This is a genomic window from Streptomyces sp. NPDC051569 (genome assembly GCF_044454085.1).
Taxonomy (GTDB): Bacteria; Actinomycetota; Actinomycetes; order Streptomycetales; family Streptomycetaceae; genus Streptomyces.
Genome location: NZ_JBITDJ010000010.1, coordinates 113,533 through 170,080 on the forward strand (window position 1 = coordinate 113,533; position 56,548 = coordinate 170,080).

The 56,548-nt window shown below is 71.3% G+C and carries 52 protein-coding genes and 1 pseudogene (2 of these 53 running past the window's edge); 27 read left to right on the forward strand and 26 right to left on the reverse strand.

Translation table 11 applies throughout. The annotated features are described in order from the left end of the window. Positions 1-445, forward strand: the end of a protein-coding gene (locus ACIBAE_RS17145; RefSeq protein WP_399285680.1) for an aldo/keto reductase. 548 nt of this gene lie to the left of the window's left edge; the window shows 445 of its 993 coding nt (coding positions 549-993); its start codon lies beyond the left edge, outside the window; it ends in the stop codon at positions 443-445. A 305-nt stretch (positions 446-750) separates the two neighbouring features. Further along, a complete protein-coding gene (locus ACIBAE_RS17150) occupies positions 751-954 on the forward strand; it encodes a cold-shock protein (RefSeq protein ID WP_327232769.1) in 204 nt (67 codons plus the stop codon). A gap of 129 nt (positions 955-1,083) precedes the next feature. On the opposite strand, the gene ACIBAE_RS17155 is transcribed toward ACIBAE_RS17150, so the two are convergent. Further along, positions 1,084-2,586, reverse strand: a complete 1,503-nt coding sequence (locus tag ACIBAE_RS17155; RefSeq protein ID WP_399285683.1) for an MFS transporter — start codon at positions 2,584-2,586, stop codon at positions 1,084-1,086. 206 nt (positions 2,587-2,792) lie between these two features. Between ACIBAE_RS17155 and ACIBAE_RS17160 the strand changes: the two genes are divergently transcribed. After that, positions 2,793-3,218 (forward strand): pyridoxamine 5'-phosphate oxidase family protein, encoded by a 426-nt coding sequence (locus ACIBAE_RS17160; protein WP_399285685.1) that lies wholly within the window; start codon positions 2,793-2,795, stop codon positions 3,216-3,218. A gap of 60 nt (positions 3,219-3,278) precedes the next feature. Here ACIBAE_RS17160 and ACIBAE_RS17165 read toward each other — a convergent pair whose 3' ends face one another. Further along, on the reverse strand, positions 3,279-3,920 hold the full coding sequence (locus ACIBAE_RS17165; RefSeq protein WP_399285687.1) for a histidine phosphatase family protein: 642 nt from the start codon (positions 3,918-3,920) through the stop codon (positions 3,279-3,281). A 275-nt stretch (positions 3,921-4,195) separates the two neighbouring features. Here ACIBAE_RS17165 and rpmG point away from each other — a divergent pair, with 275 nt between their 5' ends. Together rpmG and ACIBAE_RS17175 are read left to right on the forward strand one after the other, a co-directional pair. Continuing rightward, entirely contained in the window at positions 4,196-4,360 is a 165-nt protein-coding gene (rpmG, locus tag ACIBAE_RS17170; RefSeq protein ID WP_399285689.1) for a 50S ribosomal protein L33, read from the forward strand. A gap of 120 nt (positions 4,361-4,480) precedes the next feature. Continuing rightward, positions 4,481-4,738: a type B 50S ribosomal protein L31 gene (locus ACIBAE_RS17175; protein WP_399285691.1), complete on the forward strand. Its 258-nt coding sequence runs from the start codon at positions 4,481-4,483 to the stop codon at positions 4,736-4,738. A gap of 94 nt (positions 4,739-4,832) precedes the next feature. Here ACIBAE_RS17175 and ACIBAE_RS17180 read toward each other — a convergent pair whose 3' ends face one another. Next, positions 4,833-5,297: a MarR family winged helix-turn-helix transcriptional regulator gene (locus tag ACIBAE_RS17180; protein ID WP_399285693.1), complete on the reverse strand. Its 465-nt coding sequence runs from the start codon at positions 5,295-5,297 to the stop codon at positions 4,833-4,835. A gap of 156 nt (positions 5,298-5,453) precedes the next feature. On the opposite strand from ACIBAE_RS17180, the gene ACIBAE_RS17185 reads away from it, so the two are divergent. Both ACIBAE_RS17185 and ACIBAE_RS17190 read left to right on the forward strand, forming a co-directional pair. Further along, positions 5,454-6,662 (forward strand): MFS transporter, encoded by a 1,209-nt coding sequence (locus ACIBAE_RS17185; protein WP_399285695.1) that lies wholly within the window; start codon positions 5,454-5,456, stop codon positions 6,660-6,662. 122 nt (positions 6,663-6,784) lie between these two features. Continuing rightward, complete coding sequence (locus ACIBAE_RS17190; protein ID WP_399285697.1) at positions 6,785-7,609, forward strand: aldo/keto reductase; 825 nt, start codon at positions 6,785-6,787, stop codon at positions 7,607-7,609. A 113-nt stretch (positions 7,610-7,722) separates the two neighbouring features. Here ACIBAE_RS17190 and asnB read toward each other — a convergent pair whose 3' ends face one another. Beyond that, complete coding sequence (gene asnB / locus ACIBAE_RS17195; protein ID WP_399285699.1) at positions 7,723-9,561, reverse strand: asparagine synthase (glutamine-hydrolyzing); 1,839 nt, start codon at positions 9,559-9,561, stop codon at positions 7,723-7,725. Positions 9,562-10,491: 930 nt separating this feature from the next. Here asnB and ACIBAE_RS17200 point away from each other — a divergent pair. The 5 genes from ACIBAE_RS17200 (at position 10,492) to phzG (ending at position 15,141) form a co-directional block, all read left to right on the forward strand. Then, a complete protein-coding gene (locus tag ACIBAE_RS17200) occupies positions 10,492-11,460 on the forward strand; it encodes a streptomycin biosynthesis protein (RefSeq protein WP_399285701.1) in 969 nt (322 codons plus the stop codon). A gap of 79 nt (positions 11,461-11,539) precedes the next feature. After that, positions 11,540-12,163, forward strand: a complete 624-nt coding sequence (locus tag ACIBAE_RS17205) for an isochorismatase family protein (RefSeq protein ID WP_399285703.1) — start codon at positions 11,540-11,542, stop codon at positions 12,161-12,163. Beyond that, positions 12,160-14,073, forward strand: coding sequence for an anthranilate synthase family protein (locus ACIBAE_RS17210; RefSeq protein WP_399285705.1), 1,914 nt, complete (start codon positions 12,160-12,162; stop codon positions 14,071-14,073). Before ACIBAE_RS17205 ends, ACIBAE_RS17210 begins: the two co-directional genes overlap by 4 nt. After that, on the forward strand, positions 14,070-14,405 hold the full coding sequence (locus ACIBAE_RS17215; protein WP_399285707.1) for a hypothetical protein: 336 nt from the start codon (positions 14,070-14,072) through the stop codon (positions 14,403-14,405). The genes ACIBAE_RS17210 and ACIBAE_RS17215 overlap by 4 nt, the downstream gene beginning before the upstream one ends. Positions 14,406-14,502: 97 nt before the next feature. Beyond that, a complete protein-coding gene (phzG, locus tag ACIBAE_RS17220) occupies positions 14,503-15,141 on the forward strand; it encodes a phenazine biosynthesis FMN-dependent oxidase PhzG (RefSeq protein ID WP_399285709.1) in 639 nt (212 codons plus the stop codon). A 31-nt stretch (positions 15,142-15,172) separates the two neighbouring features. Here phzG and ACIBAE_RS17225 read toward each other — a convergent pair whose 3' ends face one another. After that, positions 15,173-16,030 (reverse strand): PhzF family phenazine biosynthesis protein, encoded by an 858-nt coding sequence (locus tag ACIBAE_RS17225; RefSeq protein ID WP_399285711.1) that lies wholly within the window; start codon positions 16,028-16,030, stop codon positions 15,173-15,175. 181 nt (positions 16,031-16,211) lie between these two features. Between ACIBAE_RS17225 and ACIBAE_RS17230 the strand changes: the two genes are divergently transcribed. From ACIBAE_RS17230 to ACIBAE_RS17255, 6 genes are all read left to right on the forward strand, one after another. Then, positions 16,212-16,703, forward strand: a complete 492-nt coding sequence (locus tag ACIBAE_RS17230; RefSeq protein ID WP_399285713.1) for a PhzA/PhzB family protein — start codon at positions 16,212-16,214, stop codon at positions 16,701-16,703. 58 nt (positions 16,704-16,761) lie between these two features. Further along, complete coding sequence (locus tag ACIBAE_RS17235; protein ID WP_399285715.1) at positions 16,762-17,784, forward strand: methyltransferase; 1,023 nt, start codon at positions 16,762-16,764, stop codon at positions 17,782-17,784. A gap of 103 nt (positions 17,785-17,887) precedes the next feature. Then, positions 17,888-19,339 carry an acyl-CoA synthetase gene (locus ACIBAE_RS17240; RefSeq protein WP_399285717.1) on the forward strand — a complete coding sequence of 484 codons (1,452 nt, stop codon included), beginning with the start codon at positions 17,888-17,890 and terminating at the stop codon, positions 19,337-19,339. A gap of 109 nt (positions 19,340-19,448) precedes the next feature. Next, entirely contained in the window at positions 19,449-20,447 is a 999-nt protein-coding gene (locus ACIBAE_RS17245; protein ID WP_399285719.1) for a DUF2510 domain-containing protein, read from the forward strand. Positions 20,448-21,091: 644 nt separating this feature from the next. Then, positions 21,092-22,576: a UDP-N-acetylmuramoyl-L-alanyl-D-glutamate--2,6-diaminopimelate ligase gene (locus tag ACIBAE_RS17250; RefSeq protein ID WP_399285720.1), complete on the forward strand. Its 1,485-nt coding sequence runs from the start codon at positions 21,092-21,094 to the stop codon at positions 22,574-22,576. A 41-nt stretch (positions 22,577-22,617) separates the two neighbouring features. Then, positions 22,618-23,403: a YqjF family protein gene (locus ACIBAE_RS17255; RefSeq protein WP_399285722.1), complete on the forward strand. Its 786-nt coding sequence runs from the start codon at positions 22,618-22,620 to the stop codon at positions 23,401-23,403. Between the two features lie 109 nt (positions 23,404-23,512). Here the strand turns inward: ACIBAE_RS17255 and ACIBAE_RS17260 are convergent, their stop codons facing one another. Further along, positions 23,513-24,508, reverse strand: a complete 996-nt coding sequence (locus ACIBAE_RS17260; RefSeq protein WP_399285724.1) for an alpha/beta fold hydrolase — start codon at positions 24,506-24,508, stop codon at positions 23,513-23,515. 288 nt (positions 24,509-24,796) lie between these two features. Here ACIBAE_RS17260 and ACIBAE_RS17265 point away from each other — a divergent pair, with 288 nt between their 5' ends. Beyond that, positions 24,797-25,762: an SDR family NAD(P)-dependent oxidoreductase gene (locus ACIBAE_RS17265; RefSeq protein WP_399285726.1), complete on the forward strand. Its 966-nt coding sequence runs from the start codon at positions 24,797-24,799 to the stop codon at positions 25,760-25,762. Between the two features lie 106 nt (positions 25,763-25,868). Here the strand turns inward: ACIBAE_RS17265 and ACIBAE_RS17270 are convergent, their stop codons facing one another. Further along, positions 25,869-26,897, reverse strand: coding sequence for a LacI family DNA-binding transcriptional regulator (locus tag ACIBAE_RS17270; protein ID WP_399285728.1), 1,029 nt, complete (start codon positions 26,895-26,897; stop codon positions 25,869-25,871). Positions 26,898-27,164: 267 nt separating this feature from the next. Between ACIBAE_RS17270 and ACIBAE_RS17275 the strand changes: the two genes are divergently transcribed. The 6 genes from ACIBAE_RS17275 to ACIBAE_RS17300 all read left to right on the forward strand — a co-directional run bounded on the left by ACIBAE_RS17275 (position 27,165) and on the right by ACIBAE_RS17300 (position 35,886). Continuing rightward, positions 27,165-28,472, forward strand: coding sequence for an ABC transporter substrate-binding protein (locus ACIBAE_RS17275; RefSeq protein WP_399285730.1), 1,308 nt, complete (start codon positions 27,165-27,167; stop codon positions 28,470-28,472). A gap of 197 nt (positions 28,473-28,669) precedes the next feature. Next, entirely contained in the window at positions 28,670-29,683 is a 1,014-nt protein-coding gene (locus ACIBAE_RS17280) for a carbohydrate ABC transporter permease (RefSeq protein ID WP_399285732.1), read from the forward strand. 18 nt (positions 29,684-29,701) lie between these two features. Then, positions 29,702-30,628 carry a carbohydrate ABC transporter permease gene (locus ACIBAE_RS17285; protein WP_399285734.1) on the forward strand — a complete coding sequence of 309 codons (927 nt, stop codon included), beginning with the start codon at positions 29,702-29,704 and terminating at the stop codon, positions 30,626-30,628. 89 nt (positions 30,629-30,717) lie between these two features. Next, on the forward strand, positions 30,718-32,208 hold the full coding sequence (locus ACIBAE_RS17290; RefSeq protein WP_399285736.1) for a GH1 family beta-glucosidase: 1,491 nt from the start codon (positions 30,718-30,720) through the stop codon (positions 32,206-32,208). 279 nt (positions 32,209-32,487) lie between these two features. Further along, entirely contained in the window at positions 32,488-34,437 is a 1,950-nt protein-coding gene (locus ACIBAE_RS17295; protein ID WP_399285738.1) for a protease pro-enzyme activation domain-containing protein, read from the forward strand. A gap of 186 nt (positions 34,438-34,623) precedes the next feature. Beyond that, positions 34,624-35,886 (forward strand): NAD(P)/FAD-dependent oxidoreductase, encoded by a 1,263-nt coding sequence (locus tag ACIBAE_RS17300; protein WP_399285740.1) that lies wholly within the window; start codon positions 34,624-34,626, stop codon positions 35,884-35,886. Between the two features lie 56 nt (positions 35,887-35,942). Here ACIBAE_RS17300 and ACIBAE_RS17305 read toward each other — a convergent pair whose 3' ends face one another. The 7 genes from ACIBAE_RS17305 to ACIBAE_RS17335 all read right to left on the reverse strand — a co-directional run bounded on the left by ACIBAE_RS17305 (position 35,943) and on the right by ACIBAE_RS17335 (position 43,579). Continuing rightward, positions 35,943-37,094: a serine hydrolase domain-containing protein gene (locus ACIBAE_RS17305; protein WP_399285742.1), complete on the reverse strand. Its 1,152-nt coding sequence runs from the start codon at positions 37,092-37,094 to the stop codon at positions 35,943-35,945. Between the two features lie 98 nt (positions 37,095-37,192). After that, positions 37,193-38,182, reverse strand: a complete 990-nt coding sequence (gene hypE / locus ACIBAE_RS17310) for a hydrogenase expression/formation protein HypE (RefSeq protein ID WP_399285816.1) — start codon at positions 38,180-38,182, stop codon at positions 37,193-37,195. A 106-nt stretch (positions 38,183-38,288) separates the two neighbouring features. Continuing rightward, positions 38,289-39,431, reverse strand: coding sequence for a hydrogenase formation protein HypD (hypD, locus tag ACIBAE_RS17315; protein WP_399285744.1), 1,143 nt, complete (start codon positions 39,429-39,431; stop codon positions 38,289-38,291). Then, complete coding sequence (locus tag ACIBAE_RS17320) at positions 39,428-39,832, reverse strand: HypC/HybG/HupF family hydrogenase formation chaperone (protein ID WP_399285746.1); 405 nt, start codon at positions 39,830-39,832, stop codon at positions 39,428-39,430. The genes hypD and ACIBAE_RS17320 overlap by 4 nt, the downstream gene beginning before the upstream one ends. A 30-nt stretch (positions 39,833-39,862) precedes the next feature. After that, the gene (gene hypF, locus ACIBAE_RS17325) at positions 39,863-42,310 is read right to left on the reverse strand and encodes a carbamoyltransferase HypF (RefSeq protein ID WP_399285748.1); all 2,448 of its coding nucleotides are present in this window, start codon (positions 42,308-42,310) and stop codon (positions 39,863-39,865) included. After that, the gene (gene hypB, locus ACIBAE_RS17330) at positions 42,307-43,173 is read right to left on the reverse strand and encodes a hydrogenase nickel incorporation protein HypB (protein WP_399285750.1); all 867 of its coding nucleotides are present in this window, start codon (positions 43,171-43,173) and stop codon (positions 42,307-42,309) included. Before hypB ends, hypF begins: the two co-directional genes overlap by 4 nt. Continuing rightward, entirely contained in the window at positions 43,157-43,579 is a 423-nt protein-coding gene (locus ACIBAE_RS17335; protein ID WP_399285752.1) for a hydrogenase maturation nickel metallochaperone HypA, read from the reverse strand. Before ACIBAE_RS17335 ends, hypB begins: the two co-directional genes overlap by 17 nt. A gap of 114 nt (positions 43,580-43,693) precedes the next feature. Here ACIBAE_RS17335 and ACIBAE_RS17340 point away from each other — a divergent pair, with 114 nt between their 5' ends. Beyond that, positions 43,694-44,095 carry a helix-turn-helix transcriptional regulator gene (locus ACIBAE_RS17340; protein ID WP_399285754.1) on the forward strand — a complete coding sequence of 134 codons (402 nt, stop codon included), beginning with the start codon at positions 43,694-43,696 and terminating at the stop codon, positions 44,093-44,095. A gap of 36 nt (positions 44,096-44,131) precedes the next feature. Here the strand turns inward: ACIBAE_RS17340 and ACIBAE_RS17345 are convergent, their stop codons facing one another. The 11 genes and pseudogenes from ACIBAE_RS17345 to ACIBAE_RS17395 all read right to left on the reverse strand — a co-directional run bounded on the left by ACIBAE_RS17345 (position 44,132) and on the right by ACIBAE_RS17395 (position 54,471). After that, positions 44,132-44,290, reverse strand: a complete 159-nt coding sequence (locus tag ACIBAE_RS17345) for a DUF6893 family small protein (protein ID WP_399285818.1) — start codon at positions 44,288-44,290, stop codon at positions 44,132-44,134. A gap of 76 nt (positions 44,291-44,366) precedes the next feature. Beyond that, positions 44,367-44,846, reverse strand: a pseudogene (locus ACIBAE_RS17350) (hydrogenase maturation protease); the annotation flags it as partial. Position 44,847: 1 nt separating this feature from the next. After that, positions 44,848-46,455 (reverse strand): hypothetical protein, encoded by a 1,608-nt coding sequence (locus ACIBAE_RS17355; protein ID WP_399285756.1) that lies wholly within the window; start codon positions 46,453-46,455, stop codon positions 44,848-44,850. Next, positions 46,452-47,174 carry a DUF6084 family protein gene (locus tag ACIBAE_RS17360; RefSeq protein ID WP_399285758.1) on the reverse strand — a complete coding sequence of 241 codons (723 nt, stop codon included), beginning with the start codon at positions 47,172-47,174 and terminating at the stop codon, positions 46,452-46,454. The genes ACIBAE_RS17355 and ACIBAE_RS17360 overlap by 4 nt, the downstream gene beginning before the upstream one ends. After that, complete coding sequence (locus ACIBAE_RS17365; RefSeq protein ID WP_399285760.1) at positions 47,171-47,944, reverse strand: DUF5947 family protein; 774 nt, start codon at positions 47,942-47,944, stop codon at positions 47,171-47,173. The genes ACIBAE_RS17360 and ACIBAE_RS17365 overlap by 4 nt, the downstream gene beginning before the upstream one ends. Further along, positions 47,941-48,900, reverse strand: a complete 960-nt coding sequence (locus ACIBAE_RS17370) for a NifU family protein (RefSeq protein WP_399285762.1) — start codon at positions 48,898-48,900, stop codon at positions 47,941-47,943. The genes ACIBAE_RS17365 and ACIBAE_RS17370 overlap by 4 nt, the downstream gene beginning before the upstream one ends. Before the next feature lie 150 nt (positions 48,901-49,050). After that, a complete protein-coding gene (locus ACIBAE_RS17375) occupies positions 49,051-50,838 on the reverse strand; it encodes a nickel-dependent hydrogenase large subunit (protein ID WP_399285764.1) in 1,788 nt (595 codons plus the stop codon). Between the two features lie 104 nt (positions 50,839-50,942). Beyond that, complete coding sequence (locus ACIBAE_RS17380; RefSeq protein WP_399285820.1) at positions 50,943-52,028, reverse strand: hydrogenase expression protein HypE; 1,086 nt, start codon at positions 52,026-52,028, stop codon at positions 50,943-50,945. A 172-nt stretch (positions 52,029-52,200) separates the two neighbouring features. Beyond that, positions 52,201-52,458, reverse strand: coding sequence for a hypothetical protein (locus ACIBAE_RS17385; protein WP_399285766.1), 258 nt, complete (start codon positions 52,456-52,458; stop codon positions 52,201-52,203). Between the two features lie 14 nt (positions 52,459-52,472). Continuing rightward, positions 52,473-53,621, reverse strand: a complete 1,149-nt coding sequence (locus tag ACIBAE_RS17390) for an anion permease (RefSeq protein ID WP_399285768.1) — start codon at positions 53,619-53,621, stop codon at positions 52,473-52,475. Between the two features lie 103 nt (positions 53,622-53,724). Next, complete coding sequence (locus ACIBAE_RS17395; RefSeq protein ID WP_399285770.1) at positions 53,725-54,471, reverse strand: VOC family protein; 747 nt, start codon at positions 54,469-54,471, stop codon at positions 53,725-53,727. A 240-nt stretch (positions 54,472-54,711) separates the two neighbouring features. Here ACIBAE_RS17395 and ACIBAE_RS17400 point away from each other — a divergent pair, with 240 nt between their 5' ends. Beyond that, positions 54,712-55,281, forward strand: coding sequence for a hypothetical protein (locus tag ACIBAE_RS17400; RefSeq protein ID WP_399285772.1), 570 nt, complete (start codon positions 54,712-54,714; stop codon positions 55,279-55,281). Positions 55,282-55,324: 43 nt separating this feature from the next. On the opposite strand, the gene ACIBAE_RS17405 is transcribed toward ACIBAE_RS17400, so the two are convergent. Next, a protein-coding gene (locus ACIBAE_RS17405) for a glycoside hydrolase family 15 protein (RefSeq protein ID WP_399285774.1) crosses the window boundary here: on the reverse strand, positions 55,325-56,548 show its 3' portion. The gene runs 651 nt beyond the window's last position; the window shows 1,224 of its 1,875 coding nt (coding positions 652-1,875); its start codon lies off the right edge, out of view; its stop codon occupies positions 55,325-55,327.

The following is a 56,548-nucleotide window of genomic DNA, read 5'->3' on the forward strand; positions in this document are numbered from 1 at the left end:
GAAGCCGCTGGAAGAGGTGCTGCCGGCCGCCCGCGCGGCGGGCGTCGGCATCATCGCGCGCGTCCCGCTCGCGTCCGGCCTGCTGACCGGCAAGTACACCAAGGACACGGTCTTCGCCGCGAACGACCACCGCACGTACAACCGGCACGGCGAGGCGTTCGACCAGGGCGAGACCTTCTCCGGCATCGACTACGAGACCGGGCTCGCGGCCGCGGCCGAGTTCGCCGGGCTGGTTCCGGAGGGGGCCACGCAGGCCCAGACCGCGCTGCGCTGGATCATCCAGCAGCCCGGCGTCACCACCGTCATCCCCGGCGCCCGCTCCGTCGAGCAGGCCCGCGGCAACGGCGCCGCCGCCGCTCTCCCGCCGCTGCCGCAGGCGACGCTGGACGCGGTGCGCGAGCTGTACGACCGCCGCCTGCGCGCCTCGGTCCACCACCGCTGGTAGCCGGAACCGTCCCGGTCGGGTCCACGGCACCGGTGCGTGGACCTGACCGGGAAGCTCGCCAAACGGTCGAACCTGACCCAATCGCGCTCCCGTACGCGGCACAGAGCGAAGAGTTGGTCGTTTCTGTGGCTGTATCGCGTCGCGCCATGTAGCGTCTTGATCAGCTGTCGTGGTTCCGAAGTACCGCTCGCCCGTGACGCGCCGTCACGGGCGTTTGTGCTGTTCAGCGTCTCTGCGGACCAGGCGATCACCTCCGGTTCCCGCACCGTGCGGGAACCATGCGTCCCTTGAAACGGAGACTCAGCATGGCCAGTGGAACAGTGAAGTGGTTCAACTCGGAAAAGGGCTTCGGCTTCATCGCTCAGGACGGCGGTGGCCCCGACGTGTTCGCGCACTACTCGAACATCGCCACGTCCGGCTTCCGTGAGCTGCAGGAAGGCCAGAAGGTGACCTTCGAGGTCACGCAGGGCCAGAAGGGCCCGCAGGCGGAGAACATCCTCCCCGCCTGACCCAGCGCGTCCCGCGGCCCGGAACGGCACGGACGACAGGGCGCCGGCCCGGTGGAATTCCCTTCCACCGGGCCGGCGCCCGCCGCGTTCGCGGCCGTCGAGGAAGCCTTCCGGCGCTCCGGATCCCGGTCACACGGCCGTCGCGTCGGCCGTGTCCGTGTCCGTCCTCCCGGCCTTCTCCTCGCGTACGGACAGGGGCGCGGCGATGTCCTCCAGCGACTTGCCCTCGGCGGCCACGGCGAGGAACACCGCCACGAGGCCCGCGAGCACCATCAGCGACGCGCCGACGCAGAAGGCGATCACGGCGTCGCTCACGACCCCGCTCGACGTGAGCTCGGCGAAGAGCAGCGGACCGGAGATGCCGCCCGCCGCCGTACCGATGGCGTAGAAGAAGGCGATCGCCATGGCACGGGTCTCCATCGGGAAGACCTCGCTGACGGTGAGGTAGGCGGAGCTCGCCCCGGCCGAGGCGAAGAAGAGGATCACGCCCCAGCACACCGTCATGGTCGTCGCGTTCAGCCAGCCGTTGCCGAAGAACCACGCGGTGAGGAAGAGCAGCAGCCCGGAGACGATGTACGTCCCCGAGATCATCACCCGGCGGCCCACCGTATCGAACAACCGTCCGAGCGCCAGCGGGCCGAGGAAGTTGCCGAGCGCGATGGCGGCGAAGAAATAACCGGTCGAGCCGCTGGAGACGTCGAAGAACGTCACCAGGATCGAACCGAACCCGAAGGTGATGGCGTTGTAGAGGAACGCCTGCCCGACGAAGAGCGCGAAGCCGAGGAACGCGCGCCGGGGGTACTGCCGGAACAGCGTGCGGGCGATCTCGACGAACCCGACGGAGCGCCGCTGTTCGATGGTGATGGAGGTCCTGGGCTCGGGCAGCTTCCTGCCGGTCTCGGCCTCCACCTCCCGTTCCACGCCCGCGACGAGTTCGTCGGCGCCGTCCGGCCGGCCGTGGATGAACATCCACCTCGGGGACTCCGGGACATGACGGCGGACCAGCAGGATGACCAGGCCCAGCACGACGCCCAGGGCGAACGTGAGCCGCCACCCCAGGTCCTTGGGGAAGATGTCGGTGTTCAGGGCCAGGACCGACAGCAGCGCGCCGCCCATGGCACCGAGCCAGTAACTGCCGTTGATGATGAGGTCGACGCGGCCCCGGTACTTGCTGGGGATCAGTTCGTCGATGGCCGAGTTGATGGCCGCGTACTCCCCGCCGATGCCGAAGCCGGTGAGGAAACGGAAGAGGAAGAACCACCAGACGGAGAAGGACAGCGCGGTCGCGGCGGTCGCCGCCAGATAGACCACGAGCGTGATCATGAAGAGCTTTTTCCGGCCGTACCGGTCGGTGAGCCAGCCGAAGAAGAGCGCCCCGGAGCAGGCGCCGGCCACATAAAGGGCGGCGGCCAGGCCGGTGACCTGTGCGGGCGAGATCGGCAGTCCGCTGCCGTCCTCCGACAGACGGCTGGCGATGTTGCCGACGATGGTCACTTCCAGGCCGTCCAGGATCCAGACCGTCCCCAGCCCGATCACGATCATCCAATGCCATCGTGACCAGGGAAGACGGTCGAGTCGCGCGGGGACCTTGGTGGTGATGGTCCCGGCCCCCGTATCTCCGGAATGGCTCATGCGGTGTGCCTCCTGCCTGAGACGGCCCCGTCGGCGCCGAAGGTGCTGGCTGCGCGTACCCGATGATCAAACTGGATAAACCGGCCCGCTGCCTCCGGGGCGCGGCGCGTCGCCGGCCCCGAAGCCCGGCGCATCTGGCCATGCTGTGCGGAGCGGTCGAAGCGTCCGGCCGATACCGACGGAGCCGTACAGACGGAGGAGTCCCGGTGCCCCTGACCCGAGAAGAGCGCGAGCAGTTCCTGGTGGAGCCGAGGGTGGCCGCGCTGGCGGTGAACGCGGCGGACGGCCGGGCACCGCTCACCGTCCCGGTGTGGTTCCAGTACGAGCCCGGTGGCGACCCCTGGATCCTCATCGGCCGCCACTCCCGTAAGGGCGAACTGATCGCGGCGGCCGGCCGGTTCTCCCTCATGGCCGACCGCGTCGAGCCCACCGCCCGGTACGTCTCGGTCGAAGGTCCTGTCGTCGCGACGGACCCCGCCACCCCCGACCGGCTCCACGAGATGGCCTCCCGCTACCTCCCCGCCGACAAGGTCGACGCCTACGTCGACTTCGCCACGCGCGAGCACGGCGAGCAGGTCGTCATCCACATGCGGCCGGAGCACTGGTTCTCGTCCGACCTCGGGCGCCTCTGACGCCAGGGGGCCGGGGCGACGGGGTCCGGGGCGACGGGGCCCGCGCCACCGGTGGAGCCGTCAGGCGGCGTCCTTGTTCCCGGCGGACGTGGCGCTCAGGACGCTCTCCGGAAGCATGAGATTCCAGGCCGTGATGACCGGGCGGTCCCGCTCCCTGCCGAGGCTGGAGAGGGTCCCGGTGGCCAGCTGGAAGAGGGAGCCCGCCGCGGGTGACAGGCCCAGATACCGCGCGGTGAGTACGCGCAGGAAGTGGGCGTGCGCGACGAGCACGACATCGTCGCCGGCCGGGTGCAGGGCCTCCAGGGCTTCGGCGAGTACCCGGTCGGCGCGCTCGGCCACCTGGGCGGGGCTCTCCCCCGGATGACCGGCGGGGCCGGGAACGGTGCCGTCGGTCCACAGGTCCCAGTCGGGCCGTCCCCGGCGGATCTCCTCGGTCGAGATGCCCTCGTAGCCGCCGTAGTCCCACTCGTGCATGTCCGCTCTCACGCGGAGCGGACCGAGACCCGCCAGTTCGGCCGTGACCCGCGCGCGGGTCATGGGGCTGATGAAGGTGAGCCCGACGCGCCGCTCCCGGAGCAGCGGGGCGAGTGAGCGGGCCTGGCGTTCGCCGTTCTCGGTCATCGGCAGGTCGGTGTAGCTGGTGTGCTGTCCGGACAGGGACCAGGCGGTCTCTCCGTGCCGTACGAGGATCAACTCGCCCATGGTCGCTGCCCCACTTCCCGCTCTGCGCGCCCGCCGCCGGGGAGCGGCGGGGCGTCAGTGGCCCGTGGGGTCCAGTGTCCCTTGTCCGGGCTTCCGGGACTCGGCGGGAATGCCTCCGGGGGGTGTCGCGTTACAGCCCACGTACCGATTGATGGAAACGACTTCCATCCCCAGTTCGGGCCCCGGGGCAGCCCGGGAACCCCGGGCGGCCGGCCCTCCGGTCGCCCGGTTGTTCGGGCGGGGGAGGGGGTCACTGACAGAGTCTGGAGCACCTCATGGCACGCAGCGAGGCCCGACCGGTCATCACTCTCCGGTCCACGGCCGGCACCGGCCACACGTATGTGACGCGCAAGAGCCGCCGGAACGATCCCGACCGTCTCCTCCTGCGCAAGTTCGACCCGGCGGTCGGCGGGCACGTCCTGTTCCGTGAGGAGCGCTGACTCCCGCCGGTCCGCTCCGGCGCCGTACCCCGGTGCCGAACCGCTCCCGCCGGTCCGCTCCGGCGCCGTACCCCGGTGCCGAACCGCCCCGTCCGACCCGTCGAGGAAGGAAATCCCCGCATGAAGCCTCGTATCCACCCCGTCTCCCGTCCGGTCGTCTACCGGGACCGCGCGGCGGGAACCGCCTTCCTGACGCGGTCGACCGCGGACTCGGCGAAGCACGTCGAGTGGGAGGACGGCAACACGTACCCCGTCATCGACGTGGAGATCTCCTCGGAGAGCCACCCGTTCTACACCGGCGCCACCCGCGTGGTGGACACCGCCGGCCGGGTGGAGCGCTTCGAGCGCCGCTACGGCAAGCGCGGATCCCAGGGCTGAGCCCAGGACCGGCGCGCGAACCCGGGCGCGGACAACGGCCGGCCCGGGACCCCCGACAAGGGTCCCGGGCCGGCTTTCGCGCGCGTACGGGCTCTCACGCGGGCGCGTCCAGGGACCGGACGGTGCGGACCAGCGGGGCCAGCAGGGGGTTCTTCGCGGCCTCGGCGAGCACCTCCCGCAGCGCCGCGTCGTGCGTGGGCCGGGCCCCCGCGAGCAGCCGCAGCCCCGCCTCGCTGACATTCGTGTAGATCCCGCGGCGGTCGGTCGAGCAGAGGTAGCGGGTCAGCAGAGCACGGTCCTCCAGCCGGGTGACCAGGCGGGTGGTGGCGCTGTCGCTCAGCACGATCGCCTCGGCGAGCCGCTTCATCTGGAGGTGGCCGCCTTCGCCGTCGTGCTGGCGGCTGAGTATCTCCAGCAGGGAGAACTCCCGGACGCTGAGGCCGTGCCCGGCCTGCAGGGCGCGCTCGACATGCCCCTCGATCCTGCCGTGCAGCACCGAGAGGGCGCACCAGCCGTTGGCGGGCGCGGCGGGCGCGGGGTCCGCGGCGGCGGTGGTCATGGCTTCCTCCGGTGGGGCGGTGCGGAGCGGGCGGCACGCCCGCCCGTCCAGAATAGGACACCCTTGCAATATAACGCGCTTGCAATTAATCGGCGTGCGCAAGTATTGTCCTCGCTCGTAAGGCGCACGCGCAATCTCCTGGGAAGGCCATGACCCATGCCACTCGCGCTCCTCGCCCTGGCCATCGGGGCATTCGGGATCGGCACCACAGAGTTCGTGATCATGGGGCTGCTCCCCGAGGTGGCCGCCGAGTACGGCGTCACCATCCCCACCGCCGGCCTGCTGGTCACCGGCTACGCCCTCGGGGTCGTCCTGGGTGCCCCGCTGATGACGGTCCTCGGCACCCGGATCTCGCGCAAGCGGATGCTGATGCTCCTGATGGGGCTCTTCGTCGCCGGAAACGTGCTCTCCGCACTCGCCCCGACCTTCGGCATCATGCTCACCGGGCGCGTCGTCGCCTCGCTCGCCCACGGAGCGTTCTTCGGTATCGGCTCGGTCGTCGCCGCCGGGCTGGTCGCGCCGCAGAAGAAGGCCGGCGCCATCGCCATGATGTTCACCGGTCTCACCGTCGCCAACGTCATCGGCGTGCCGCTCGGCACCTACATCGGCCAGAACGCCGGCTGGCGGGCCACCTTCCTCGTCGTCGCCGGCCTCGGTGTCCTGGGCCTCGCCGGCATCGTCAAGCTGGTGCCGGAGCAGCCGAGGCCCGAGGGTGTCCGGCTGCGCCACGAGCTGGCCGCGTTCCGCAACGTCCAGGTGCTGCTCGCCATGGCGATGACCGTGCTCGGCTTCGGCGGCGTCTTCGCCGCGATCACCTACATCACCCCGATGATGACCGGCGTCACCGGCTTCGCCGACTCCTCGGTGACCTGGCTGCTGGTGCTCTTCGGCATCGGCATGGTCGCCGGCAACCTCCTCGGCGGCAGGTTCGCCGACCGCCGCCTGATGCCGATGCTGTACGTCTCGCTGGGCGCGCTCTCCGTGGTCCTGGCGCTCTTCACCGTCACGGCGCACAACAAGATCGCGGCCGCTGCCACGATCACGCTGATCGGCGCCCTGGGCTTCGCGACCGTACCGCCGCTGCAGAAGCGGGTCCTCGACCAGGCGTCCGCCGCCCCGACCCTCGCCTCGGCCGTCAACATCGGTGCCTTCAACCTCGGCAACGCGCTGGCCGCCTGGCTCGGCGGCCTCGTCATCGCCGGGGGGCTCGGGTACACCGCCCCGAACTGGGTAGGTGCTCTGCTGGCCGGTTCCGCACTGGTCCTCGCGGTGGTCTCCGGCACCCTGGAGCGCCGGACACCCGCCGCCGGACAGGCCGCCGGAACAGCCCCGGCCGTCCCCGAGCCCGCCGGGGCCCGTACCTGAGGAGCCCCCGGTGCGCCCCCGGCCGGGGGCACACCGGGGCGGCCGGGGACGGCGCCGTAGGTGGGGGAAGGCCGGACGGTCCCCGGGCCGCCCCGATCAGGAAAGAGGAGAGGACGAGCACCATGACTTCCGTCCCGAACGTCGTACTCAGCAACGGCGTCGAGATCCCCCAGCTCGGCTTCGGCGTCTCCCGGATCGACGACGGCCCGGCCACCGACGCGGTCCTGACCGCCCTGGAGGCGGGCTACCGCAGCATCGACACCGCGACGCTGTACGGAAACGAGGCCGGCGTCGGCCGGGCCGTCGCGTCCTCGGGCCTGCCCCGCGACGAGCTGTTCATCACCACCAAGCTGTGGAACGACGACCAGGGGTACGACGCGACCCTCAGGGCCTTCGACGCCGGCCTGGCCCGGCTCGGCCTGGACCACGTGGACCTGTACCTGATTCACTGGCCCGCACCCGCGCGAGGCCGCTACCTCGACACCTGGCGCGCGCTGGAGAAGCTGCTGGCCGACGGGCGGACCCGGGCCATCGGTGTGTCCAACTTCCGGCCGAGCCACCTCCAGCGCGTCCTGGACGAAGGCGGTGCGGCCCCGGTCCTGAACCAGATCGAGCTGCACCCCGGCTTCCAGCAGGCGGAACCGCGCGCCTTCCACGCCCGGCACGGCATCGTGACCGAGGCGTGGAGTCCGCTGGCGCAGGGCGCGGTGCTCCAGCAGGAGGCCATCACGGAGATCGCGGCGCGGCACGAGAAGTCGCCCGCGCAGGTGGTGATCCGCTGGCACCTCCAGCTCGGGAACGTGGTGATCCCGAAGTCCGTCACCCCGGAGCGGATCCGCGAGAACATCGCCGTGTTCGACTTCGAGCTCTCCGGCAGCGACATGGACGCGATGGCCACGCTCGACCGGGGGCTGCGGCTGGGCGCGGACCCCGACGTCCACCACTGACGCCGGTGATCGGCGCGTCGGCGCCTGTCGGGCTCGTCGGCGCCCGGCGTTGTCCTCCGGGGTTGGTCGCGCGGGGTTCGTCGCGCTGTCCGGCCGGCCCGCCGGAGCGGAGGTCACCCGATGTGGATCTCGGGCTGGTAGATGTCGATCCAGTGATACAGATCCAGCACCCGGTCGAGACCGCGCCGGTCGCCGCTGGGCATGGTGACGTCCCGCCCGACGGCCTCCATCAGCCAGGCCCGGTCGATCAGGGTGAACACCGGGTGATCGCCGTCGGCGAGCACCTCTTTCGCCTGCTGCTGCAGGGCCGCCCCGTACGCGGGGTCCTGGGTGGACGGATAGGGGCTCTTCAGCCGGCCCCGCACCGACTCCGGCACCACATGCGCGGTGGCGTGCCGCAGCAGGCTCTTCTCCCTGCCGTCGAAGGACTTCATCGACCACGGGGTGTTGTACACGTACTCGACCAGCCGGTGGTCGCAGAAGGGCACCCGCACCTCCAGTCCGACCGCCATCGACACCCGGTCCTTGCGGTCCAGCAGCATCCGGACGAACCGGGTCAGGTGCAGATTGCCGATCGTGCGCATCCGCCGCTCGTGCTCGCCGACCCCGGCCACGTGCTCGACCGCCGCCACCGCGGTCGCGTACTCGTCGGCGACGTAGGTGTCGAGATCGAGCGCGCGGCGCAGCTCCGGATGGAGCGGCGCCGCCCGGCCGCCGCTCATCGGGCTGCGGAAGGCGAGCCAGGGGAACGTGTGCGCGTTGACCGCGGTGGGGTCGTGGAACCAGCGGTACCCGCCGAACACCTCGTCCGCGGACTCGCCGGACAGGGCCACCGTCGACTCCGCCCGGATGGCCTTGAACAGCAGGTAGAGCGAGGTGTCCGTCTCGCCGAAGCCGACCGGCATGTCGCGCGCGGTGATCACCGCGCGGCGTAGCGCGGGGTCGGTCAGCTCGTGCGGGCTGAGTGTCACGAAGCGGTGTTCGGAGCCGACCAGGTCGACGACGTCCCGGATGTACGGCGTGTCCGCGCTGTCCCAGTTCTCGTCGGCCCGGAAGGTCTCCTCCCTGTTGGCGAAGTCCACCGAGAACGTGCGCAACCGCTCGCCCTGTTCGGCCAGGCGGCCGGCGGCGAGACCGGTGACGGCGCTGGAGTCCAGGCCGCCGGAGAGCAGTACGCACTGGGGCACGTCGGCGACGAGCTGGCGGTGCACGATGTCGGTCATCAGCTCACCGACCGTGGCCACCGTCGTCTCCAGATCGTCGGTGTGCGTCCGGGCGTCCAGCTTCCAGTAGGTGCGGGTACGGATGCCTCGCGCATCGACGGTGACGATGGTGGCCGGCCTGACTTCGTGCATGTCCTTCCACATGGCCCAGCCGGGGGCCATGGTGAACCCGATCAGCTCGCGCAGACCGGCGGTGTCGACCGCCTTGCGGGCCGACGGGTTGGCCAGGATCGCCTTCGGTTCCGAGCCGAACAGGACGCCGTCGCGGGTCGGGTGGTAGTAGAGGGGTTTGACGCCCAGCCGGTCGCGGATCATCACGAGCTTGTTCTCCCGCTCGTCCCAGATCGCGAACGCGAACATGCCGTTGAGACGCTCGGCGAGGCTCTCGCCCCACTCCAGGTAGCCGAGCAGCACGACCTCGGTGTCGCTGACGGTCCGGAACCGGTGGCCCTTGCGCTCCAACTCCGCTCGCAGCTCGGTGAAGTTGTACACCTCGCCGGTGTAGACCAGGGCGACCGTGCCCGACGGCGTCCGTACCTCCATCGGCTGTGTGCCGCCGGCGAGGTCGATGACCGCCAGGCGCCGATGGCCCAGGCCCACGTGGGGCCGGAGCCAGGTGCCCGAGTCGTCCGGGCCCCGGCAGGCCATGGTCTCCGTCATCGCGGTCAGGACATCGCGGCGCTTCGTGAGGTCGGAGTCGAACGCGACCCAGCCGGCTATTCCACACATGAGGAGTCACTCCTGGTAGCGATGTGATGGTGCGCGAACAGGGACGTGATGCCGGCCTCGGGTGGCCTGGGTGACCGGGCGGCAGGGCGGTGTGCCATCGGGCCGGGCCCCGCCCGCCGGACCCGCCCGTCAGGTCGCCGGCGATCCGCTCCGGCGACGGGAACCGGCGCATTCCACGGGTGGTGACCGGTCATCGGCGAGCCGCGCAAAGCGTGGAGGATGAAATGCGTCCGAAAAGCGGCAGCAGTGCCCGACCGGACTGCGTGAATTTTTTTATCAGTTCCCTCGGACGCCTGTCCAGTGGCCGGAGCGGCGTACGGTGCCCGCGACCGCCTGAGTGTCCAGTCGGGGAAAGTCATCAGTTGGACGGCGTACGGTCCCGTATATTCTCTCGCGAACCGGACGGTGAAATACCGCCGTATATCAGCGGCGGACCGCATCTCTCCGTTCGGGCGACCCGGATAATCCTCGACTAATCATCGACTAATCCTTGACCCGATAACGAAAAGAACGATGGGAGGCTGAAATGCACGATGGCATCGTGGCCGACGGCCCGTTCAGATGGAGCTCAGGACCGGTGCGAAACGGTTCGGATCATCTGAAATCAGCCCACCGTTCTCCCGGCACGACGGGCCGCGCCTTCCCGAGGCCGACGCCGGCGAGCGGACGTTATTCCACCGAACCGGACCAAAATTCACACACGGCCGCAGTCGCCGTCGCACTGTCTGCGACTTTTGCGATATTGACGCTGTCAGCATTCAGTCCCTAGTCTGACGGCGGATCCTCATCGGAGGTTTATTTTCTTTCCTTGCGATGGTTGAGGTGTAGATGGTGACGAATTCAGCGGTTAGTCCTCTTGAAGGAGAGAGCGGGCTTCCCTATGAATGCGGGGGCGCACATCAGGGTCGTCGGCGGAAGATGCTGGGACCAGTGGTCAAAGTGGTCATCCGGTCATTGGTGATCGCCGACACGCCGCGCACCACGGGGGAGAACCTGGAGCACATCAGAAGGCTGGCCGGTGTCCTGGGTGATCTGCCACCGATCATCGTGCACCGCGCGACCATGCGCGTGGTCGACGGCCTGCACCGGCTGCGCGCCGCCGAGCTCCGCCGGCAGGAGTTCATCACGGCCCGGATGTTCGAAGGTGACGAGGCCGCCGGGTTCGTTCTCGCGGTGCAGGCGAACCTGGCGGGCGGGCTGCCGCTGTCCGTGGCCGACCGCAAGGTGGCCGCGGCGCGCATCATCGCCTCGTATCCGCGGTGGTCCGACCGGTTGACGGCCTCCGTCACCGGACTGTCCGCCAAGACGGTCGCCGAGGTGCGTCGCAGGCATCCCGCCGAGACGACGCGCCGCCCGGGCAGCAGGATCGGCCGGGACGGACGGGTACGACCCGCCGACGCCCAGGAGAAACGCAGACTCGCCTCCGAGCTGATCCTGAAGAACCCCGGGCTGTCTCTCCGGCAGGTCGCCAAGGCGGTGGGAATCTCACCGGAGACCGCGCGGTCGGTCCGCAGCCGGCTGCTGTGCGACGAGGAGTCCGCCGAGCGGGATCCCGACGAACAGGAGCCCGAAGAAAGCCGGTTGACGGCCGAGCCGCCCCCGCTGCCGGACCCGTCCGGCGCGCGGGCCGACGACGCCGGGCCGGGGCAGGAGCCGCCGGACCGCGCGACGGTGGTGCAGCGGCTCCGGACGGATCCCTCGCTCCGCTACAGCGAGAACGGGCGCACGCTTCTCCGCCTGATGGAAGCCCACGCCATGACCAGTGAGAAATGGGCGACCCTCGCGAACAGCGTCCCCGCCCACCGCCGGCACGCCATCGCGACCTTGGCGATGGACTGCGCGAAGGGCTGGCGGACGATCGCCGAGCAACTGGCTCCCAACGCCCCTCACTCGGCCTGAGGACCGCCCCGACTTCCGCGAACGGCCCCGCACCCTCTTCCGCGAACGGCCCACACCCTCTTCAAGGAGACAGCAGCTCATGTCCGGCATCCCCCCGATCGTTCCGTACGAGTTGCCCGCCGCCGCGGACCTTCCCGCCAATGCCGCCCGCTGGGTCGCCGACCCCGGGCGGGCCGTGCTGCTCGTCCACGACATGCAGCGATATTTTCTGCGGCCGTTCCCCGGGAGCCTGCGGGAGCGGTTGGTGCGGAACGCGGTCTCGCTGACCGACCGCTGCCGCGAGACGGGCGTGCCCGTGGCGTACACGGCGCAGCCCGGTGGCATGACCGACGAACAACGCGGGCTGCTGAAGGACTTCTGGGGCCCCGGGATGCGCACCGACCCGGTGGACCGGGAGGTGGTGGAGCCGCTGGCCCCCGGGCCCGGGGACCGGCTCTTCACCAAATGGCGGTACAGCGCGTTCCACGGCTCCGGCCTGCTGGAGTGGATGCGGGAGGAGAAGCGCGACCAGCTCATCGTCTGTGGCGTGTACGGGCACGTGGGGGTGCTGGCGAGCGCGGTGGAGGCGTTCGCCCACGACATCCAGACGTTCCTGGCCGCCGACGCGATCGGGGATTTCTCCCAGCGGCACCACCGGATGACCCTGGAGTACGCGGCGCGGCGCTGTGCCATGGTGCTCACCCACGGACAGGTCCTGGCGTGACCGGGGATCTGCTGGCCCGGGTGCTGACCGGCCGGCCACCGCCCTTCGCGCTGCTGCACCGCCCGGAGACGACCGGCCCGGACCGGCTGGACGTACTGCTCGGTGAGGTCGCGGAGCTGGAATCCCTCGCCGGTATCCCCGTGCCCGATGAGGCCCACGGGGAGGGGCAGGACGTCCTGGTGATGGTCCCCTACCGGCAGATCGCCGAGCGGGGGTTCGCCGGCGTCGACGACGGGGCCCCGCTGCTGGCGCTGCGGGTGACGGAACAGGCCGTGCTGTCGCTGCCCGAGGCGCTGCGGCGGATCCCCGACGTCCCCGTCAAGCTGGCGAACGGCCGCTTCGACGTGACCGACGAGGAGTACGCGGAGACCGTCCGCAGAGTCGTCAGCGAGGAGATCGGCGGCGGCGAGGGAGCGAACTTCGTCGTCAAGCGGTCGTTCACCGCCGACATCGAGGGCTACGACCCGGCCGCCGCGCTGGCGTTCTTCCGGCGGTTGTGCGAAAGGGAATCGGGCGCGTACTGGACCTTCCTCGTGCACACCGGGGACCGGACCCTCGTCGGCGCCACCCCCGAGCGGCACGTCAGTCTGCGTGGGGGCACGGCGGTGATGAACCCCGTCAGCGGCACCTACCGGTATCCGCCGGGCGGCCCCACGCTCCCCGGGCTACTGGAGTTCCTCTCCGACGAGAAGGAGAGCGACGAGCTGTACATGGTGCTGGACGAAGAGCTGAAGATGATGGCCCGCGTCTGCGACGGCGGCGGCCGGGTCGTGGGCCCGCGCCTGAAGGAGATGGCGCGGCTGGCGCACACCGAGTACCTCATCGAGGGCCGGTCCCGCCGGGAGCCGCAGGAGATCCTGCGCGAGACGATGTTCGCGCCGACGGTGACGGGGAGCCCGCTGGAGAGCGCGTGCCGGGTGATCAGCCGGTACGAGCCGCAGGGCCGCGGCTACTACAGCGGTGTCATGGCCCTGATAGGCAGGGAGGGCGGCGGCCGGTCCCTGGACTCGGCCATTCTGATCCGTACGGCGGACATCGACCGCACCGGCCGGGTGAGCATCGGGGTGGGCGCCACCCTCGTCCGGCACTCCGACCCCGTCTCCGAGGCGGCCGAGACCACGGCGAAGGCGGCCGGTCTGCTGGCCGCCCTGGAAGGCGAGCGGCCGTGTCCCGGCGACCTCCCCGGGGCACGGCCGGTCCCGGCCGCCGCCGGGCAGGGCCGCCTCGGCGACCACCCCGCCGTACGGTCGGCCCTGCGGGAGCGCAACGCGGATCTCGCCCGGTTCTGGTTCGCCGGGGACACGGCACGGGGGAAGCCGGTGCCCGCCCTGGCCGGCCGCCGCGTGCTGATCGTCGACGCCGAGGACACCTTCACCGCGATGATCGGCCATCAGCTGCGTTCCCTGGGGCCCGAGGTGACGGTGCGCCGGTTCGACGAGGAGTACTCCCTCGACGATCACGACCTGGTCGTCATGGGCCCGGGGCCCGGCGATCCCCGCGACACCGAAGATCCCCGCATCGCCCATCTGCACACGGCGATCGGCTCCTTGCTTGAGCGGCGGCGCCCGTTCCTCGCCGTCTGCCTCAGTCACCAGGTGCTCAGCCGGCGACTCGGCCTGGACGTGACGCGCTGCCAGGTCTGCCACCAGGGCACCCGGCGCGAGACCGACCTGTTCGGCACCCGCGTGCTCGCCGGGTTCTACAACACCTTCGCCGCCCGGTGCGACGAGGACGAGTTCCACCACCCCGGCGTCGGCCGGATCGAGGTCAGCCGGGACGCCGGCAGCGGCGAGGTGCACGCGCTGCGCGGACCGCGTTTCGTCTCGATGCAGTTCCACGCCGAATCGGTGCTCACCCCCGACGGGCGGCACATCTGGGCCACCCACATGGAAGAGGTGTTACGCGCATGATCGTCACCATCGCCTGGTGGGACCTGACCGCGTCCGAGCAGACCATCGACTCGCTGCGGGAGTACCTGCGGGACGAGGGGGTAGGGCCGTGGACCTCGGTCAAGGGCCTGCGTCTGAAGTTCTGGATCTCCGACCGCCCGGGAAACCGCTGGGGGGCGGTCATGCTCTGGGAATCGGCCGGGGCGCGCGAGCAGCCGCTGCCACCGCACCGCGCCGCCGAGCTGATCGGCTATCCGCCCACCGAACGCGTGCGGTTCGAGGTCGAAGCCACGGTCGAGGGCGAGTACGGCGAAGCCGCCCTGTCCGGCCTCGGACTCGTCTACGACATCTGAGCATCCAGGACGCCTGAGCATCCAGGACGCCTGAGCCCCTACGAGAGCCGAGTCCACCGCGATTCACCACGATCCCGCCGACCCACGGAGAACAGACATGCCCGAAGACCATCCCCGGACGTTCGCCGGTTCCGTCGATCTGGCGCTGCCCGAGTTCGACGAGCCGCCCGCGGACCCGATCGCGCTCTTCCGCGACTGGTTCAAGACCGCCCAGGAGCTGGGGGTACGCGAACCGGGGGTCCTGTCGCTGGCCACGGCGGACACCTCCGGCCGTGCCTCGAACCGTATCGTCCAGACCATCGACCTGACCGACGAGGGCCTGGTGTTCACCAGCCACGCCTCCAGCCCCAAGGGCCACGACATCGCGGCGACCGGATGGGCCTCGGGCGTCTGGTACTGGCGGGAGACCCGACAGCAGATCATCTTCACCGGGCCGACCGGACGGCTCTCCGACGCCGAGTCCGACGCACTGTGGCGTTCCCGTCCTCCCGCCGCCCATCCGATGTCGTCCGTGGCCAGGCAGAGCGAACCCCTCGGGGGCGAGGAGACGCTCCGGGAGCAGGCCCGGCTCCTCGCGGCCGGCGCGGAGCCGCTGCCGCGACCGGAAGCCTGGACCGGCTACCTCCTCAGGCCGTCCGCCGTGGAGTTCTGGCACGGCAGCCCCGACCGGCTGCACCGACGGCTGCGGTACGACCGTGCCGACGCCGGCTGGAGGGCCGGCCGGCTGCAGCCGTGACGGGGTCCGGCCTCCACCACGGTGGCCGGCCTCACAGCTGGAACGTCCCCCGGGCGACGATGACCGCCGAGCCCGCCACTTCCACGATGTCGACCCGCGGCTCGGTGGCGGTGGCGGTGGCGGTGGCGGTGGCGGTGGCGAGCATCGTCGAGGGGCGGCCCATCTCGACACCTTGGCGGATCTCGATCCGCCGCCCGAACGGGATCAGGCCGTGCCGCGCCAGGTGCACCGCGAGCGGCCCGGCGGCCGAGCCCGTCGCGGCGTCCTCGGCGACACCGTAGGCGGGCGAGAACATGCGCGTCCTCCAGTGACTCCCCGCGCTCGCGAAGCAGTTGGCCGCCATGTCCCGATGCTCGGCGAGGGCCAGGAGATCGGGCCGCACCCGCGACAGCGCCTCCACGCTGCCGAGTCCGACGAACACATGGCGCGGGCCGTTGCGGTAGACCTCCACCGGCAGGACGGAGGACTTCACGCCGAGCGCGGCGAGCAGGTCCTCGGCCTCCTCGTAGATCTCCCAGGCGGGGATCGGCTGCCGCATACGGGCGGAGCGGATCCCCCCGTCCGGACCCCGGTCGAACGCGAACGGGACGGGACCCACAGCGGTCTCCATGACCAACCGGTCACGCCCGGTGGACGTGCCCAGCACGATCGCGGTCCCGAGAGTCGGGTGGCCGGCGAAGGGCAGTTCGTTCACCGGGGTGAAGACGCGGACCCGCACATCACCGCCGTCGCGCGGCGGAAGGACGAATGTCGTTTCCGAGAGGTTCAGTTCCCGGGCCAGGCGCTGCATCCGCGCGGCGGGAATGTCCGAGGCGTCCAGGAAGACGGCCACCGGATTTCCCGACAGGGGCTCGTCGGTGAAAACGTCGGCGACTACGTAATCATGCATTCCTGCAAAATATCTGGCCGGTCGGGAGGTGGCAAGGAGTCACCTCCCGTCCAAGTGGCGGGAAGGCGGGCGTCCAACGGACGGCAATCGCCGGTTGGACACCTCGCGGCCCCGATAAGGTATTCCGGACCGGTCAGTGAATTCCTGCTTTACCATCCACCATCCCCTGTGAGGTCCGGCAATGGGCGAAGCCACCGTGAACAAACCGGCGTCCGACGACGAAGCGGAACTCCGGCGCCGCAACCGAGCCGTGGTCGAGGACTACATGAGCAGGAAGGGCGACGGACGCCTGAGCCGCTACCTCCTCTTCACCGAGGACGGCAGCGGCGGCCTGTACACGGCCGACACCGAGGAGCCGATCGTCTCGCGCGGCCCCGACAAGCTGAAGGCGCACGGCGCGTGGTCACTGCGATGCTTCCCCGACTGGGTCTGGTACAACGTCGAGATCTTCGAGACGCAGGACCCCGACCGATTCTGGGTCGAGTGCGACGGCGAGGGTGCCATTCTCTTCCCGGGATACCCGCCCGGGCACTACAGGAACCACTTCATCCATTCGTTCCTGCTCGACGACGGCAAGATCGTCCAGAACAGGGAATTCATGAACCCGTACAACCAGCTCCGCGCGCTGGGCATAGATATTCCGGTGATCCGGCGGGGTGAGATCCCCACCTGAACCCGGGGGTCGTGAAGAACACGATGGAGTGATCCCTCAACAGCCTGGAGAATTCACAGTGAAAGCCGATCTGAAGGCGGCCCAAGAAATAGTCGAGCTGATCACCGGGGGATGGCGGGCACAAGCCGTCCACACCGCCGCGACACTCGGCCTGCCCGATCACATCGAAGCCGGCCGGACCACCAGCGGCGAACTCGCCCGGGCCACCGGCGCCGAGGAAGAGGGCATCCACCGCCTGATGCGCCTCCTGGTGGCGATGGGCGTCTTCGAAGGGGACCACCGGACCGGGTACCGGAACACCCCGGTGTCCGCCGCGCTCCTGGACCGGCCGGGGAGCCTGCGCGACATGTGCCTGCTCTACGGCCGCGAGTTCTACACCGCCTGGGGCCACGCCGCGGAATGCCTCACCACCCTGACGGCCGGCTTCGAACTCGCCTACGGCAGGCCCCTCTACCCCTACCTCGACGACCACGAGGACATGGCCGAGCGGTTCCAGCGCACCATGAAGGCCGGCAACCTCTTCTTCGACCACGTCCCGGAGGTCTTCGACTTCTCGGGCGGCAAGACCGTCGTCGACTGCGGCGGCGGCAACGGCCATCTCCTCTCCGTGATCCTCCAGGCCACGCCCGACGCCCGCGGTGAACTCGTCGACCGTGAGCACGTGATACCCATCGCCCGCGAATACCTCTCCCGCACCATCGGCCTCGACCGCGTGGAACTGCACGCCGGAGACATGTTCCAGGCCGTCCCCCGCAACGGCGACGTCTACCTCTTCTGCCGGGTCTTCGCCGGCTGGAGCGACGACGACGTGGTCGCGGCCTTCGAGCACTGCCGGCGGGCCATGCGCGGCCCCGACTCCCGGATCCTCATCCTCGACCGCACCGTGACCGACGAGGACTCCACCGTGCTGCCCGCGCTGTGGGACCTCCATCTCCTCATGACCACCGGCGGCAGGCACCGCTCCGTCGAGCGATTCCGCACCCTTCTCGACCGAGCGGGTTTCGGCGTCGAGCGCATCGCGGCCCTCCCCATGGAGACCGCCGCGCTCATCGCGGCCCCCGGTCCCGCACGGGTCATCTGACGGGCGCGGACGGGAGTTCCGCCCCAGGCTTCGACCGGACCTGGGCAGCGGCAACCCTGTAGGTTGCCCTGACCGGGTCAGGTGGACAGCAAGGAGAACTCCCGTGCCCTCACTCTTTCCGGCCCTCGCGGCGCGCTCGGACCGGCCCGCCCTCCGGTTCGGTGACCGCGCCCTCACCCACGCCGAACTGGCCGACGCGGCAGGCTCCCTGGCCGCCCGCATCGCCGGTGCCCGGCGGGTCGCGGTGTGGGCCACCCCCACCCTCGGTACGGCGGTGGGTGTCGTGGCCGCGCTGCTGGCCGGGGTGCCCGTCGTGCCGGTCAACCCCAGGAGCGGCGAGCGCGAGCTGGCCCACATCATCGCGGACAGCGCGCCCTCGCTCGTCGTCGCCGAACCCGGCGCCGTGCTCCCGCCGGCCCTGGCCGCGCTGGACCGGGTGGACGCCGTGACCGTCACGGGGCTTCCCCCGGCGCCGGTCGCCGCCGGGACCCCGGAGCCGGCCCCCGGGGCACCCGCCCTGATCGTGTACACCTCCGGCACCACCGGACCGCCGAAGGGCGCCGTCCTGCCGCGCCGCGCCGTCGCCGCCACCCTGGACGCGCTGGAGGACGCCTGGCAGTGGACGGCCGACGACGTACTCGTCCACGCCCTGCCGCTCTTCCACGTCCACGGCCTGATCCTCGGCATCCTCGGCCCGCTGCGGCGTGGCGGCTGCGTCCGTCATCTGGGCCGGTTCGACACCGAGGGCGTCACCCGCGAACTCTCCTCGGGCGCCACGATGTTCTTCGGCGTACCGACGATGTACCACCGCATCGCCGAAGCGCTCCCCGAGGACGACGCCCTCGCGAAGGCCCTGGCCGGGGCGCGCCTGCTGGTGTCGGGGTCCGCCGCGCTGCCCGTGCGTGATCACCGGCGGATCGCGGCCGCGACCGGCTGCCGGGTGGTCGAGCGGTACGGCATGACGGAGACCCTGATGAACACCAGCGTGCGCGCGGACGGCGAACCCCGCGCCGGAACGGTCGGCGTGCCGCTCCGGGGGGTCGAACTGCGCCTGGTCGACGAGTCGGGCGACCTGATCGAGGCGTACGACGGCGAGAGCGTCGGCGAGATCCAGGTCCGTGGCCCGAACCTCTTCACCGAGTATCTGAACCGGCCCGACGCGACCGAAGCTGCCTTCACCGACGGCTGGTTCCGTACGGGGGACATGGCGATCCGCGACCCCGACGGCTATGTCCGTATCGTCGGCCGCAAGGCCACCGACCTCATCAAGAGCGGCGGCTACAAGATCGGCGCGGGCGAGATCGAGAACGTCCTGCTGGAGCATCCAGGTGTACGGGAAGCCGCCGTCACCGGTGAGCCGGACGCGGACCTCGGTGAGCGCATCGTCGCCTGGATCGTCCCGGCGCACGCCGAAGTCCCGCCGTCCGCCGACGAGTTGGCGGACCATGTGGCGGCGCAGCTCGCCGCGCACAAGCGGCCGCGCACCGTGCGCTATCTGGACGCCCTGCCCCGGAACGACATGGGAAAGATCATGAAGCGGGCGCTCGGGGGCTGAGCCGCCTCGCGGCCCTCGCCGCGAGGCGGGGGAGCGGGGCGAGGGACCGGCCGGGCATTCTCATAGGCCTCTCAGCGGCCTTTCAGACAAGATGCTTAGAGTGAGCGTCGTGACGCATACGACTCCGCCCGGCTGGTATCCCGATCCAGGGCACGAAGGTGCCGGTCCCCGTTCCGACCGGTGGTGGGACGGCTCGGCCTGGACCGACGAGGTCCGCGCCGCCGCCCCGCCGGCGTGGGGCCCGCCCGGCGCGCCGCCTTACCCCGCCTATCCCGTTTCGCCACTTCCCGCTTCCAGGAACCGCGGGCGGCGGATCGCCGTCGGTGTCACCGCCGTGGTCGTGGTGATGGCCGTCGCCGGCGGTTTCTACCTGCTCGGACGCGACGGGGGCCACCACAGCGAGGCGGGCCGGCCGGGGTCGGCCGCGGCCCCCACGCCGCCCGGCCAGGAGGGCCGGGCGCCTGACGGGCCGCCGGGCCGGGGCGGTCCCGGCAGCGGTGGGAACGGCGACGGGGAGGACGGCGGCGGGAACGGCGGGGGCGGCGGCCGCCCCGGGCAGCCGCCGGCCGAGGACGGTTACGCCACCGACGCGGCCAGCGGGATCAGCATTCCGGTGCCGGACGGCTGGACCGGTCAGTCCGGAGTCGCGGGGGCGGGGGTGACGACCGCGCCGTACGCCTGCCCGGGTGACACGGCCCAGCAGTGCGTGCGGGGCGGCGTCTTCTCGGTCCCCGCCGCCGCGCTGGAGATCGCGGCCACCACGGCCAAGGCGACCGCCGAGCAGGACATCGAGGCCAACTCCGAGGAGTCGTACGGCGGGACGACCTACGGCACGATCTCCTCGCACCAGCAGCTCAAGTCCGAGGCGGTCACCGTCGCCGGGCAGAAGGGCTATCTGGTGCGGTGGAAGGTCGTGACGAGCAAGGGCGACGACGGCTACGTGCAGTCGCTCGCCTTTCCGTCGCCCACCACCCCGGACCTGATGGTCGTCGTCCGTTCCGGATTCGATGTCAACGCCAAGGCGCCCCAGTTGTCCGTGATGGACGAGATCGTCAAGGGCATCAAGGCCGCCGCCGGCTCGGGCCGGGGCAACGGTCAGGGCATCTGAGGCAGGGCGTCTGACAACGGGCAGGGCGTCTGACAACCGTCAGGGCATCTGACGACACGCGTTCCCAGGACGTTTCCGGGGCGGGCCGCCGTGTGCGGCCCGCCCCGGCGGCGCGTCCGGTGGCGGGAACCGGCTGTCGCCGCCCTTCGTGCCCGCCGGAGCGGAGCCGGGGCCGTCCCACCGGCCGTACACTCCAGGCATGGGTTGTCCACGTGCGGTGAGGGAGTGCCTGCGACAGGCTCCCTGCGCGCTGTGCGCGGCCGCCGCGAGCCCGGTGGCCACCGGCCCGCGCTTCCCGCGCGCACCGGAAGCCCGCTGCCGCGCCCTGCACGGCCACGGCTAGCACCCTGACGCGGCTGTTCCGGCCGGCCGGCCCCGGCCCTTCGGTTCCACTCCAGCCCGGCTCCACCCACCCCGTTCCCTCCCACCGGCTCCAACTCAACGGCCCGGCCGACTGATTCCGGCCGCCCGTGGAGTGTTCCCGCCGCCCGCTCACTCCCGTAACCCCGCAGGGCCGTCCCGTACCGGGCCGTCCCCGGCGCACGGCACGCCCCCCATCCACTCCCGCGACGCCGCCGCGCGCCGTCGGCGCCTCCGCGGCGACCGCCGGGACCCGGCCGCGCCGTACCTTCGAGAGGACCCCTGTGAAGTTGAGCGAACTGCTCACCGGGCACGACCACGAGATCCTGCGGGGCGATCCGGAGACGGCGATCACCGCGGGTCCCTGCTTCGACGCGCACCGGGTCACCCCCGGCTCCCTCTTCATCGCGGTCCCCGGCCACCGCGAGGGCGGGCCCGAGTCCATCGGTCCCGCGCTCGCCCGGGGCGCGGTCGCGGTGCTGGTCGACGGCGGCGCGCCGGAGCCGCCCGCTTCGGTGTGGGCATCGGCCGGCGCGGATGTCTGCGTGGTGCGGGTACGCGACACCCGTACGACGGCCTCGGCCGTCGCCTCCCGCTACCACGGGGATCCCGGCCGGGCGATGGACATGGTGGCCGTCACCGGCACCAACGGGAAGACCTCGGTCTCGTACATGGTGGAGTCCGTGCTGCGGCTCGCCGAGGGCGCCACGGTCGGGGTCATCGGGACCGCGGGCAGCAGGATCGCCGACGAGCCGATCCCCATGCCACGGTCCGTACTGAGCACCCCCGAGGCGCCGGACTTCCAGTATTTGCTGGCGCGCATGCGGGACCGCGAGGCCGGCACGGTGGTGCTGGAGGCCACCTCCATGGGCCTGTTGACGCACCGGGTGGACCACGCGTACATCGACGTCGGTATCTTCACCAACCTGACGCAGGATCACCTGGACGACCACGGCACCATGGAGAACTACCGGGACGCCAAACTCCGGCTGTTCCAGGGACTCTGCCGGCGCGCGGTGGTCAACGCCGACGATCCGGTGGGCGCCGGGATCGGGGCGCTGATGCCCGGCGCGGTGACGACGTACGCCCTCGACGCCGAGGCGGACTACCGGGCGACGGACCTCACCATGGACGCTCTCGGCACGCGGTTCACCCTCCGGCACGCGGGGCGCAAATACCCGGCGGCGATCCCCGTGCCCGGCCGGTTCTCGGTCGCCAACGCCCTGGCCACCGTGGCCGCCTGCCATCTCCTCGGGCACGATCTGGCGGGCCTCGTCGGCGCACTCGACCGGATGCCCCCGATCCCGGGCCGGTTCGAACGGTTCGAGACCCCGAGCGGTACCTCCGTCATCGTCGACTACGCGCACTCACCGGACTCCCTGGACAAGGTGCTCTCCACCATCCGTGACTTCGCCCGGGGCCGGATCATCACCGTCTTCGGCTGCGGTGGCGACCGGGACACCACCAAGCGCGCCCCGATGGGCGAGATCGCCGGGACCTATTCCGACCTGTGCGTCCTCACCTCGGACAATCCGCGAGGCGAGGACCCCGAGGTGATCCTGGACCAGATCGCCCCGGGCCTGACGGCCACCGGCACCCCGTTCGAGCGGTTCGCCGACCGCCGCCGTGCGATCGGCTTCGCGCTGTCGGCCGCCGGTCCCGACGATGTCGTGCTGGTCGCGGGGAAGGGCAGCGAGCCGTACCAGATCGTCGGCGAGCGGCTGATCCCGTTCAGCGACATGGCGACGGTGCGCGAACTCGCCCGGTAGCGCGCCTGTCTCCGCGACGCCGGGGGTGCGATGCTGGGGGAGTGCCGCCCCCACCAGCCGGCGATCCGGAACCGGTCACGGCCGACCCGCCCCGGGCCGAGCCGAAGCCCCTGCTCACGCAGTCGTGGCTGGATCTGGCGTTCCTGCACTGGGCGGTCGACCCGGCGCGGGTGGCCCCGCTGCTGACGCCCGGCACGGTCCCCGACACCCTCGACGGGGTCAGTTACGTCGGCCTGATCGCCTTCCGGATGCACCGGATCGGATGGTTCCGCCTTCCCGGCATCCCGTACCTGGGCACCTTTCCCGAGACCAACGTCCGGCTCTACTCGGTGGACGGCCAGGGGCGCCGGGGTGTCGTCTTCCGCTCGCTCGACGCCGCCCGCCTGCTCCCGGTGACGGTCGGCCGCGCGGCCTTCCGGCTGCCGTACGTCTGGTCCCGTATGACCGTCGACCGCGACGGCGACACCCTCACGTACACCAGCAGGCGGCGCTGGCCCGGGCCCCGGGGCGCGTACAGCAGGATCGGCCTGCGGATCGGGGAACAGGTCGGGGAACCCAGCGCCCTGGAGCACTTCCTCACCGCCCGCTGGGGGATGCACACCGCCGTCCTCGGCCGCCCCCTGTATCTGCCGAACACCCATCCGCGGTGGCCGCTGCACCGCGCGGAGCTGACCGAATGCACGGAGGACCTGCTGGCGGCGGCGGGTCTGGCCGCGCCCGACGGCGATCCGGTGAGCGTGCTCTACTCGCCCGGCGTCCCGGTCCGCTTCGGTCGCCCCGCCCGCGCCGGTGGCCCCCCGGCCGCGCGCGTCCCGCCCTCGCGCTGAGCCGGTGCTCAGCGGTCCCGGGGCCCGGGGGCCCGCACCGCCGTGCCACGTCGGCCGGTGTCCGGGGGCGGCCCCGGCGCGGCGAGCGGGGGCGCGGGGTGGACCGGGGTCATGGCGTGGGGGAGGCGACGGCCGTTCCCAGGGTCTCGGGGGCGCTGCAGTACGACAGCCCCTCCAGCGGCCGGTCGGTACAGAAGCGCGCCACGAGGTCGGCGAAGTCCGCGATCCGCTCCACCGGCGCCAGATGGTCGGTCTCGTCGATGGTCAGGAACCGCGCCTCGGGCAGCCGCGCGGCCACTTCACGTCCCATCGCGGGCGTGCACAGCGTGTCGTGCTCACCGGTCACCACCAGGCTGGGCACGGCGGGCACCGGCTCCGGCCGGTACCACTCGTGCCGCATCAGCCGGGTGTTGTGCTCCGCCGACTTCCGCAGCTGCTCCGGATTCTGCCCGGCGATCTGCTGATAGACCAGCCGGGACACGGCGGCGTGCTTACGGACATGTCCCGTGCCGGGCGGCGACATGAAACGGTCCGCCAGCTCACGGGCGATGGTTTCCGTCTCCCCCCGGTCGATCATCACGGACCAGCGCTCCATCGCCACCGCGTAGTCCGCCGGGATCCGGGTGGTCATACCGACCAGCAGCAACCGCGCGAGCATCCCGGGGTAGTGCTGGGCGAAGCGCACGCCGACGGCGCCGCCGTAGCAGGCGGCGACCAGATTGACGCGTTCCACCGCGAGTTCGGTGAGGAGGTGCCGGACGGCGGCGGCGAGGAAGTCGACACCGTACGTGGCGGGCAGGAAGTCCGCCGTGCCGTAACCCGGCAGGTCCACCGTGATCACCTGCCCCAGCGGACTGAGCCATTTCTCGTGCCGCGTCCAGGAGTTACGGTCCTGCGAGGAACCGCCCAGCACCAGCATGGGCTCGGTCAGCGGATCGCCGTGGTGGACCACCCGGCAGGTGTAACGGAAGCCGTCGAAGGTGAGGTCCCGTTCCTCCACCCGGCGGGCCGCGCCGCTCTCGCTCCCGTCGGTCGCCTGCCACGGGATCAGCGGCTGCGCGCGGGGGATTTCCTGGTCCTGGGCGAGAACGGCATCGATGGACATGGGTGGTGACTCCAGAGCTCCGGAACGGGCAACAGCTTCCCTGCCTAGCAGTTGGCCCCGTGCAACCGGGCATCACTGACCCGATCGTGGGCGGTTCGCGCCCCGGGACCCGCTGAGGGATTCGACACTCGCTCAGCTGGACCGGAAGTGACGCGCCGGGCCCGCTCCCGCAACGAGGGCGACGGCGTGCGGCGTTTGTGGCGCGCGTGCCCCGCCTGAGTGAATCCGGCCGAAGCCCCGGCCGGTGCGCTTGACTTGGAGCGCGCTCTCATTCGTAGCCTTCGGGGCATGACAACGCCCCAGCACAGGATCGGATCAGGGTTCGGAGCCCGCAGCACGGCGGAGGACGTCCTGCACGGGATCGACCTCACCGGAAAGCTCGCCGTCGTCACCGGCGGCTACTCGGGCCTCGGCCTGGAGACCACCCGCGCGCTCACCCGCGCCGGCGCCCGGGTCGTCGTGCCCGCCCGGCGGCGCGCGACAGCGCGGGAGGCGCTCGACGGCGTCACCGGGGCGGAGGTCGACGAGCTCGACCTCGCCGACCTCGACAGCGTCCGCGCGTTCGCCGAGCGGTTCCTCGCCTCGGGCCGTGCCATCGACATCGTCATCAACAACGCGGGCGTCATGGCGTGTCCCGAGACCCGGGTCGGTCCCGGCTGGGAGGCGCAGTTCGCGACCAACCACCTCGGCCACTTCGCGCTCGTCAACCGGCTCTGGCCGGCGATCGCGTCCGGCGGGGCGCGCGTCGTGTCGGTCTCGTCGGCCGGCCACCGCAATTCCGGCATCCGCTGGGACGACGTCCAGTTCGAGCGGGGCTACGACAAGTGGGCGGCGTACGGCCAGGCCAAGACGGCCAACGCGCTGTTCGCCGTCCACCTCGACGCACTCGGCCGGGAGGCCGGCGTACGGGCGTTCTCGCTGCACCCCGGCGGCATCCTCACGCCGCTCCAACGCCATCTGCCCCAGGAGGAGATGGTGGCGGCCGGCTGGATCGACGAGGACGGCAAACCGCTGAACCCGTCCTTCAAGTCACCGGAGCAGGGCGCGGCGACCCAGGTGTGGGCGGCGACCTCACCGGAACTCGACGGCGCGGGCGGTGTCTACTGCGAGGACTGCGACATCGCGGAACCGGCGGGCGACGGCGAGTTCACCGGCGGCGTACGCGCCTACGCGACCGACCCCGGACAGGCCGCCCGCCTCTGGGACCTCTCGGCCGCGCTGACCGGGGTCGACGCCTTCGCGACGTCGCCCTGACGGCTCCCCGCGCCTCACCGCTCCCGCTGGTGAGGCGCGGGGCCGCTGGTGAGGCGCGGACTCGGTGGTGAGGCGCGGGGCCTGAGGTCCCGCCGCCACCCGGACGTCAGGTCGTCCGGCGCACCGTCAGTGTGGTCGGCAGCGTGAGGTGCCGGCGGGGCACGGTGGGGTCGTTGATCTCGTTCAGGAGCAGCCGGGTGATCGAGCGTCCGATGTCCTCGGACGGCTGGTTGACGCTGGTCAGGGGCGGAACGGTGTGACGGGCGATGATCGAGTCGTCGAATCCGATGACCGCCACGTCATCGGGAACACGCCGTCCCCACTCGCGCAGTTCGGTCAGCGCACCGGCGGCCATGACATCGGACGCGGCGAAGACCGCGTCGATGTCCGGTCGCCGGGACAGGAGCTGACGCATCGCGGTGCGGCCCCCCTCCTCGGTGAAGTCGGCGGGGGCGATGAGCGATTCGTCCGGCTCGTCACCGTTCTCGGCCATGGCGTCACGCCATCCCCGGAGACGGCTGTCGCCGACATCCATGTCGAGCGGTCCGGTGATCGTGGCGATAGTAGTACGTCCCTGACGGAGCAGATGACGCACGGCCTGCGCCGCCCCGCCGACGTTGTCGGAGTGGACGTGGCTGAGTGGCTCCTCGGCCGAACGGCGGCCCGCGAGGACCGTCGGAATCTGCATCTTCTCCAGGAACGCCGGCAGCGGGTCGTCGCGGTGGACCGAGACCAGCAGCACACCGTCGACCCGCTGCGCCTCCACGAACCGGGTCAGCCGGTCCAGTTCGCGCTGATCGCGTACGAGGATCAACAGCAACTGCATCTCGGTGTCCACGAGTTCGGTGCTCACGCCGCGGATGACGGCGGAGAAGTACGGCTCCGCGGCCAGTCGGCTCTCCGACTCGGGAATCACCAGCGCGATGGCGTCCGTCCGGCTGGTGACCAGGCTCCGGGCGGCGGGATTCGGCACGTAGTTGAGCTCCGCGACGGCCGCCTCGACGGCGGCGCGGGCCTTGGCGCTGACGCCGGGGGCCCCGTTGACGACCCGGGAGACCGTTCCCCGGCCCACGCCCGCCAGTTGGGCGACCGCTTCGAGAGTGGGTCTCCGGCCTTGCCGGTTACGGCTGTTCATCACGTCTCCTGACTCGATCCCCCGGCGCGGCCCGACGCGCTCACGTGGAGATTGTGCTCGGTCGCCGACGACCCGGCGGTCCGGGCCGGTGCTCGGACACATTCGCGCAACGGAAGCGACTTCCTCCCTTGACACGGCCGGGTGTTGGCGGAGAGTCTTCCACAACCCGTTGGGAGCGCTCCCAGTTTTCTTCAGGACGGGTCTCTCGTTCCACTCAACCGTGAGCCGCAGCATGCGCAAAGAAGCGCTGCTGCAAGGAGGAAGCACATGGGCACCGCCCGTAACCGCTTCGGTTCCACCCTCGCATCCGTCACCGCGGCTGCCGTGTCCCTCGTCCTCGTCACCGGCTGCGGAAGCGGCAGCGATTCGGGCAAGGCGCGTACCAAGGACGGCAAGACCGTCATCAGCATGGGCCTGTTCGGGGTCATGGGGTTCAAGGAGACGGATCTCCTGGACCGTTACATGAAGGAAAACCCGGATATCCTGATCGAAGCCGACATCGCCGGTGACGAGCAGACGTACTACACGGCGCTGCAGACGCACCTCGCCGCCGGCAGCGGCCTGAAGGACATTCAGGGCATCGAGATCGGCCGCGCCAAGGAGCTCGTCGACACCCGCGCCGACAAGTTCGCGGACCTGTCGAAGACCGAGGGCGTCGATCACTTCCTGCCGTGGAAGGAGAGCCAGGTCACCACCAAGGACGGCAAGGTCCTGGGACTCGGCACGGACATCGGCCCGATGGCGGTCTGCTACCGCAAGGACCTGTTCGAGCAGGCCGGACTGCCCACCGACCGCGACGAGGTCGCGAAGCTGTGGGAGGGCGACTGGTCGAAGTTCGTCCAGGTCGGCCGGGACTTCAAGGCCAAGTCCAAGGACAGCAAGGTGTCCTACATGGACAGCGCCAGCGGTGTCTTCAACGCGATGATCTACGGCGATGAGAAGCAGTTCTACGACACCGACGGGAAGCTCATCTACCAGGACAACCCGGTCGTCAAGCAGGCGTGGAGCCTGGCCACCGACGCCGCGACGTCCGGACTGACCGCGCGGCTGCGTCAGTTCCAGCCCGGCTGGGACCCGGGCCTGGCCAACAGCACCTTCGCCACCACCGTCTGCCCCGCCTGGATGCTGGCACACATCAGCGAGAAGGCCGGCCCCGCGAACAAGGGCAAGTGGGACGTCGCCAAGGCCCCCAAGGGCGCCAACTGGGGTGGCTCGTTCCTCGGTGTGATGGAGAACAGCCCGGTCAAGGAAGAGGCCAAGAAGCTCATCGCGTGGCTGACCGCGCCCGAGCAGCAGGCCTACCTCTTCGACAAGCTCGGTAACTTCCCGTCCTCGAAGACGGCGCTCGACATGCCCGAGGTCACCGGCGGCAAGTCCGCGTACTTCAGCGACGCGCCGATCGGCCAGATCTTCGGTGCGGCGGCCAAGGAGATCCCGGACACGCAGGTCCTGGGCCGCAAGGACGGCTCCATCAAGGACACCTTCTCCGCGGGTATCCAGCTCGTCGAGCAGGGCAAGAGCGCCGACGAAGCGTGGAAGACGACGGACGAGCGCATCCAGAAGCTGGCGCGCTGACCCCGACCGGTCCGCTCAGCCGAGCAGACCTGACCGGCGGACCTGATCCGACCTGACCCTGATCGGTTCCCCGGTCGGAGCCGTACCGGCGGCCGGCGCTCCTAACTCCGGCCCGGCCGCCGGGACGGTCCTTCACCGAGCTCACGTCACATCCCACCCGCACCGTCTCACTGATCACTCCACGGAAGGAAGCCCGCGTGGCCACCTCCACCACGGCAGCCCCTACGGGCGGGCAGCCGCACCCCGCGTCAGCCGGTCTCCCCGGAAAGGGCGGCGCCGGCGGCGGGGACACCCGGCAGTCGCGGCGCAACCTCCTCCACCGCCTGGACCTCGGCACGGTGCCGTACACGTTCATCGCGCCGTTCTTCCTCATCTTCGCGGCCTTCGGGCTGTACCCGCTGCTGTACACGTTCTGGATCTCGCTGCACCGCGTCGAGCTCTCCTCCATGGACATGATGGAGTGGCGCGGGCTCGCCAACTTCACCGAGCTCTTCGAGGACGACAAGTTCTGGAACGCGCTCAGCAACACCTTCACCATCGGGGTCATCTCGACCGTTCCGCAGCTGCTGATGGCCCTGGGCCTGGCGCACCTGCTGAACTACACGCTGCGGGGGTCGGTGTTCTTCCGGGTCGCCGTCCTGACCCCGTACGCGACCTCCATCGCCGCCGCCGCGCTCGTCTTCACCATGCTCTTCGAGCGTGACTTCGGCATGGTCAACTGGGTTCTCGGTTTCTTCGGAGTCGACGGCCTCGACTGGGAGAGCCAGAAGTGGCCCGCCCAGTTCGCCATCTCCACCATCGTGATCTGGCGCTGGACCGGCTACAACGCGCTGCTCTACCTGGCCGCGATGCAGGCGATCCCGAAGGACCTCTACGAGGCCGCGTCCATCGACGGGGCCTCGCGCTGGCAGCAGTTCCGCACCGTGACCATCCCCGGGATCAGCGCCACGATCATCTTCACGATCGTGCTCTCCACGATCGGCGCGACCCAGCTCTTCGGCGAGCCGATGATCTTCGGGCAGGGCCCCAACGGCGTCACCGGCGGCGCCGACAACCAGTACCAGACGCTGGGACTGCTGCTCTACGAAGAGGGATGGAAGAACTACCAGATGGGCCGCGCGGCGACGATCGCCTGGGCCATGTTCCTCATCCTCATCCTCATCTTCGTCCTGCAGCGCGTCATCGCGCGCCTCAAGTCCCGTACGTCCTGACCAGGGAGCAGCAGTCCCATGACCACCGACATCGCACCAGTCAGGGCGGACGCACGCGACCTGACCCCTCCCGCCACGAAGCCTGACCGGCGCCGGCTCGGCCGGGTCCTGCGCCCGGGCGCCGGCCGCCAGCACCACGCGGGTCCTGTCGCCTACGTCCTGCTCGGCCTCGCCGCGCTGGTCTCCCTCTTCCCGCTGTACTGGACGATGGTGGCCGCCTCCACGGACAACACGCGGGTGGCGCAGACCCCGCCGCCGTTCCTGCCGGGGCCGAACCTGTTCAAGAACCTCTCCCGGGCGTGGCAGGAAGCCGCGATGGGCCAGGCGATGATCAACAGCCTCATCGTGGCCGGAGTGATCGCCCTCTCGACGGTCTTCTTCGCCACGCTGGCCGGCTTCGCCTTCGCCAAGCTCCGCTTCAAGGGGCGCAACATCCTGCTGATGCTGGTCATCGGCACGATGATGGTCCCGCCGCAGCTCGGCGTCGTCCCGCTGTTCATGATGATGGCCGACCTCGGCTGGGGGCAGTCGCTGCCCTCCGTCATCTTCCCGACGCTCGTCAGCGCGGTCGGCGTGTTCTTCATGCGCCAGTACCTGAAGGAAGCGCTGCCGGACGAGCTGATCGAGGCGGGACGCCTGGACGGCGCGCACTCGCTGCGCATCTTCTGGAGCATCGTCCTGCCGATCGCCCGGCCCCCGATGGCCGTGCTCTTCATGATCACCTTCGTGCACGCCTGGAACGATTTCTTCTGGCCCTTCATCGCGCTGGACATGACGAACCCGACGGTTCCGGTCGCACTTACCCAGCTCAGCGCGGGTTATGTGCGCGACCAGTCGGTGATCATGGCCGGCGCGCTGCTCGGCACGCTGCCGCTGCTGGCGATGTTCATCGTCTTCGGGCGTCAGATCGTGGGCGGCATCATGCAGGGCGCCGTCAAGGGCTGACCCCGCTCGGCGGCCCGCGTCATGCCGCCGGCGTCCTGACGCCGCAGACGTCCTGACGCCGCCGACCTGACCCCTCTTGCCTCATTAGTATGAAGCCGTATGTACCAGTTCGACATATTGTGGAAGGACCCTTCGTGGCTACCTCAGCACCCAACACCGGGCACGCCCTGGACTCCACGGCCCCCCTGAGCTTCCAGCCGGACTTCCTCTGGGGCACCGCGACCGCCGCCTACCAGATCGAAGGCGGCGTCCACGAGGACGGCCGCACGCCGTCCATCTGGGACGTCTTCTCCCGCACCCCCGGCCGGGTGCGCAACGGTGACACCGGCGACATCGCCACCGACCACTTCCACCGCTGGCCCGAAGACATCCAGATCATGTCCGACCTGGGTGTCGGCGCCTACCGGCTCTCGGTGTCCTGGCCCCGCGTCCAGCCCACCGGCAGCGGTCCCGCCTCCGAGAAGGGGCTGGACTTCTACCGCCGGCTCACCGACGGTCTGCTGGAGAAGGGGATCCAGCCGGTCGTCACCCTCTACCACTGGGACCTGCCCCAGCACCTGGAGGAGGCCGGCGGCTGGCCCGAGCGCGAGACCGCCTACCGCTTCGCCGAGTACGCGGGCATCGTCGGCGACGCCCTCGGCGACCGCGTGAAGACCTGGACGACCCTCAACGAGCCGTGGTGCAGCGCGTTCCTCGGATACGGCTCCGGCGTGCACGCCCCCGGTCGTACCGACCCCGCGGACTCCCTGCGCGCGGCGCACCACCTCAACCTCGCCCACGGTCTCGCCGTCAAGGCGCTGCGCGACCGGCTGCCGGCCGACGCCAAGGTGTCCGTCACGCTCAACCTGCACCACGTGCGGCCGCTGACCGACAGTGCCGAGGACGTGGACGCGGCCCGCCAGATCGACGGCACGGCCAACCGGGTCTTCACCGGACCGATGCTGCACGGCGCCTACCCGGCCGACGTCATGGAAGACACGGCGCACATCACCGACTGGTCGTTCGTCCAGGACGGCGACGTCGAGCTCATCAACCAGCCGCTGGACTTCCTCGGCGTCAACTACTACTCGCCGACCCTGGTCTCCCGCCACTCGGGCCCGGCCGTCCACGGCTCCGACGGCCACGGCGCCAGCGAGCACAGCCCCTGGCCCGGGGCGGACAGCGTCGCCTTCCACCAGACCCCCGGCGACCGGACCGCCATGGGCTGGACGATCGACCCGAGCGGTCTGTACGAGCTGCTGCTGCGCGTCAAGAAGGACCACCCCGACCTGCCGGTGATGATCACCGAGAACGGTGCGGCCTTCGACGACTACGCCGCCCCCGACGGTGAGGTGCGCGACCCGGAGCGGATCGCCTACCTGCACAAGCACCTGACCGCCGTCCACCAGGCCATCGAGTCGGGCGTCGACGTCCGCGGCTACTTCCTGTGGTCGCTGCTCGACAACTTCGAATGGTCGTACGGCTACGGCAAGCGCTTCGGCACGGTGTACGTGGACTACGCGTCGCAGCGCCGGACCCCGAAGTCCAGCGCCAAGTGGTACGCGAAGCTGACCCGCAGCAACGTCCTGCCGGCGGAGTAATCCGGCAACCGGCCCAGGAGCAGGACCAGGTACGGCCCCCGAGCACTAGAACTCAAGCACGGCTCGGGGGCCGTACCCCGTCCCGGCCCCCTGTCCCTGTTCCCGGCCCCCAAGTTCCCGTCCCAGCTGGGCAGTTGAGCTGCGCATGGCATGTCCTTGATGGTCCTTTGGCCAACACATGTCCCCCTGATGAACAGTTGATCGACAGAGTGACTCCTTGCGTGTGGCTGCCAACTACCGTTCCCGCCACCCGCGTTCACTCACATCGCAGGGGGTTACATGAGATCCAGCCGACCGCGCCTGCGCGCCGGACTGACCTGGGCGGCGACACTGCCGATGGTCGCCGGCGCTCTCGCACTCGGCATCCCGTCCGCGGGCGCCGACACCGGCCCCGCCGGACGGGACGCGCTCCAGGGCACCAAACCGCTGTGGGCGACGCAGCAGGCCGACCGGGGCAGCGCCTCCGACGCCGCCCAGGTCACCGCCCGCGTCTACTTGGCGGGCCGGGACGCCGCCGGGCTGGCACGGTTCGCCGCCGAGGTGTCCGACCCGGACTCCGCCTCGTACGGCACGTACCTGAGCGCGAAGGAGGCCGACGCCCGCTTCGGCGCCACGAGCGCGCAGACGGCCCAGGTCACCGCCTGGCTGAAGGCGGCCGGGCTGAAGGTGACCGGCTCCAACCGCCACTACCTGACGGTGACCGGCGCAACGGCCGCCGTGGAGAAGGCGTTCTCCACCCAGCTCCACAACTACGCCAAGGGCAGCCGGACCTACCGCGCCCCCGAGGTCACGCCGTCCGTGCCGCAGTCGCTGCACGGCGCCGTCCTGACCGTCACCGGTCTCGACAACGCGCCGCACCAGGCCCACCACGACGACACGCTGCCGCCTCCGGACTCCGTCTTCCGTAACGCCGGGCCGTTCTCCACCTACTACGGCTCCAAGACCGACAAGAAGCTCCCCTCGGCGTACGGCGCGAAGGCCCCGTACGCGATCAAGGGCTACACCGGCAAGCAGCTGCGCGCCGCGTACGGCGCCAAGAACGTCACCGGCAAGGGCGTCACCGTCGCCATCACCGACGCGTACGCCTCGCCGACCATCGTCCAGGACGCCAAGAAGTACGCCGGGCGCAACGGCGACCAGGCGTACCGCAAGGGCCAGCTCACCCAGGTGCTGCCCGCCGACTACAACAGCACCGAGGAGTGCGGCGCGTCCGGCTGGTACGGCGAGGAGACCCTCGACGTCGAAGCCGTCCACGCGGTCGCCCCCGACGCGGACATCGTCTACGTCGGCGGCGCCTCCTGCTTCGACGACGACCTGCTGGACGCGCTCGGCACGATCGTGGACGGCCGGCTCGCCGACATCGTCTCCAACTCCTGGGGCGACCTGGAGTCCAACGAGACACCGGCCTCGGCGGCCGCCTACGACCAGGTGTTCCAGCGGGGCGCCGTCGAGGGCATCGGCTTCTACTTCTCCTCGGGCGACTCCGGCGACAACGTCGCCTCCACCGGGACGAAGCAGGTCGACATGCCGGCCAACTCGGCCTGGGTGACGGCCGTCGGCGGCACCTCGCTCGCCGTGGGCAAGAACGACAAGTACCAGTGGGAGACCGGCTGGGGCACGCTCCGCGCACCCCTCTCGGCGAACGGCTCGACCTGGGAGGGCTTCCCCGGCCCGTACACCTCCGGCGCGGGCGGCGGCACCAGCGCGACCGTGGCGCAGCCCTACTACCAGCAGGGTGCCGTCCCGGACTCGCTCGCCAAGGCCAACGGCAAGGCCCGCAAGCGCGTCGTCCCCGACATCGCGGCCGTCGCCGACCCGAACACCGGCTTCCTCGTCGGCCAGACCCAGACACTGCCCGACGGCTCGCTGGGATACGACGAGTACCGCATCGGCGGCACGTCACTGGCCGCGCCGGTCATCGCGGGCGTCCAGGCGCTGGCACAGCAGGCGCACCACGGCCTGCCGATCGGCTTCGCCAACCCCGCGATCTACCAGCGGTACGGCACGTCCGCGTACCACGACGTCACCGACCACCCGCTGGGCACCGGAAGCCAGTTCGCCGTCGTACGCAATGACTTCGCCAACGGCGCGGACGACGCGGACGGCATCATCACCTCGCTGCGCAGCCTCGGCAAGGACAGCTCGCTGTCGGCGGTCGTCGGCTACGACAACGTGACGGGCGTCGGCACCCCGACCTCCGGCTACGTCACCTCGTACCGCAAGCGCTGAGCACGTGAGCTTCCCCCGCGCGGCGTCCGGCGCCACCGTGTGCCCGGCGCCGCGCGGGGGATGACCCCTCGGGGGATGACCGTCCCGCGCGGTGGGGGTCCTCGTCCGGCCGCCCACCCTGCGGGTACCGCCCCCTCCTGACACCATCGGAAGGGACGGACCCACAGAGCGGGAGGCGGGACGCGCGTGCCGGACAACCAGCGGCTTCGGCCGGATGTCCTCGTGATCGGAGCCGGCCTGGCGGGCCTCGCCTGCGCCACCGATCTGATCGGCGCCGGGCTGTCCGTGCGCGTCCTGGAATCCTCCGACGCCGTGGGCGGCCGGATGCGGACCGACCGGTACCAGGGCTTTCTGCTCGACCGCGGTTTCCAGGTCTTCAACACCTCCTACCCCCAGGTCAAACGCCGCCTCGACCTGCGTGCCCTGCGCCCGCACCCCTTCACCCCGGGCGCACTCGTCCACACCGACCAGGGGCGGCTGCGGTTCACCGACCCGACCAGACGTCCGCTCGCCGGCGCCGATCTGCTGCCCGGGCGGCTCGCCTCGGGGCGCGACCTGCTGGCGCTCGGGCTGCTGACCGCCCGCGACACGCTCGGCCCGGTGGGCGCGCTGAAGCGGCGGGAGGACCGGACGACGCTGACCGCGCTCGCCGACGCGGGGATCTCGTCCGAGCTGACCGAGACGTTCTTCCGGCCGTTCCTGTCCGGGGTGTTCCTGGAGGACGAACTGGAGACGTCCTCGCGCTTCTTCCACCTCGTCTGGCGCAGCATGGTGCGCGGCACCCTCTGTCTGCCCGCGGCGGGCATCGGTGCCGTGCCCGCCCAGCTGGCGGAGCGGCTGCCCACCGGGACCGTCCGTCCGGAGACCCCCGTGCGCACGCTCACGGACACCGGCGCGCTGACCGACGACGGGACGCCATGGGAGGCGGACACGGTCGTGGTGGCGACCGGGCCCCGCGCGGCGGCGGGACTGCTCCCCGGCCTGGACATCCCGGACACCCGCACGGTGACGACGTACTACCACGCGGCCTCGGTCCCGCCGCTGCGCGAGCCGACACTCCTCGTCCACGCCGGCCGCCGGTTCCTGAACACCTGCGTGATCAGCGAGGTCGTGCCCGGGTACGCGCCGGCCGGCCGGGCCCTGGTCGCCACCTCCGTGCTGGGCCCGGACCGGCCGGGACGCGAAGCCGTGCTCCGCGCCGATCTCGCCGAGGTGTACTACACACCGACGAGTGACTGGGAGTCACTCGCCGCGTACACCATCGAGGACGCGCTGCCCGCGATGCCCGCGCCCTGGCCGCTGTCCCGGCCGGCCCGGATCGCTCCGGGGCGGTACGTGTGCGGTGACCACCGCGCCACCGGCTCCGTCCAGGGCGCGCTCGCGTCGGGGGCGCGCGCCGCCCGGGAGATCCTGGCGGCGCGGGCGGCCCGGCCGAGCGCGGCGCTCTGACCGGTCCCCAGGACCGCACCCGTCCCCCACGTCGGTCGACGTCGGTCGGACGCCGGTCAGGCGGCGGCCAGCGCGGCGTACGCTGCGGCGATGACCGACTGGCCGCGCCGGTCGCCCGCACCGCTCTTCAGCGCGTTGGGCGCGTACGCCACACTCATCCGGGCGTCCAGGTCGGCGATGGCGACCGAGCCGCCGAGACCGCCCCATATGCAGGCGCGTTCGTTGGGGGAGAAGGGCGCCGCCGGCGAGTTGAGGCCGTATCCCATGCCGTAACGGACCGGAGCGCCGGTGTAGTGGTTGACTCCGTCGAACTGGACGTCGAAGACCCGGTCGGCGACGGCCGGGGACAGCAGCCGGACGCCGCCGGACTCCCCGGCACAGGCGAGCACGGACAGCACGGAGGCGATCGCGCCGGCCGTCCCGTAACCACTCGACGCGGGTATCTCGGCGCGGCGCCAGCCGGTGGACTCGAATGCCTCCGCGCTGAGCGGCGGATTGGTGAGTACCTTGTCCAGCTGACCGGCGAGTTCGGGCGTGAGTCCGTCACCGGGCGGCGGTCCCTCGAACAGCGCGGGGTCCACGCGGTAGCGCGCGATACGGGCGTCGTCGCCCGGACCGACGCCGATCCGGAAGTCCGCCCCGAGCGGTCCGGCCAGCCGGTCGCGGAAGAAGGCGCCCAGGGACCGGCCCGAGACCCGCCGGACGACCTCACCGACCAGGAACCCGAACGTCATCGCGTGATAACCCCACGCCGTACCGGGCTTCCACCAGGGCGCCTGAGCCGCCAGCAGCCCGGTGACCCTCTCCCAGTCCTCCAGGTCCCCGACCGCCAGCGCCTCGTCCCAGGACGGCAGGCCGACCGTATGGCCCATCAGATGCCGTACGCGCACGTCGGCCTTTCCCGCCGCCGCGAACTCCGGCCAGTAGCGGGCCACCGGCGCCCCGAAGTCCAGCGCGCCCTCGTCGGCGAGCAGATGGGCGCAGAGCGCCGTCATCATCTTCGTGGTCGAGAACACCCCGACCACGGTGTCCGCCTGCCACGGGCGGCTCCGCGCCGGGTCCGCCCAGCCGCCCCAGAGGTCCACGACCGGCACCCCGTCCAGCCAGACCGAGACGGACGCCCCCAGGTCCTCGCCGGTCAGCAGGCCGGCCAGCGCGGTACGGACGGGGGCGAACCGCTCGTCGCAGAATCCGTGGGTCTCCGTCATCAGGACTCCTTCCGCCGGCCGCGCAGGCGCGCGCCCGGTGCTCGACGGTACGGCGGCCACGCCCGCCCTGACGAGCGTGGCCGCCCTGCGACGAACGTTCAGCAGATGCGCGGGAGTTGCTCACCCAGGGGCACATCCACGACCCGCGTCCCGCCGAGGCCGGTATTCGCCACGACCATGCCGGGATGGTCCGCCGTGCAGCTGCCGATCACCACCGACTCGCGCCCGTGCGGGTGCGCGCGCATCGCCGCGAGCACCGCGTCGGCGTGCTCCGGCGGCACGAACGCCACGAGCTTGCCCTCGTTGGCCACGTACAGCGGATCGAGGCCGAGGAAGGCGCACGCGTTGGCGACCGCCTCCGGCACCGGCAGCGCCCGCTCCTGGAGCGTGATCCCGACGCCGGCCGCCGACGCGATCTCGTTCAGCGAGGTCGCGAGGCCCCCACGGGTCGGGTCGCGCAGCACATGCAGATCCGCGCAGGCGGCCAGCATGGCCTGGACGAGCGAGGCCAGCGGCGCCGTGTCGCTCTCGATCTCCACCCCGAACTCCAGGCCCTCGCGGACACTCATGATGGCCACGCCGTGCGCGCCGATCGGACCGCTCACGATGACGACATCACCCGGCGCGGCACGCCCCGGGCGGATGTCGACACCGTCCGGGATCAGCCCGATGCCCGCGGTGTTGATGAAGATGCCGTCACCGTGCCCCGCGTCCACGACCTTCGTGTCGCCGGTGGCCACGACCACCCCGGCCGCCCTGGCCGCTGCTCCGAGCGCCTCGGCGACCCGGCCGACCGTGGCCAGTTCGACGCCTTCCTCCAGAATGAAACCGCAGGACAGATAGGCGGGGCGGGCACCCATCATGGCCAGGTCGTTCACCGTTCCGTTGACCGCGAGATCGCCGATGCTGCCGCCCGGGAAGAACAGCGGGCGCACCACGTACGAGTCGGTGGAGAAGGCCAGCCGCGCGCCGCCGAGGGTGAACGTCGCGGAGTCGCCGAGCTGGGCGAGGAGGTCGCCGCCGAAGGCCGGAGCGAAGAGATGCTCGACCAGTTCGGCGGACAGCTGACCGCCGCCACCGTGCCCCATGACGATTTTCTTGTGGTCACGCAGCGGGACGGGACACGTCCACCCGGAGAAGTCCGGCACCTCGGCGGTACCGGCGCCCGCCTCGCTCTCCCGGATCCCGGTCGTGTCAGCCAACGGAAGTCACCTCTTCCTGCGTACCGGCGACGGCCGCCGGGTCCGGTGCCGACAGCCTGCGGTACAGGTAGTACGCGGCGCAGGCGCCCTCGCTCGACACCATCGTGGCGCCGAGCGGATTGCGCGGGGTGCAGTCCGTGCCGAACGCCTCGCACTCGTGCGGCTTGATCAGCCCCTGCAGCACCTCGCCGCTGCGGCAGACCGTGGACTCCTCCGTGTGGATGCCGGTGACCGAGAAGCGGTACTCCGCGTCGTAGTGCCGGTACTTGGGCGCCAGCCGCCAGCCGCTCGCCGGGATCATGCCGATGCCGCGCCACGCCCGGTCGGTGACCTCGAAGACATCGTCGAGCATGGCCATGGCGGCCGGGCTGCCCTCCGCCTGGACGGCCCTCGGGTAGGCGTTCTCTACGGTGTGTTCGCCGGCCTCCAGCTGGCGCACGGCCCGGCGGATGCCCTCCAGGATGTCCAGCGGCTCGAAGCCGGTGACGACGACGGGCACACGGTGCCGTTCGGCGATCTCGGGATACTCACCGAGGCCCATGACGGTGCAGACGTGGCCCGCGGCGAGGAACGCCTGGACCCGGCAGTCGGGTGAGTTCATGATGGCGTCCATCGCCGGGGGGACGCGCACGTGCGACACCAGCAGACTGAAGTTCTCGATGCCGAGCTTCATCGCCTGGTAGACGGTCATCGCGTTGGGCGGGGCCGTCGTCTCGAACCCGATCCCGAAGAAGACCACCTGACGGTCCGGGTTCTCCCGGGCGATCGTGAGCGCGTCGAGCGGCGAGTAGACCACCCGTACGTCCGCGCCTTCGCTCTTGACCTTGAACAGGTCCCGGCCGCTGCCCGGCACGCGCAGCATGTCGCCGAAGGAACAGAAGATCACGTCAGGACGGGAGGCGATCTCCAGCGCCTTGTCGATGGTCTCCAGCGGCGTCACGCAGACCGGGCAGCCGGGCCCGTGGATGAGTTCGATGCCGTCCGGCAGCAGCTGGTCGATGCCGTGGCGGATGATCGAGTGGGTCTGGCCGCCGCAGACCTCCATCAGCGCCCAGGGGCGGGTGACGGTCGCCCGGATGTCGTCGAAGAGCCGGCGGGCCAGGTCGGGATCGCTGAACTCGTCCAGGTACTTCATCGGAGCGGCTCCTTCGGGAGGTCGGAATTGGGGGTGGCGGGCCGGGCGGCGTCCGGTTTCGGCGGAAAGGCCGGACCTCCGGGTGACGGCGTGCCTCCGGGTGACGGCGTGCCGCCCGGACGGTCGGCGCCCGCCTCCTTCGCGGCCCGCCCCCACGGGTCCCCGAACTCCTCCTCCAGGACGCCCAGATTCTCGAACAGTGCCAGCGTCTGCTTCGCGGACTCCTCGTCGAGCCGCTGCAGCGCGAAGCCGACGTGCACGATCGCGTAGTCACCCACCCGCATCTCCGGCACGTACTCCAGACAGACCTCCTTGACGACTCCGCCGAAGTCGACGTGTGCCATCCGGGTCCCGTCGCGCTCCTCGATGTCCAGCACTCTGCCGGGCACAGCAAGGCACATGCTTCCTCCGTAGGTGTCAGGTGTCAGACGTCAGGTGGGGGTGGTAGTGCGGGGAGGGCAGGGGGCGGCTCGGGCGGCCACCATCAGCTGGCCCAGCGCCAGCCCGCCGTCGTTCGGCGGCACCCTGCGATGCCGCAGCACGGTGAATCCGTCCTCCGCCAGCGGCCGCGCGCAGCCGGCGCTCAGCAGGGCGTTGCAGAACACCCCGCCGGTCAGGGCCACGGTGGCCAGTCCCGTACGGTCACGGGCGGCCCGGCACAGGTCGTGCACCAGACGGGTGACCGCGCCGTGGAAGCGCGCGGCCACCACCCCGGGCTCCGCCCCCGCGCGTACGTCGGCGGCGGCGGCGGCCAGCACCGGGCCGGGATCGGCCACCAGCGCCGCGCCGCCGGCCGGTCCGGGCAGCAGAGCGAACCGGTAACGCTCCCCCCGCCCGCCACCGGGACAGGGATCCCCGGCCGCCACCGCCGCGTTCTCCAGCTCCATGGCCGCCTGCGCCTCGTACTCCACCCGGTGGCAGATGCCCGCGAGCGACGCGACGGCGTCGAACAGCCGTCCCATGCTGGAGGTGGGCACGCAGCTGACGGACCGTTCGAGCTGCCGCTCCAGCAGCAGCCGTTCGCCCGGGGGGCACGCGGTGACACACGGCAGATCGTCCGACCACGCCACGCCCGCCGCCCGCAGATGGGACAGCGCCATGCGGTACGGGTTGCGGACGGCCGCGTCGCCGCCGGGCAGCGGGACGTACGCCAGCTGGGCGAACCGCTCGAAGCCGTCGTAGTCCGCCAGCAGCACCTCACCGCCCCAGACCGCGCCGTCGTCGCCGTACCCGGTGCCGTCGAACGCCACCCCGATCACCCGGGCCGAGCCGTCCAGACCGTGCTCGGCCATCGCGGACGCCACATGCGCGTGGTGGTGCTGCACGTGCCGCACCGGGCGGCCCCGGGCGCTGCGGGCGGCCCACCGGGCGGAGCGGTATCCCGGGTGCCGGTCGGCGACCAGCACCCGGGGAACCACCGAGGTCAGCTCCGACAGGTGCCCGACGGCGGCCTCGAAGGCGGTCAGCGTCGCCAGATCGTCCATGTCCCCGACATGCGCGGACAGCCAGGCATATCCGCCCTCCGCGACACAGAAGGTGTTCTTCAGATCCCCGCCGACCGCGAGCGCCGGTTCCACGGGAACGGGCAGGGCGACCGGCAGCGGGGCGTAGCCGCGCGAGCGGCGCACCGGGAGTTCCTGGCCGTCGACGATCCGCACCACCGAGTCGTCGCACGGCACACGCACCGGCCTGTCGTGCGTCAGCCAGGCGTCCGCCAGACCGGCGAGCCGGGTCAGCGCCTCCCGGTCGTCGGTGACGATGGGCTCACCGGACCGGTTGCCGCTGGTCATCACGAGCACCGGCGGACCCTCCGGATCGCCGGGCAGGCCGAGCAGCAGCTGATGCAGCGGGGTGTACGGCATCAGCACACCGAGATCGGGACTGCCGGGCGCCACCTCGGCGCAGACGACCGGGGGAGCGCCGGCGCGGCGGCGCAGCAGCACGACGGGCCGCCGCCGGCCGAGCAGCAGAGCGCGCTCCTCGGGACCGGTGAAGGCGAGCCGCTCCACCGTCTCCAGGGAACCCGTCATCACCGCGAACGGCTTCGCGCCCCGGTTCTTGCGCTCGCGCAGCGTCCGTACGGCGACGGGGTCGGAGGCGTCGCAGGCGAGGTGGTAGCCGCCCAGCCCCTTGACCGCGACGACGGCCCCCGCCGCCAGCAGCCGACGCGCCTCGGCGAGCGCGTCCTCGCCCGTCGGCGCGGGCGTGCCACGCTCCCCGGTGACCAGGCTCAGCCGGGGGCCGCAGGCGGGGCAGGCGAGCGGCTGGGCGTGGAAGCGCCGGTCCGCCGGGTCCTCGTACTCCCGGGCGCAGTCGGCACAGAGCGGGAAGCCGGCCATCGTGGTCCGTGCCCGGTCGTACGGAAGCCCCGTGACGACGGTGAACCGGGGCCCGCAGTGCGTACAGCAGATGAAGGGGTGACGGTAGCGGCGGTCGGCCGGGTCCGCGAGCTCGGCCAGGCACGCGTCGCAGGCCGCCATGTCGGGGGAGACCAGGGTGCGGCCGGGGCCGCCGGCCGAAGGGCGGATGGTGAACCCGCTGCCCCCGGCCGCCGGGACACTCCGGTGCCGCACCGACTCCACCACGGCGAGCGGCGGCGCGTCGGCGGCCAGCCGCGCGCAGAACGCCACCACGTCCGGGGCCGGTCCCTCCACCTCCGTCTCGACCCCGTCCGCGTTGTTGGTGACCCACCCCGTCAGGCCCAGCTCGCTGGCGAGCGTGTACACGAACGGCCGGAAACCGACACCCTGGACGACCCCGCGCACCACGACATGACGGCGTTCGCGCGGGACGCCGCGCGCGCCGGGGGGTACGGGAGGACAGGTGCCGGAAGCCGGTGAAGCCGTGGACGACGACGCGAGGGTGACGGGTCGCGTCATGGCGCCTGAGCCGCTCCGCGCACGGCGGTCGCCGGATGTGCGGGGCCGTCAGGACCGCCGTCGTGGTGGTGCCGGCCGTCGTGGTCGCTGTGGTCGCCGTGGCTGTCGCTGCCGTCGGCGCTGTCGGCGCTGTCGTCGCCCTCGTGCTCGTGACGGTGGTGCAGATACCGCTCGTGCTGATGCGCCAGCACCGGCTGGTGGACGGGGATCCCATCGGCGCACCCGAGGATGAAGGCCAGCAGCTCGTCCACCCCGGCGCCGGTCCGCGCCGAGGTCTCCAGCACCGGCACCCCCGGATTCACCTGCTGGACGTTCCGGTGGAACGCCTCCCCGTCGAATTCGACCGCCGCCGCGATATCGGTCTTCGTGATGACCACCAGATGGGCGAGGCCGAACGCCGTCGGGTACTTGAGCGGCTTGTCCTCGCCCTCCGTCACCGACCCCAGCACGATCCGCAGGGTCTCCCCGATGTCGTACGACGCGGGGCAGACGAGATTGCCGACGTTCTCCACGAACAGCACGCGGGTGCCCTTCGGGAGCCAGCCGTCCAGATGGCCCCGGAGCATCCCGGCCTCCAGATGGCAGAGCCCGTCGGTGAGCACCTGCTTGACGGGTGCTCCGGCGCGCGCGAGGCGCTGCGCGTCGTTCTCGGTGGCCAGATCGGCGGTCACCGCGGCGACGGACGTGCCCGCCGCGACGGCCCGGGCGAGCAGCAGCTCCAGCAGGGCCGTCTTGCCGCTGCCGGGGCTGGACAGCAGATTCACCTCCGCCGTGCCCCGCGCGGCCAGATGCTCACGCAGTTCCAGCGCGCTGGCGTCGTTCTTGGCCAGTACGGCCTGACGCAGATCAACCACTCGGCACATGGGTTGCCTCCTCGGGCGTACCTCGATCGTCGCCGTTGACCCCGTGAGCCGCATCCGAGGAATCCGTGAGGACGACCTCGGCGATCTCCAGCTCGCGCCCCGACAACAGCTCGGTCAGCGGGCGGGCGCACTCCTCGCACCACAGCATCGGCGGCACACCGACCTCGCTCTCCCGGCCGCACGCGGCGCACCGGGCCCGGCCGGGGACGGTGTCCACCTCCAGCCGCGCGCCCTCCAGAACGGTGCCCTCGCCCGCCAGGCCGAAGGAGAAGCGGAGCGCTTCCGGTACGACGCCCGCCAGTTCGCCGATCCGCAGCCGCAGTGACGAGACGTGCCCGCCCCCGTTCGCCCGTACGGCTTCCTCCACCTGGGCGACCACGGCGGTGGCGATGGACAGTTCATGCACGGATCTCACCTCGTTCCGGCGACAAGCGACGGCTGGCCCGCCCGCTCAGGGCTGGTTAGCGTGGAAAAAGGTACGAGCGGCACCGTCGCACGGCCACGTCAGGAGACTCCTGCCATGACGACGCATGACACCGAACGACGGGCGCTGATGAACCCCGTCATCCTGCTGCTGCTCGCCGAGCGCCCGGGACACGGGTACGAACTGACCCAGCGGCTCGGAGCCTTCGGCTGGGCCGAGGCCGAATCCGCACACGTGTACCGGCTGCTGCGCGGTATGGAGAAGTGCGGCCATATCTCCTCCCAGTGGCGGGCCTCCGCCTCCGGCCCGGCCCGCCGCGAGTACGAGATCACCCCGGCGGGCTCGATGAGTCTGGCGCTGTGGTTCGTCCGGCTGGGTGAACTGCACGCCACGCTGCATCTCTTCCTGGAGCGCTACGTCCAGCTGAACGGGCCGGAGCTCGCCGACAACGAGGTACGGCCGCTGACCGGTCACCCGCCGGCCACGGGACCCGCGTGACGCCCGGCCAGGCCCGGTGTCACCGTCCCGTCAGCCTCACATCCGCCGCATCCGCAGGTAGCGGCGCAGGTCCGGGACGGATTTCGCGGTCCCGTACGCCACCCCCGCGGTGACCACTCCCGCGGTCACCCACAGCCACGTCAGGTCCGTGTCCTTGGCGTGATGCGTCGCCTTGATCGAGTGCATCTCGTTCATCTCCTTCGTCGTGCCCGGTGGCGCCCGGGTGCGCGTGGGGAAGAGTCCCCGGCGGCAGTCGTACGAGATCGAGGACCAGGTCCGCCGCCGGTCCGACGGCGGCGGACACCGGCTCGCTCAGCCCGATCCCCTCCTCGGCGGTGAGCGGCTGGCAGCCCACCACCAGAACCTGTTCGGGCAGCGTGCCGCCGGCCTGCGTGTGCAGCTCCCGCATCAGCCGCAGTACCGACGCGGGGTCCATGCCGTGCCCGTCCAGCGCGGCGGCGGGCGCGGTCCCGACGGCGGCCGGGTCGACGTCGATGACGTGGACGGTGCCCGGGGGAGAGCCCCGGTCGACGGTGTCGACGAGGACGAGCCTGCGGTAGCCGTCGAGCAGCCGGTAGGCCAGATGGACGCCCCGGATGCCCGCGTCCATCAGATCGACGCCCGGCGGCAGCGGCCGTCCGGTCAGCCGGCCGACGGTCTCCACCCCGAAGCCGTCGTCGCCGAGGAAGATATTGCCGATGCCCGCGACCAGGGTCCGTTCGGGTCGGGTTCCATGCGGTACGGATTCCATGTCAGGCCGCCCCTTCTTCCGGAGCCGGCGCGGACGCGTCGGCGGGGTCGGCGGGGTCCACCAGGTCGGCGAGGGCGACCTCGTCCGGCCGGAAGTACAGGAACCGGCCCTGCTGACGGCGTACGTCGGTGCCCGGATCCCCGTCCACCGTGACCCCGATATGGGTCTCGCCGTCGAAGTCCTGGAGTACCGCCTCGACCGTCGCGGGATGCCCGTCCAGGAAGATGTCCTGCGCGTCGGACCGGCGCTTCCCCGGCCGCAGAACGACCCGGCTGCCAGGCCCGAGCAACCGCCCGTCGACGGTCACGGTCTCCTGCCCCGGCTCGGAGGCGGCGTCCTGGGCCGGATCCCACCACGGCAGATCGGGTCCGGTGGGCAGCCGCAGACCGGCGGAGGGCATCGCGCTCTCCCGGCCGGCATCCGTGTCCGGCGCCCGGTCCGACTCGCCCGTCACCTCGCGCAGACCACGGATCGCCCCGTGGAGGCGCTCCATGACCTCGGCCGGCATCCCGTCGACCAGATCGATCACGTCGGCGGCCCGCGCGTCGGTCCCGCGCGCCTCGCGCTTCTCCCGGTCCGTGAGAGCGGCGGTCCGCAGGGAGAGGATCTCGTCGATCTCGGTGGCGTCGTAGAGCGGACCGGGGCTCTCCGCCGCGACCGAAGGATGGTCGTCGAGGATGATCGGCGAGGACAGCAGGACATCGTCCCGTCCCCCCGCACAGGCCAGCACCGGCCAGGTGTGCTCATTGCGGCAGGTCCGCGCGGCGGGCCGCGCCCACTCCGGCGGGTCCGTCATCGACAGGAAGCGTCCGCCGGGCAGCCCCAGCAGCAGATGCGCTCCGATCAGGCTGTGCGGCAGGGCCGCTTCGCGATCGGCGCTCTCCCGCCGGTCCGGCGCCCAGCCCGACACATTGCGGACGGTCGCGGTCAGCCGCAGCGCCCCGTACGGGCCCGGCAGCGGCTCCGCGGTCAGCTCGACCTCGCCCGCCAGCGGCCGGCTGCGCCGCACCAGGCGCCCGACGACCCGCCCCGCGCCGTCCGGACAAGCGCTGTCCGGACCGGCGCCGTCCTGCTCCGCGCCGTCGTGGACGGGCTCGTACTCCACGCCGCCGGGACGCTCGAACCGCACGGTGTGCCCTTCGCCGGCGAGCAGCCGGTCGAGCGGCACCTCCACGTCGATCCGTTCCTCCCCGCCCTCGTCCCAGGGCACCAGCACCCGGTCGTCGAGTTCGAGTTCCGGCACCTCCGCCCAGCCCTCGCCGTCCGGGGAGGGGCACTCGACCGTGCGGCGGCGCACCTGGAGGAACCGCAGCTCGGCCAGCAGCCGGTCGGCGCGGCGGGGCTCCAGGAGACATTCCGTGCGCTGCTCCGTGTGCTCGCCCTGCTGGTCCTGCCAGGCGGGCGGCACGAGTACGCCGAACTGCCAGCGCAGCTGGTTCTTGCGCGCCGAGGCGCGGTACGGGTAGAGCACGTAGCCCTCGAACAGCAGGGCGTCGGCCACCCGGCGGGCTTCGGTGAAGCCCGCCGCCACCTCATCGGTGGTGCCGGTGGTGCCGGTGGTGCCGGTGGTACCGGCTGTGTCGGTGGTGGGTGCGGTGTCCTCCGTCATGAGGGTCCTCCTCGCCCGGTGCCGGATCCGCCGCCCGTCGCGGTACGGATGCCGACGCTGCCGCTGCCGCTGCCGCTGCCGCTCGTCGCCGGCGGCGCGGCGGTCCGCAGCAGTTCCTCGAAGACCTGCTCCCATGAGGCCAGGGCCCGCTCCGAGCGGTAACGCCGCAGGGATTCCAGGCAGTCGTCGCGTACCCGCAGCCAGCCGGAGCCCGGGAAGTACTGCTCGATCATGTCCTGCCAGACCTTCACCGGCATCCGGAAACCGGCCTCCTTGTGCCAGGGGATCGGCTCGGCCATGAAGCCCCGCTCACCCGTGAAGACCGAACCGGAGAACAGCAGGAGAAGCGGCACCTCGCCGTCCGCGAGCGCGCGGAAGTACTTCGCCGAGGCCACCTCCATGTCGTACGTGCAGGCCACCGGCAGATCGATCTCGGTGGCGCCCGTGAAGCCGGGCACGGTCACCGAGGCGTGGGCAAACTGGAGCGGCTTGAGCGTGGTGCTCCAGCGGTCCGGCTCGCCGAAGAGATCGCCGAGCATCTCCACCTCGGCCGGTGCGTAACGCCGCTGCACGGGCTCGATCCTGATCTGGCAGCGCAGGGCGACGGCGTGGACGCTCGCGCCCCCGGGTGCCTCGATGCGCAGCCGGAACAGCAGGGTCGGTCCCGAGCCGTACGGTTCGGGCCGTACGTCCACGCAGGAGAACGTCAGGTCGGTCATGACCCCTCCTCACGACCGTGGTGCGCTCCTTCTGTGGTGTCCTCCCGGGGCGGGCGGGCCGCCGCCCGGACGCGGGCGAAGAACTCCGCCAGGTCCGCGCGGGCCTCGGCGCCGCCGTCGAATCCCTGCCAGTGCAGCCGCATCCGGCCCACCAGCTCGTAGCAGGCGTCGACGGGCACCAGATAGCACTCACCCGTGTCCGCGCCGTCCTCGCCGCCGCCGCCCGCGCCGCGTTCGCGCCGTACCAGCAGCGCCTCGGTGTCGGGCTGGAGCAGATTCGCCAGCCGGCTGTGGCCGAGGACCTCCCGCCAGGTCTCCGGGTCCAGTTCGCTCTCGGTGGCACCCGCCGGGCTGGGGTAGAACGCGGCCAGCCGGTCGAGTTCGGAGTTGCGGAAGAAGAACGCGAGCCCCACCGGTATCTGGAGCCGGTTCCAGCTCTCCTCGTCCAGCGTGAAGGCGGGGTCGACGAGATACCGGTCCGGTACCGCCCGGAAGTGGCCGGCGCCGGCGCCGGGACGGGTGAACAGCAGATAGCAGCCGGTACAGGCGCACATCAGGGACCGCTTGCGGCTGTCCACCAGATGCCGGTGCTCCCCGGGCAGGGGTTCCGCGCACAGCTCGCACCGTTCCTCGGCGGGCGGCGGGCGGCGGGTGAATCCCCGCAGCCCCCCGGGACCGGGTCCGGCGGCCGGAGCCCCGGTGGCCGGAGTCCCGGAGGCTGGTGCTCCGGCGGTGAAGGCGCCCCCGATCGGGGCGGACCCGGCGGTCATGGCCGCACCGCCGTCAGGACGCCGGGCAGCGCCACCCGGACGAAACCGTTCTCCTCCAGCAGCGGTACGGGGTCCAGATGGCCCCGGTCGCCCTGTCCTGCCCGGCGGATGTCGTACTCCGCCGCACAGGACGGGCAGCGCAGCCGGTCGCCGTCCACCCCCGCCTCGCCCAGCCGGCCCGCGCAGGCGGGGCAGTGGTCGCGGTACGCGTAGAGGTTGCCCGGCAGCCGGACCAGCAGCAACGGCGTGCCCGCCACCTCGCACACGGCGCTCTCGCCGTCGGCGAGGGACGGCGCTCCCGCCAGCGGATGCCACTCGGCGGGGGCGTCGCCGCCCGTGGCCGGCGCGGCGCTCCCGGCCGGCGGCCCGGTGGCGTCGTCCGACGGTGCGGCGGCGTCGCCCGGCGGCCGGGACATGATCTGGAGGAGCTTGGGCTCCGGCTTCTCCTCCGCCACGCCCTCGACCTCCACCCGCGCTATCTCGGGGGCGCGGCGGGTCACCGCCTCCTCGATCGTCCAGCGCACGGTCTGCGCGGAGGACGGGCAGCCGTCGCAGCTGCCCCGCAGCCGCAGCCGCAGGACCTGGCCCTCGTCCCCGTCCTCCCCGCCGGGCTCGATCCCGGCGACGTCCACGTCACCGGCGTGCGAGCCCAGGTAGGGTCGGACCTCGTCCAGCGCCCGCCCCACCCGGGTCATGGTGTCCTCGGGATGGAGATCGTGCAGGACGAGCAGCCCGCCGACGACCTCGTCGCCGCCGAGCACGTCCAGCGGCGAGGTGCCGTCCGGCGCGTCGTCCAGCAGCTCCACGATCCTGGCCAGGCCGGTCCCGTAGAACTCGACGATGCTGTGCACGAGTTCGTCCGCGAGATCACGCCCCGACGGACCCATCGACCTGCCGAGTTCGTCGAGCAGCGCGGCGATGTGCTCGCCCGCCTCCTGCTCCTTGGTTGCCGCCATGTCACGGTGCCTTTCCTCCGGTGGGGGGACGGCCCCCGGTGCGGTGGCCGTCCCCATGGACCTCGGTGGAGCGGAACTTCCGTGTGGTCGCGGCTCAGGTTCTGGCCGCTCGGTCTCCGCCGGGTCCGGCGGAGACCGCCCGGACAGGGCCTAGCCGGCGAACCCGCTGAGCCCGGTGGGCATGTGGGTCTCCTCGATGGTCTTTCCGCCGCCCACGTACATGTGGACACCGCAGGGCAGACACGGGTCGAAGCTGCGCACGGCCCGCATGATGTCGATGCCCTTGAACGTGTCCGGCGGGTTCTCCTCGAAGATCGGCGTGTTCTGCACCGCGTCCTCGTACGGGCCCGGCGTGCCGTAGGAGTCGCGCACGCTGGCGTTCCACGGGGTCGGCGGGTACGGGTGGTAGTTGGCGATCTTGCCGTCCCTGATCACCATGTGGTGGGACAGCACCCCGCGCACCGCCTCGGTGAAGCCGACGCCGAGCCCCTCGTCCGGCACCTCGAAGCTCTCCCAGGTCTGCGTGTGGCCGGTGCGGATCTCCTCCATCGCCTGCTCGGCGAAGTGCAGGGCGGCGGCGGCCACGTACGCCTGGAAGTAGGTCCGCGCGCGGTTGCGCTCCAGGGTGTTGCTCCACTTCGGGATCTGCCACTCGAAGCTGGTCTCCGGCTTGGTCATCGTGCGTGGCAGGTTGATCTGGACGCTGTGCCCGGTGGCCTTCACGTAGCCGCCGATGTCGACCAGCCCGGAGAGGGCGGTGGACCACAGCCGGGCGAGCGGGCCACCGCCGGTGTCCAGCGCGAGGTGGTCCGTGCCGTCGAACCAGCGCGGGGACATCACCCAGCTGTACTTGTCCGCGAAGTCCCGCTTCTGCGGGGCGGGGATGGTGTGCTGGTTCCACGGGTGCCGCGCGTCGATGGGGTTGCCCAGCGGGTCGCGGTCGACGAACTTCTCCTGGCCCGCCCAGTCGTCGTAGTACGAGCTGCCGAGCAGGATCCGGATGCCGAGGTTGATGTCGACGAGGTCGTTGGTGATCAGCTTCCCGTCGACGATGATCCCGGGCGTGACGAACATGCGCCGGCCCCAGGCGGACATGTTCTCGTACGTGAAGTCGCAGTGCTCGGGGTCGTTGAGCGCGCCCCAGCAGCCCAGCAGGATCCGGCGCCGGCCGACCTCCTCGTACCCGGGCAGCGCCTCGTAGAAGAAGTCGAACAGGTCGTCGTGGAGCGGGACGACGCGCTTCATGAATTCCACGTAGCGCATCAGCCGGGTCAGGTAGTCCGTGAACAGCTGGATGGTGGCCACGGTCCCGACGCCGCCCGGGTAGAGCGTGGAGGGGTGCACGTGGCGCCCCTCCATCAGGCAGAACATCTCCCGCGTGGTGCGGCTGACCTGCAGCGCCTCGCGGTAGAACTCGCCTTCCAGCGGGTTCAGCGAGCGCATGATGTCGGCGATGGTGCGGTAGCCGTGGTCGCCCGCGTGCGGCGCCTCGGTGCGTTCGGCCAGCTCCAGCACGCCGGGGTTGGTCTCGCGGACCATCTTCTCGCAGTAGTCCACCCCGACCAGGTTCTCCTGGAAGATGTTGTGGTCGAACATGAACTCCGCGGCCTCACCGAGGTTGATGATCCACTCGCCGAGGTGCGGGGGCTTCACGCCGTACGCCATGTTCTGCGCGTACACCGAACAGGTCGCGTGGTTGTCGCCGCAGATACCGCAGATGCGGCTGGTGATGAAGTGCGCGTCGCGCGGGTCCTTGCCCCGCATGAAGACGCTGTAGCCGCGGAAGACGGACGACGTGCTGTAGCACTCGGCCACCCGCTTCTGCTTGAAGTCGATCTTCGTGTGGATGCCGAGGCTGCCCACGATCCGGGTGATCGGATCCCAGGACATCTCCATCAGCCCACTGCCGTCATCGGCCTGCTTCGTCGTCGGCGCCATGGGGTGCGCACCTTCCTCAACGGTGGGGGGACTTGCTCTGCCGTACTCCGCCGTAGGACCGGCCGGTCGGGGCCGGCGACGGGCCGTGGCTCACCACGGGAGGCTCACCACGGGGGGTGGTAGCCGGACGTGACCTTCTCGCCCTTGTGCCGCCACTTCGGTTCCTTGTCGACCGTCCTGGCCGTGACGCCGCGCAGCCGGCGGATGACCTTGCCGTACGCGCCGCTGGCCGCCGCCGAGACATGACCGCCCGGGGGTTCGTCCATGAACGGCATGAACTTGTCCGGGAAGCCCGGCATGGTGCAGGCGATGCAGATGCCGCCGACGTTGGGGCAGCCGCCGACACCGTTGATCCAGCCCCGTTTGGGGACGTTGCACTTGACCACCGGCCCCCAGCAGCCCAGTTTCACCAGGCACTGCGGCGAGTCGTACGCGGCCGCGAACTGGCCCTGCTCGTAGTAGCCGGCCCGGTCGCATCCCTCGTGCACCGTCGCACCGAACAGCCAGGTGGGGCGCAGCTGGTCGTCGAGCGGGATCATCGGTGCGGAGCCGGCCGCCTGGTAGAGCAGGTACAGCAGGGTCTCCGAGGCGTTGTCCGGGTGCACCGGGCAGCCGGGGATGCAGACGATCGGGATGCCCGCACCGGACTTCCAGTCCCAGCCGAGATAGTCGGGCAGGCCCATCGCGCCGGTGGGGTTGCCCTCCATGGCGTGGATCCCGCCGTACGTCGCGCAGGTGCCGATCGCCACGACGGCCAGCGCCTTGGGGGCGAGCCGGTCGATCCACTCACTGGTGGTGATGGGCTGACCGGTCTCGGGGTCGTCCCCGAATCCCGACCAGTAGCCCTCGCTCTTGATCGCCTCGTTCGGAATGGATCCCTCGACGACCAGCACGAAGGGTTCGATCTCTCCGCGGTCGGCCTTGAAGAACCACTCGATGAAATTGTCGGCGCCCTGGACGGGCCCGCACTCGAAATCGATGAGGGGCCAGTGAACGGCCACCTTGGGCAGTCCCGGCAGGGCACCGAGGGCGATCTCCTCGATGCTCGGCTGGGTGGCCGCGGTGAGCGACACGGAGTCGCCGTCGCAGCTCAGACCCGCGTTGATCCAGAGAATATGGACCGTGGGGTCTTCTTCTTCGCTTGTTCCGGCGGCCGTACTGCCGTCGGAGACTGATGTAGCGGTATCCATCATCCCCTCCTCGTTGGGGATTCCGGCGAGACCTCCAGGAAGGAGTACGCGCACAAGTGACGAGCTTCCCTACCTGGATAACCGACGCGGGCGGGCCCGGGTAAGTGCGCGATGGTCCTATGATCGCCGCGCGGGGGTGACCGCACGGCGGGCGCCGGCCGCCCCCGGTGGCTCAGTGGAGCTGCGGAACGAGCAGATAGAGCCCGTAGCCGATCACCGCGCCGCAGGCGAGGAAACACAGTCCGGCGACGGCCTTCGACAGCGCGGTCGGCCGGCCGGCTCTCACCCGTCCCGCCGGGGGAGTACCGGCGCCGGCGGGCTCCCTGGACGCGAGGAGGCGCACGCCCAGGGCGAAGACGGTCACGACACCCACGGTGGTGCCGACGCTGACGAGGGCCACTTCACCCAGCCCGCTCCAGTGCAGAGCCATGCGGACTCTCCCTTTCAGACGACGTTCGCTTTGGCGGTGCGGGAGCGGACGCTCACGGTGTTCTCGTCGTTGACGTTGCCCGAGGTGACCGGATTGCGGCGGGACATGATCACGATGAAGGTCGCCACCGCGGCGGCCGCCAGGGCGACGACGATGATGCCGGCGGTTCCGCCGTGCACGACCACGACGGCGGCGAGCGCCCCGACGGCGGCGGCGGCGGGGAGCGTGACGCACCAGGAGATGACCATCCGCCCCGCGATGCCCCAGCGGACCTCCGCCAGTTTCCGGCCGAGCCCGGCACCGAGGATGGAGCCGGCGCAGACCTGCGTGGTGGAGAGGGCGAAGCCCAGGTGCGCGGAGGTCAGGATCACGGTCGTGGCGGACGACTCCGCGACGAAGCCCTGCGGGGCCCGGATGTCGGCGAGCCCCTTGCCCATGGTCCTGATGATGCGCCACCCGCCCAGGTACGTACCGAGGCTGATGGACAGTCCGGCGGAACCGATCACCCACAGCGGCGGCCCCGAGCCGGCCCCGAGCGCGCCCACCGAGATCAGGGTGAGGGTGATGACGCCCATGGTCTTCTGGGCGTCGTTGGTGCCGTGCGCCAGCGAGACCAGGGAGGCGGAGGCGATCTGCCCGAGCCGGAAGCCCCGGTCGACCGAGGCCTCCCGGCCCCGGGCCGTGACCCGGTAGGCGATGTAGGTGGCCAGCAGCGCGGCGAGACCGGCCACCAGCGGGGACGCGACGGCCGGCAGGATGATCTTGTCGACCACCTCGTCGAAATGGACTCCCCGCCGCCCCGCGCCCACCCACACGGCGCCGATCAGCCCCCCGAACAGGGCGTGCGAGGAACTGGACGGCAGTCCGAGCAGCCAGGTCGCCAGATTCCACATGATGGCACCGATCAGACCGGCGAAGATCATCCCCGGTGTGACCAGGCTGTCGTTCACGATGCCGCCGGAGATGGTCCGGGCGACCTCCGTGGAGAGGAACGCGCCCGCGAGGTTGAGTACGCCGCTGATCAGGACGGCGACCTTGGGGCGCAGCGCCTTGGTGGCGATCGACGTCGCCATCGCGTTCGCGGTGTCATGGAATCCATTGGTGAAGTCGAACGCCAGAGCGGTCACGATCACCGCTCCCACAAGAAACGTGATGTGGTCCATTCGCCTCATCCAATCGCAGCAGCACGGGCTCCAGGGAAAGGCGGTGGACAGACACCACGTGCTTCCTCCCAAAGGCTCAGTGGAGCGGAACCGCCCGACAGGGTCAGACGGCGGTTTCGGGGGTGACCGTGGTGACGGCGAAAAGACCTCCGTCGGGATCGCGCAGGACGGCCTCACGGCCGCGCCCGGAACGCGCGGGCGCGGGCGGGACGACGACGACGCCGCCGGCCCCCGTGGCGGCGTCGACGGCCACCTCCACGTCGGCGACCCGGAAGAACACCTGCCAGCGCGGCCTGACCTGCGGATCCGGGGCGCTCTCGATCGCCCCGCCCCGCAGCGCCGCGACCGTACGCGCACCGTCGCGCACCAGCACCTGGCCGTCCTCGTAATGGACCTCGGGGCTGTCCCGCTCCTCCGAGCCCCAGGCGAAGACCTCCGCGTAGAAGATGGCGGCGGCGAACGCGTCCCGGGTACGCAGCTCCAGCCGGGTGGGCCCGCTGCCCCGCCCCACGGACCAGTCCGGGATGGTCCTGCCCTCCCAGAAGCCGAACACGGCGCCGTCCGGGTCCGCCGCGAGCGCGGCGCGGCCGGTGTTCATGGTGAGCGGGCCCACCGCGACGGTGGCGCCCCGTTCCCGGACCCGGGCGGCGGTGATGTCCGCGTCGTCGACGGCGAAGTACGGGGTCCAGGCCACCGCGGCCCGCAGACTGGGTGCGAGTGCTCCGATCCCGGCGACCGGCGACCCGTCGGCGAGGGCGACGCGGAATTCGTCGCCCAGGGATGTGGTCCGGTAGGTCCAGCCGAGAACCGTGCCGTAGAAGTCCTGGGCGGCCCGGAGATCCCTGGCCATCAGACTCACCCAGCACGGGGCTCCGGATACGGCATGTGGTGACGCCGGCATGGCTCTGGTGCGCTCCATTCTTCCAGGCGGGGATCCGGTGCCCCTTCGCCATGCTTCACCCCGGCCTCCCGCCGCGCACGTCGGCACGCGGAAGCGGTGGTGCGGCGCACGGACCGGTCCGGCGGGCATCGGGGTGACCGCACGCCCGGTTCCGTTAGCGCCGGGGTGCGCGGGGGGACTCAGCGCAGCATGATCCGGAAAATTGTTCGTGGCGCGATGGCGGGCGCCCTGCCGGTGGTACGCCTGAAGGTCCCGGCCGTCCGGGTCCGGCCCGGTCCGCGCACGAGCGCGCCGGAGAACCTGGCGCGGGTGGTCCTGGTGGGGGTGGTCTCCGGACTGCGCAGCCAGTGGGGGACGGCCGCGGTCGCGCTCACGACCCGCCCCGGCGAGACGGCCCGCCCGGCGTCCCTGTTCGCGGGCGCGTGGGCCAAGGGGATCACCGCCGTGGCCGCCGCCGGTGAACTGGTCGCCGACAAACTGCCCTCGACCCCGAGCCGCCTCAGCCCTCCGGGATTCGTGCCCCGGCTGCTGCTCGGCGCACTCGCCGCCGCCGCGCTGTCCCGGCGCCCGCCGGGGGAGACGCCGGTGGCCCTCGCCGCCGTGGTGGGCGCGCTGGCGGCGGCCGGCGGCGCCCACGGCGGAGCGCGCTGGCGACGGGCGGTGCACGAGCGCGGCCGCCCGGACCGGCCGGCGGCCGTGGCCGAGGACCTGGTCGCCCTCGTGCTGGCGGGTGCGGCCTGCGCGCCCTGGAGGCGGTAACCCCTCAGCCCCCGGCGTTTCCCAGCCCGCAGCCCCCAACCCCTCAGCCCATCGCGCGGTCCAGGTTGATCGCCGAGCTGATCAGGGCGAGGTGCGTGAACGCCTGCGGGAAGTTGCCCAGGTGCTCCCCGGTGAGCCCGATCTGCTCGGCGTACAGCCCTACGGGGTTGGCGTAGGTGAACATCTTCTCCAGCGCCAGCCGGGCCTGTTCCACCTCACCGGTGCGGGCGAGCGCCTCGACCCACCAGAACGAGCAGATGGAGAAGGTGCCCTCGGTACCGTCGAGACCGTCCGGGGCCTGCTCCGGGTCGTAACGGAACACCAGGCTGTCCACCACGAGCCGCCGGCCGATGGCGTCGACGGTGGACAGGAAGCGCGGATCGACCGGCGAGATGAATTTGACCATGGGCATCAGCAGCACGGACGCGTCCAGGATGTTCTCCGGCGGACGGCCGGTTTCGGCCGAGAGGCGCTGCACGAAGGTACGGCCCACCGGATCCCAGCCGCGCTCCATGATCTGGTGGTAGATCCGGTCCCGTACGGAGATCCAGCGGGACAGGTCGCCGGGCAGACCGCGCTGCCGGGCCATCCTGACCATGCGCTCGACCGCGACCCAGCACATGAGCCGCGAGTACGTGTGATGCTGCTGCCCGGCCCGGGTCTCCCAGATGGACTGGTCGGTGCTGTCCCAGTGCTCCAGCAGCCATTCGAGGATGCCGCACAGATCGGTCCAGCTCTCGTGGGAGATACCGGCGCCGTACTTGTTGAACAGATAGATCGAGTCGATCAGTTCGCCGTAGGTGTCCAACTGGAGCTGGCCGCTGGCGTCATTGCCGGTACGCACCGGATACGAGCCCCGGTAGCCCTCCAGATGCCCGAGGACCTCCTCGGGGAGATGGGCGTGCCCGTCGATCGAGTACATGACCCGCAGCGGCCCCACGTCGCCGTCGGTCGCCTCGTGGAGCCGGTCGGCCAGCCAGCGGATGAACGCCTCGGCCTCCTCCGTGAACCCCAGCCGCAACAGCGCGTACAGGGAGAACGCGGCGTCCCTGATCCAGACGTACCGGTAGTCCCAGTTCCGCGCGCCCCCTTCCTGCTCGGGCAGCCCGAGGGTCGGCGCGGCCACGAAGGCACCGGTCGGCTCGTGGGTCAGCAGCTTCAGGGTCAGCGCCGAACGGTGGACCATCTCCCGCCAGCGTCCCGTGTAGCTGGACTGGCTGACCCAGCGCCGCCAGAAGGCCACGGTGGCTTCGAAGAGCTCCTCGGC

Bases quoted from the DNA above. Each gene is read 5' to 3' on its own strand.
- ACIBAE_RS17150 (WP_327232769.1), top strand. From the start codon at position 751: ATGGCCAGTGGAACAGTGAAGTGGTTCAACTCGGAAAAGGGCTTCGGC.
- ACIBAE_RS17155 (WP_399285683.1), bottom strand. From the start codon at position 2,586: ATGAGCCATTCCGGAGATACGGGGGCCGGGACCATCACCACCAAGGTC.
- ACIBAE_RS17165 (WP_399285687.1), bottom strand. From the start codon at position 3,920: ATGGGCGAGTTGATCCTCGTACGGCACGGAGAGACCGCCTGGTCCCTG.
- rpmG (WP_399285689.1), top strand. From the start codon at position 4,196: ATGGCACGCAGCGAGGCCCGACCGGTCATCACTCTCCGGTCCACGGCC.
- ACIBAE_RS17175 (WP_399285691.1), top strand. From the start codon at position 4,481: ATGAAGCCTCGTATCCACCCCGTCTCCCGTCCGGTCGTCTACCGGGAC.
- ACIBAE_RS17180 (WP_399285693.1), bottom strand. From the start codon at position 5,297: ATGACCACCGCCGCCGCGGACCCCGCGCCCGCCGCGCCCGCCAACGGC.
- ACIBAE_RS17185 (WP_399285695.1), top strand. From the start codon at position 5,454: ATGCCACTCGCGCTCCTCGCCCTGGCCATCGGGGCATTCGGGATCGGC.
- ACIBAE_RS17190 (WP_399285697.1), top strand. From the start codon at position 6,785: ATGACTTCCGTCCCGAACGTCGTACTCAGCAACGGCGTCGAGATCCCC.
- asnB (WP_399285699.1), bottom strand. From the start codon at position 9,561: ATGTGTGGAATAGCCGGCTGGGTCGCGTTCGACTCCGACCTCACGAAG.
- ACIBAE_RS17205 (WP_399285703.1), top strand. From the start codon at position 11,540: ATGTCCGGCATCCCCCCGATCGTTCCGTACGAGTTGCCCGCCGCCGCG.
- ACIBAE_RS17215 (WP_399285707.1), top strand. From the start codon at position 14,070: ATGATCGTCACCATCGCCTGGTGGGACCTGACCGCGTCCGAGCAGACC.
- phzG (WP_399285709.1), top strand. From the start codon at position 14,503: ATGCCCGAAGACCATCCCCGGACGTTCGCCGGTTCCGTCGATCTGGCG.
- ACIBAE_RS17225 (WP_399285711.1), bottom strand. From the start codon at position 16,030: ATGCATGATTACGTAGTCGCCGACGTTTTCACCGACGAGCCCCTGTCG.
- ACIBAE_RS17230 (WP_399285713.1), top strand. From the start codon at position 16,212: ATGGGCGAAGCCACCGTGAACAAACCGGCGTCCGACGACGAAGCGGAA.
- ACIBAE_RS17260 (WP_399285724.1), bottom strand. From the start codon at position 24,508: ATGTCCATCGATGCCGTTCTCGCCCAGGACCAGGAAATCCCCCGCGCG.
- ACIBAE_RS17265 (WP_399285726.1), top strand. From the start codon at position 24,797: ATGACAACGCCCCAGCACAGGATCGGATCAGGGTTCGGAGCCCGCAGC.
- ACIBAE_RS17270 (WP_399285728.1), bottom strand. From the start codon at position 26,897: ATGAACAGCCGTAACCGGCAAGGCCGGAGACCCACTCTCGAAGCGGTC.
- ACIBAE_RS17275 (WP_399285730.1), top strand. From the start codon at position 27,165: ATGGGCACCGCCCGTAACCGCTTCGGTTCCACCCTCGCATCCGTCACC.
- ACIBAE_RS17285 (WP_399285734.1), top strand. From the start codon at position 29,702: ATGACCACCGACATCGCACCAGTCAGGGCGGACGCACGCGACCTGACC.
- ACIBAE_RS17290 (WP_399285736.1), top strand. From the start codon at position 30,718: ATGAAGCCGTATGTACCAGTTCGACATATTGTGGAAGGACCCTTCGTG.
- ACIBAE_RS17295 (WP_399285738.1), top strand. From the start codon at position 32,488: ATGAGATCCAGCCGACCGCGCCTGCGCGCCGGACTGACCTGGGCGGCG.
- ACIBAE_RS17305 (WP_399285742.1), bottom strand. From the start codon at position 37,094: ATGACGGAGACCCACGGATTCTGCGACGAGCGGTTCGCCCCCGTCCGT.
- hypE (WP_399285816.1), bottom strand. From the start codon at position 38,182: ATGGGGCACGGTGGCGGCGGTCAGCTGTCCGCCGAACTGGTCGAGCAT.
- hypD (WP_399285744.1), bottom strand. From the start codon at position 39,431: ATGAAGTACCTGGACGAGTTCAGCGATCCCGACCTGGCCCGCCGGCTC.
- ACIBAE_RS17320 (WP_399285746.1), bottom strand. From the start codon at position 39,832: ATGTGCCTTGCTGTGCCCGGCAGAGTGCTGGACATCGAGGAGCGCGAC.
- hypF (WP_399285748.1), bottom strand. From the start codon at position 42,310: ATGACGCGACCCGTCACCCTCGCGTCGTCGTCCACGGCTTCACCGGCT.
- hypB (WP_399285750.1), bottom strand. From the start codon at position 43,173: ATGTGCCGAGTGGTTGATCTGCGTCAGGCCGTACTGGCCAAGAACGAC.
- ACIBAE_RS17340 (WP_399285754.1), top strand. From the start codon at position 43,694: ATGACGACGCATGACACCGAACGACGGGCGCTGATGAACCCCGTCATC.
- ACIBAE_RS17345 (WP_399285818.1), bottom strand. From the start codon at position 44,290: ATGAACGAGATGCACTCGATCAAGGCGACGCATCACGCCAAGGACACG.
- ACIBAE_RS17355 (WP_399285756.1), bottom strand. From the start codon at position 46,455: ATGACGGAGGACACCGCACCCACCACCGACACAGCCGGTACCACCGGC.
- ACIBAE_RS17360 (WP_399285758.1), bottom strand. From the start codon at position 47,174: ATGACCGACCTGACGTTCTCCTGCGTGGACGTACGGCCCGAACCGTAC.
- ACIBAE_RS17365 (WP_399285760.1), bottom strand. From the start codon at position 47,944: ATGACCGCCGGGTCCGCCCCGATCGGGGGCGCCTTCACCGCCGGAGCA.
- ACIBAE_RS17370 (WP_399285762.1), bottom strand. From the start codon at position 48,900: ATGGCGGCAACCAAGGAGCAGGAGGCGGGCGAGCACATCGCCGCGCTG.
- ACIBAE_RS17375 (WP_399285764.1), bottom strand. From the start codon at position 50,838: ATGGCGCCGACGACGAAGCAGGCCGATGACGGCAGTGGGCTGATGGAG.
- ACIBAE_RS17380 (WP_399285820.1), bottom strand. From the start codon at position 52,028: ATGGATACCGCTACATCAGTCTCCGACGGCAGTACGGCCGCCGGAACA.
- ACIBAE_RS17385 (WP_399285766.1), bottom strand. From the start codon at position 52,458: ATGGCTCTGCACTGGAGCGGGCTGGGTGAAGTGGCCCTCGTCAGCGTC.
- ACIBAE_RS17390 (WP_399285768.1), bottom strand. From the start codon at position 53,621: ATGGACCACATCACGTTTCTTGTGGGAGCGGTGATCGTGACCGCTCTG.
- ACIBAE_RS17395 (WP_399285770.1), bottom strand. From the start codon at position 54,471: ATGGCCAGGGATCTCCGGGCCGCCCAGGACTTCTACGGCACGGTTCTC.
- ACIBAE_RS17400 (WP_399285772.1), top strand. From the start codon at position 54,712: ATGATCCGGAAAATTGTTCGTGGCGCGATGGCGGGCGCCCTGCCGGTG.